Source organism: Bradyrhizobium sp. 186 (assembly GCF_023101685.1).
GTDB lineage: Bacteria > Pseudomonadota > Alphaproteobacteria > Rhizobiales > Xanthobacteraceae > Bradyrhizobium.
Genome location: NZ_CP082164.1, coordinates 5467310 through 5521877, shown reverse-complemented (window position 1 = coordinate 5521877; position 54568 = coordinate 5467310). Strand labels below are relative to the sequence as shown.

61 protein-coding genes and 2 pseudogenes (2 of these 63 cut by a window edge) are annotated in these 54568 nt (G+C 63.3%); 38 read left to right on the top strand and 25 right to left on the bottom strand.

The window, feature by feature from the left end:
- On the top strand, positions 1-532 hold the end of the coding sequence (locus tag IVB18_RS26540; protein WP_247983374.1) for a hypothetical protein. It extends 863 nt beyond the left edge of the window; the window shows 532 of its 1395 coding nt (coding positions 864-1395); the start codon falls outside the window, past its left edge; its stop codon occupies positions 530-532.
- 25 nt (positions 533-557) lie between these two features.
- Positions 558-1604 (top strand): SGNH/GDSL hydrolase family protein, encoded by a 1047-nt coding sequence (locus IVB18_RS26535; RefSeq protein WP_247983373.1) that lies wholly within the window; start codon positions 558-560, stop codon positions 1602-1604.
- Here the strand turns inward: IVB18_RS26535 and IVB18_RS26530 are convergent.
- On the bottom strand, positions 1594-2448 hold the full coding sequence (locus IVB18_RS26530) for an SGNH/GDSL hydrolase family protein (protein ID WP_247983372.1): 855 nt from the start codon (positions 2446-2448) through the stop codon (positions 1594-1596). The two genes, IVB18_RS26535 and IVB18_RS26530, sit on opposite strands and share 11 nt — an antisense overlap.
- Positions 2449-2587: 139 nt before the next feature.
- Between IVB18_RS26530 and IVB18_RS26525 the strand changes: the two genes are divergently transcribed.
- From IVB18_RS26525 to IVB18_RS26510, 4 genes are all read left to right on the top strand, one after another.
- Positions 2588-2833 carry a hypothetical protein gene (locus tag IVB18_RS26525; protein WP_247983371.1) on the top strand — a complete coding sequence of 82 codons (246 nt, stop codon included), beginning with the start codon at positions 2588-2590 and terminating at the stop codon, positions 2831-2833.
- Between the two features lie 62 nt (positions 2834-2895).
- Positions 2896-3102, top strand: coding sequence for a hypothetical protein (locus tag IVB18_RS26520; RefSeq protein WP_247983370.1), 207 nt, complete (start codon positions 2896-2898; stop codon positions 3100-3102).
- On the top strand, positions 3102-3605 hold the full coding sequence (locus IVB18_RS26515) for a lysozyme (RefSeq protein ID WP_247983369.1): 504 nt from the start codon (positions 3102-3104) through the stop codon (positions 3603-3605). Before IVB18_RS26520 ends, IVB18_RS26515 begins: the two co-directional genes overlap by 1 nt.
- A gap of 3 nt (positions 3606-3608) precedes the next feature.
- The gene (locus IVB18_RS26510; RefSeq protein ID WP_247983368.1) at positions 3609-4049 is read left to right on the top strand and encodes a hypothetical protein; all 441 of its coding nucleotides are present in this window, start codon (positions 3609-3611) and stop codon (positions 4047-4049) included.
- Positions 4050-4241: 192 nt separating this feature from the next.
- Here the strand turns inward: IVB18_RS26510 and IVB18_RS26505 are convergent, their stop codons facing one another.
- From IVB18_RS26505 to IVB18_RS26475, 7 genes are all read right to left on the bottom strand, one after another.
- On the bottom strand, positions 4242-4598 hold the full coding sequence (locus IVB18_RS26505; RefSeq protein ID WP_247983367.1) for a transcriptional regulator: 357 nt from the start codon (positions 4596-4598) through the stop codon (positions 4242-4244).
- Positions 4599-4700: 102 nt separating this feature from the next.
- Positions 4701-5189: a hypothetical protein gene (locus IVB18_RS26500; RefSeq protein ID WP_247983366.1), complete on the bottom strand. Its 489-nt coding sequence runs from the start codon at positions 5187-5189 to the stop codon at positions 4701-4703.
- Positions 5186-5401 (bottom strand): hypothetical protein, encoded by a 216-nt coding sequence (locus tag IVB18_RS26495; RefSeq protein WP_247983365.1) that lies wholly within the window; start codon positions 5399-5401, stop codon positions 5186-5188. Before IVB18_RS26495 ends, IVB18_RS26500 begins: the two co-directional genes overlap by 4 nt.
- Positions 5385-5597, bottom strand: coding sequence for a hypothetical protein (locus tag IVB18_RS26490; protein ID WP_247983364.1), 213 nt, complete (start codon positions 5595-5597; stop codon positions 5385-5387). Before IVB18_RS26490 ends, IVB18_RS26495 begins: the two co-directional genes overlap by 17 nt.
- On the bottom strand, positions 5597-6544 hold the full coding sequence (locus IVB18_RS26485) for a recombinase RecT (RefSeq protein WP_247983363.1): 948 nt from the start codon (positions 6542-6544) through the stop codon (positions 5597-5599). The genes IVB18_RS26490 and IVB18_RS26485 overlap by 1 nt, the downstream gene beginning before the upstream one ends.
- 162 nt (positions 6545-6706) lie before the next feature.
- Positions 6707-7567 (bottom strand): PD-(D/E)XK nuclease-like domain-containing protein, encoded by an 861-nt coding sequence (locus IVB18_RS26480; protein WP_247983362.1) that lies wholly within the window; start codon positions 7565-7567, stop codon positions 6707-6709.
- 139 nt (positions 7568-7706) lie between these two features.
- Positions 7707-8342 (bottom strand): helix-turn-helix transcriptional regulator, encoded by a 636-nt coding sequence (locus IVB18_RS26475; RefSeq protein ID WP_247983361.1) that lies wholly within the window; start codon positions 8340-8342, stop codon positions 7707-7709.
- Positions 8343-8612: 270 nt separating this feature from the next.
- Here IVB18_RS26475 and IVB18_RS26470 point away from each other — a divergent pair, with 270 nt between their 5' ends.
- From IVB18_RS26470 to IVB18_RS26440, 8 genes are all read left to right on the top strand, one after another.
- Positions 8613-8783: a hypothetical protein gene (locus tag IVB18_RS26470; RefSeq protein WP_247983360.1), complete on the top strand. Its 171-nt coding sequence runs from the start codon at positions 8613-8615 to the stop codon at positions 8781-8783.
- Positions 8783-8992 carry a hypothetical protein gene (locus tag IVB18_RS26465; RefSeq protein WP_247983359.1) on the top strand — a complete coding sequence of 70 codons (210 nt, stop codon included), beginning with the start codon at positions 8783-8785 and terminating at the stop codon, positions 8990-8992. The genes IVB18_RS26470 and IVB18_RS26465 overlap by 1 nt, the downstream gene beginning before the upstream one ends.
- Positions 8989-10413 (top strand): DEAD/DEAH box helicase, encoded by a 1425-nt coding sequence (locus tag IVB18_RS26460; RefSeq protein ID WP_247983358.1) that lies wholly within the window; start codon positions 8989-8991, stop codon positions 10411-10413. Before IVB18_RS26465 ends, IVB18_RS26460 begins: the two co-directional genes overlap by 4 nt.
- Positions 10413-10742 carry a hypothetical protein gene (locus IVB18_RS26455; RefSeq protein WP_247983357.1) on the top strand — a complete coding sequence of 110 codons (330 nt, stop codon included), beginning with the start codon at positions 10413-10415 and terminating at the stop codon, positions 10740-10742. The genes IVB18_RS26460 and IVB18_RS26455 overlap by 1 nt, the downstream gene beginning before the upstream one ends.
- A 4-nt stretch (positions 10743-10746) precedes the next feature.
- Entirely contained in the window at positions 10747-11250 is a 504-nt protein-coding gene (gene ssb, locus IVB18_RS26450) for a single-stranded DNA-binding protein (protein ID WP_247983356.1), read from the top strand.
- A 9-nt stretch (positions 11251-11259) separates the two neighbouring features.
- On the top strand, positions 11260-11385 hold the full coding sequence (locus tag IVB18_RS51685; protein ID WP_256476344.1) for a hypothetical protein: 126 nt from the start codon (positions 11260-11262) through the stop codon (positions 11383-11385).
- 1 nt (position 11386) lies between these two features.
- Entirely contained in the window at positions 11387-11791 is a 405-nt protein-coding gene (locus tag IVB18_RS26445) for a VRR-NUC domain-containing protein (protein WP_247983355.1), read from the top strand.
- 67 nt (positions 11792-11858) lie between these two features.
- Complete coding sequence (locus IVB18_RS26440) at positions 11859-14225, top strand: VapE domain-containing protein (RefSeq protein ID WP_247983354.1); 2367 nt, start codon at positions 11859-11861, stop codon at positions 14223-14225.
- Positions 14226-14399: 174 nt separating this feature from the next.
- Here the strand turns inward: IVB18_RS26440 and IVB18_RS26435 are convergent, their stop codons facing one another.
- Both IVB18_RS26435 and IVB18_RS26430 read right to left on the bottom strand, forming a co-directional pair.
- Positions 14400-14702: a hypothetical protein gene (locus IVB18_RS26435; RefSeq protein ID WP_247983353.1), complete on the bottom strand. Its 303-nt coding sequence runs from the start codon at positions 14700-14702 to the stop codon at positions 14400-14402.
- A 61-nt stretch (positions 14703-14763) separates the two neighbouring features.
- Positions 14764-15864: a tyrosine-type recombinase/integrase gene (locus tag IVB18_RS26430; protein ID WP_247983352.1), complete on the bottom strand. Its 1101-nt coding sequence runs from the start codon at positions 15862-15864 to the stop codon at positions 14764-14766.
- Between the two features lie 307 nt (positions 15865-16171).
- Here IVB18_RS26430 and IVB18_RS26425 point away from each other — a divergent pair, with 307 nt between their 5' ends.
- From IVB18_RS26425 to surE, 6 genes are all read left to right on the top strand, one after another.
- Entirely contained in the window at positions 16172-16405 is a 234-nt protein-coding gene (locus tag IVB18_RS26425; protein WP_143845580.1) for a twin-arginine translocase TatA/TatE family subunit, read from the top strand.
- Positions 16406-16488: 83 nt separating this feature from the next.
- Positions 16489-17034 carry a Sec-independent protein translocase protein TatB gene (gene tatB / locus IVB18_RS26420; RefSeq protein ID WP_247983351.1) on the top strand — a complete coding sequence of 182 codons (546 nt, stop codon included), beginning with the start codon at positions 16489-16491 and terminating at the stop codon, positions 17032-17034.
- Positions 17031-17837, top strand: coding sequence for a twin-arginine translocase subunit TatC (gene tatC, locus IVB18_RS26415; RefSeq protein ID WP_247983350.1), 807 nt, complete (start codon positions 17031-17033; stop codon positions 17835-17837). Before tatB ends, tatC begins: the two co-directional genes overlap by 4 nt.
- A gap of 192 nt (positions 17838-18029) precedes the next feature.
- A complete protein-coding gene (gene serS / locus IVB18_RS26410; RefSeq protein WP_247983349.1) occupies positions 18030-19361 on the top strand; it encodes a serine--tRNA ligase in 1332 nt (443 codons plus the stop codon).
- Positions 19362-19457: 96 nt separating this feature from the next.
- Positions 19458-19823 carry a hypothetical protein gene (locus IVB18_RS26405; RefSeq protein ID WP_247983348.1) on the top strand — a complete coding sequence of 122 codons (366 nt, stop codon included), beginning with the start codon at positions 19458-19460 and terminating at the stop codon, positions 19821-19823.
- Between the two features lie 89 nt (positions 19824-19912).
- Complete coding sequence (gene surE, locus IVB18_RS26400; RefSeq protein WP_247983347.1) at positions 19913-20680, top strand: 5'/3'-nucleotidase SurE; 768 nt, start codon at positions 19913-19915, stop codon at positions 20678-20680.
- 21 nt (positions 20681-20701) lie between these two features.
- Here surE and IVB18_RS26395 read toward each other — a convergent pair whose 3' ends face one another.
- The gene (locus IVB18_RS26395) at positions 20702-21073 is read right to left on the bottom strand and encodes a response regulator (RefSeq protein ID WP_247983346.1); all 372 of its coding nucleotides are present in this window, start codon (positions 21071-21073) and stop codon (positions 20702-20704) included.
- A 250-nt stretch (positions 21074-21323) separates the two neighbouring features.
- Here IVB18_RS26395 and IVB18_RS26390 point away from each other — a divergent pair, with 250 nt between their 5' ends.
- Entirely contained in the window at positions 21324-21974 is a 651-nt protein-coding gene (locus IVB18_RS26390) for a protein-L-isoaspartate(D-aspartate) O-methyltransferase (protein ID WP_247983345.1), read from the top strand.
- A 109-nt stretch (positions 21975-22083) separates the two neighbouring features.
- A complete protein-coding gene (locus IVB18_RS26385; protein WP_247983344.1) occupies positions 22084-23481 on the top strand; it encodes a LysM peptidoglycan-binding domain-containing M23 family metallopeptidase in 1398 nt (465 codons plus the stop codon).
- Positions 23482-23667: 186 nt separating this feature from the next.
- On the opposite strand, the gene IVB18_RS26380 is transcribed toward IVB18_RS26385, so the two are convergent.
- Positions 23668-24639: an ATP-binding protein gene (locus IVB18_RS26380; RefSeq protein WP_247983343.1), complete on the bottom strand. Its 972-nt coding sequence runs from the start codon at positions 24637-24639 to the stop codon at positions 23668-23670.
- Positions 24640-24819: 180 nt separating this feature from the next.
- On the opposite strand from IVB18_RS26380, the gene yajC reads away from it, so the two are divergent.
- Genes yajC through IVB18_RS26350 form a run of 6 tightly spaced genes read left to right on the top strand, consistent with a single transcriptional unit; the run spans position 24820 to position 30465 of the window.
- The gene (gene yajC / locus IVB18_RS26375) at positions 24820-25188 is read left to right on the top strand and encodes a preprotein translocase subunit YajC (protein ID WP_247983342.1); all 369 of its coding nucleotides are present in this window, start codon (positions 24820-24822) and stop codon (positions 25186-25188) included.
- A gap of 47 nt (positions 25189-25235) precedes the next feature.
- Positions 25236-26840, top strand: coding sequence for a protein translocase subunit SecD (gene secD / locus IVB18_RS26370; protein WP_247983341.1), 1605 nt, complete (start codon positions 25236-25238; stop codon positions 26838-26840).
- An 11-nt stretch (positions 26841-26851) separates the two neighbouring features.
- Complete coding sequence (gene secF / locus IVB18_RS26365; protein ID WP_247983340.1) at positions 26852-27871, top strand: protein translocase subunit SecF; 1020 nt, start codon at positions 26852-26854, stop codon at positions 27869-27871.
- 60 nt (positions 27872-27931) lie between these two features.
- On the top strand, positions 27932-28315 hold the full coding sequence (locus tag IVB18_RS26360; protein ID WP_247983339.1) for an Mth938-like domain-containing protein: 384 nt from the start codon (positions 27932-27934) through the stop codon (positions 28313-28315).
- Positions 28312-29175, top strand: a complete 864-nt coding sequence (locus tag IVB18_RS26355; RefSeq protein WP_247983338.1) for a phytoene/squalene synthase family protein — start codon at positions 28312-28314, stop codon at positions 29173-29175. Before IVB18_RS26360 ends, IVB18_RS26355 begins: the two co-directional genes overlap by 4 nt.
- Before the next feature lie 45 nt (positions 29176-29220).
- On the top strand, positions 29221-30465 hold the full coding sequence (locus IVB18_RS26350) for a threonine ammonia-lyase (protein WP_247983337.1): 1245 nt from the start codon (positions 29221-29223) through the stop codon (positions 30463-30465).
- A gap of 31 nt (positions 30466-30496) precedes the next feature.
- On the opposite strand, the gene IVB18_RS26345 is transcribed toward IVB18_RS26350, so the two are convergent.
- Positions 30497-31675, bottom strand: a complete 1179-nt coding sequence (locus tag IVB18_RS26345) for an aminotransferase class V-fold PLP-dependent enzyme (RefSeq protein ID WP_247983336.1) — start codon at positions 31673-31675, stop codon at positions 30497-30499.
- Between the two features lie 154 nt (positions 31676-31829).
- Between IVB18_RS26345 and IVB18_RS26340 the strand changes: the two are divergent.
- Positions 31830-32218: pseudogene (locus IVB18_RS26340) on the top strand (VOC family protein).
- 12 nt (positions 32219-32230) lie between these two features.
- On the opposite strand, the gene IVB18_RS26335 reads toward IVB18_RS26340, so the two are convergent.
- The 4 genes from IVB18_RS26335 to IVB18_RS26320 all read right to left on the bottom strand — a co-directional run bounded on the left by IVB18_RS26335 (position 32231) and on the right by IVB18_RS26320 (position 35692).
- Positions 32231-32809: a CAP domain-containing protein gene (locus tag IVB18_RS26335; RefSeq protein ID WP_247983335.1), complete on the bottom strand. Its 579-nt coding sequence runs from the start codon at positions 32807-32809 to the stop codon at positions 32231-32233.
- Between the two features lie 75 nt (positions 32810-32884).
- Positions 32885-33979, bottom strand: a complete 1095-nt coding sequence (locus tag IVB18_RS26330) for a serine/threonine protein kinase (protein WP_247983334.1) — start codon at positions 33977-33979, stop codon at positions 32885-32887.
- A gap of 7 nt (positions 33980-33986) precedes the next feature.
- On the bottom strand, positions 33987-35414 hold the full coding sequence (gene trmFO, locus IVB18_RS26325) for a methylenetetrahydrofolate--tRNA-(uracil(54)-C(5))-methyltransferase (FADH(2)-oxidizing) TrmFO (RefSeq protein WP_247983333.1): 1428 nt from the start codon (positions 35412-35414) through the stop codon (positions 33987-33989).
- A 125-nt stretch (positions 35415-35539) separates the two neighbouring features.
- Positions 35540-35692 (bottom strand): DUF1127 domain-containing protein, encoded by a 153-nt coding sequence (locus tag IVB18_RS26320; protein ID WP_007590701.1) that lies wholly within the window; start codon positions 35690-35692, stop codon positions 35540-35542.
- Between the two features lie 634 nt (positions 35693-36326).
- Between IVB18_RS26320 and IVB18_RS26315 the strand changes: the two genes are divergently transcribed.
- Complete coding sequence (locus IVB18_RS26315) at positions 36327-36653, top strand: hypothetical protein (RefSeq protein WP_247983332.1); 327 nt, start codon at positions 36327-36329, stop codon at positions 36651-36653.
- Between the two features lie 58 nt (positions 36654-36711).
- Here the strand turns inward: IVB18_RS26315 and IVB18_RS26310 are convergent, their stop codons facing one another.
- Positions 36712-37536: a lytic murein transglycosylase gene (locus IVB18_RS26310; RefSeq protein WP_247983331.1), complete on the bottom strand. Its 825-nt coding sequence runs from the start codon at positions 37534-37536 to the stop codon at positions 36712-36714.
- A 128-nt stretch (positions 37537-37664) separates the two neighbouring features.
- Positions 37665-38573, bottom strand: coding sequence for a DUF2189 domain-containing protein (locus IVB18_RS26305; RefSeq protein ID WP_247983330.1), 909 nt, complete (start codon positions 38571-38573; stop codon positions 37665-37667).
- Between the two features lie 335 nt (positions 38574-38908).
- On the opposite strand from IVB18_RS26305, the gene IVB18_RS26300 reads away from it, so the two are divergent.
- Entirely contained in the window at positions 38909-39277 is a 369-nt protein-coding gene (locus tag IVB18_RS26300) for a DUF3597 domain-containing protein (protein ID WP_247983329.1), read from the top strand.
- Positions 39278-39327: 50 nt separating this feature from the next.
- Here IVB18_RS26300 and IVB18_RS26295 read toward each other — a convergent pair whose 3' ends face one another.
- Positions 39328-39603 (bottom strand): GNAT family N-acetyltransferase, encoded by a 276-nt coding sequence (locus tag IVB18_RS26295; RefSeq protein ID WP_247983328.1) that lies wholly within the window; start codon positions 39601-39603, stop codon positions 39328-39330.
- Between the two features lie 357 nt (positions 39604-39960).
- Between IVB18_RS26295 and IVB18_RS26290 the strand changes: the two genes are divergently transcribed.
- Positions 39961-40359, top strand: a complete 399-nt coding sequence (locus IVB18_RS26290; RefSeq protein ID WP_247983327.1) for an SPW repeat protein — start codon at positions 39961-39963, stop codon at positions 40357-40359.
- 49 nt (positions 40360-40408) lie between these two features.
- Here the strand turns inward: IVB18_RS26290 and IVB18_RS26285 are convergent, their stop codons facing one another.
- From IVB18_RS26285 to IVB18_RS26270, 5 genes and pseudogenes are all read right to left on the bottom strand, one after another.
- Positions 40409-40684: a GNAT family N-acetyltransferase gene (locus IVB18_RS26285; RefSeq protein WP_247983326.1), complete on the bottom strand. Its 276-nt coding sequence runs from the start codon at positions 40682-40684 to the stop codon at positions 40409-40411.
- An 11-nt stretch (positions 40685-40695) separates the two neighbouring features.
- A pseudogene (locus IVB18_RS51990) lies at positions 40696-40854 on the bottom strand (DUF3828 domain-containing protein); the annotation flags it as partial.
- 7 nt (positions 40855-40861) lie between these two features.
- Complete coding sequence (locus IVB18_RS26280) at positions 40862-41713, bottom strand: outer membrane beta-barrel protein (RefSeq protein WP_247983325.1); 852 nt, start codon at positions 41711-41713, stop codon at positions 40862-40864.
- A gap of 120 nt (positions 41714-41833) precedes the next feature.
- A complete protein-coding gene (locus tag IVB18_RS26275) occupies positions 41834-47413 on the bottom strand; it encodes a tail fiber protein (protein ID WP_247983324.1) in 5580 nt (1859 codons plus the stop codon).
- 366 nt (positions 47414-47779) lie between these two features.
- The gene (locus IVB18_RS26270; protein ID WP_247983323.1) at positions 47780-48103 is read right to left on the bottom strand and encodes a hypothetical protein; all 324 of its coding nucleotides are present in this window, start codon (positions 48101-48103) and stop codon (positions 47780-47782) included.
- A 178-nt stretch (positions 48104-48281) separates the two neighbouring features.
- Between IVB18_RS26270 and IVB18_RS26265 the strand changes: the two genes are divergently transcribed.
- The 6 genes from IVB18_RS26265 to IVB18_RS26240 all read left to right on the top strand — a co-directional run.
- Positions 48282-49889, top strand: a complete 1608-nt coding sequence (locus tag IVB18_RS26265; RefSeq protein ID WP_247983322.1) for an acyl-CoA synthetase — start codon at positions 48282-48284, stop codon at positions 49887-49889.
- Between the two features lie 9 nt (positions 49890-49898).
- A complete protein-coding gene (locus IVB18_RS26260; protein WP_247983321.1) occupies positions 49899-50759 on the top strand; it encodes a DUF296 domain-containing protein in 861 nt (286 codons plus the stop codon).
- A 106-nt stretch (positions 50760-50865) separates the two neighbouring features.
- Complete coding sequence (locus IVB18_RS26255) at positions 50866-51663, top strand: AAA family ATPase (RefSeq protein ID WP_247983320.1); 798 nt, start codon at positions 50866-50868, stop codon at positions 51661-51663.
- A gap of 492 nt (positions 51664-52155) precedes the next feature.
- On the top strand, positions 52156-53406 hold the full coding sequence (locus IVB18_RS26250; protein WP_247983319.1) for a site-specific integrase: 1251 nt from the start codon (positions 52156-52158) through the stop codon (positions 53404-53406).
- A 453-nt stretch (positions 53407-53859) separates the two neighbouring features.
- Positions 53860-54108, top strand: a complete 249-nt coding sequence (locus tag IVB18_RS26245) for a hypothetical protein (RefSeq protein ID WP_247983318.1) — start codon at positions 53860-53862, stop codon at positions 54106-54108.
- Positions 54109-54247: 139 nt separating this feature from the next.
- Positions 54248-54568 carry the 5' end (the start) of an AAA family ATPase gene (locus IVB18_RS26240; protein WP_247983317.1) on the top strand. It continues 1227 nt past the right edge of the window, so the window shows 321 of its 1548 coding nt (coding positions 1-321); its start codon is at positions 54248-54250; the stop codon falls past the right edge of the window.

The window sequence follows — 54568 nt, the reverse complement described above, 5'->3', positions numbered from 1 at the left end:
CGGCGCTATCGGGCGCTCTGGCGCGAGCATCGTCATGTGGGCCAATGAGAGCGTTTTGCTGCGCTCCAATGGCGTCAACTGGCAGGTGTTGGAAGCGAAGCAAATCCCGTTCCTTGGCAAGCTCACGCGGACCACGGACCTTAACCTGACCCCCTCCACGAGAACCGAATTCACGTTCAACGCCGCTTCTGATGATCCGACCGGCCTTAATCTTTGCTACGTGGGAAGCCGCTTTGTAGCGCCGCGCGCGGGCTCGTACCTCTTTACGCTGTTTTCCTATCAGACGGCCACCGGAGCGTCGTTCAATCAGAACTGGCTTTCACTCGGCGCTGACGTCAACGTGAAATCATCTGGCACATTCTCTTTCACTGGAACTGTGAACGCCGGGACGGTCTACGGACCAGCGCGCATAACTGCCGCAGCCGGCCAGTCTATTGGTGCAACCGCCAACGTCGATGGGACCACGCCGAAGGTCGCTTCTGCGGCCGTGCCGGCGACATTGGATTTTTCCGAAGTCTGCCCGTCGTGGTGAATGTCCCCGGATCGGAGTTTTCGCGATGATGTTTTCAATGGGCGCGCAACGCGTCCGGGCTGCTGGCGGCGGCTCCGAAATCCCGCCCCCGGCCCCGACGCCCGGCGTCTATCTCGCCAACGATCCAGCCATCTCCTATTCGGATTGTTCCGCCCCCTCTTTCGTCAACGGTTGGGCTCGCTTCGTTCGGCCGATGGATGACAGCGGTGGCGGCCTTGGGCCGAACTACCGCTATTGCATGCCGGGCGCGCGGCAGCGTTTCCGATCGAATGCCCCGCTCGTTCAGGTGCAATTGCGATGGAACGGGCTCGTCACGCGCGCCGATGCGCGCAATCTGATCGGGCACGTCTTTGTTAATGGCGCGTTCGTCCAGGACTTCCAAACCCCTGCGCCAATCAACACCGTGACGACGGCGACGGTGCCGATCAACATGGGATCGAGCGCGGATCGCCTCTATGAAATCATCCTGCCTTATGGCGATGGCGTCGAATTCGGTCTAGTCCAAGTTGACCCCGCTTATACCGTTACGGCTGCGGCTCCCAGGACGGGCCGGGTCATGGTCAACCTCGGAGACAGCATCACGCAGGGGTTCTGGTCTACCGACACGCGCCGCGCGTGGTGGTTTCTGCTCGCGCAAAGCAAGGGCTTCCGAACAATCAACATGGGCTCTGGAGGCCGATTAACCGTATCGGACGACGGGACGGCCGCTGCAAACCTCGCCCCCGATCTGATTACGGTCCTGCTCGGGACGAACGACTATCTCAATCAGATACCGGTCGCGACCTACAAGGCGAACCTCAAGCAGCTTTTGATCAACATAAATGCGATCAGCCCAAGCGTTCCAGTTTACATTTCCGCTCCGATCCCGACGACGCAGACGCGACCGATCCCATTCAGCGATTACGCTGTTGTCGCTGGGCAGTGCATTGCGGAGCTAGGGTATTCGCAACTTCACGGCGTCAATAACGGCACGCTTATCACTGACACCGCGACGCAGCTTCTGGATGGCGTGCATCCTAACGACGCCGGTTCTGTCCAGACGGCGGCAGGTTGGGGCGCGGCTATCGTGTGACCGCCATCAACTCTGACGTTGATCCGCAGTCGAGTGCTTTCCCGATCGCGTCGATGATCGGCGTCATCCATTCGTCGTATCCCTTCCGCGTCAGGTGGACGCCATCTAGGGTTAGACGCTCGCCTTGCATGGCGGCCCGCACGTCGGCGAACTGCGCGGAATTCGAGGCGGCTGCGGCTTGGATCGCTGCATTATTGCGAACAGATGCAGCTTCGTCGAAGTAGCTGGCTGCAAGAGCGCCGCCCATTTCGAGATGCGGCACGCCGACCAGGACCAACGCGGCCGCGCGCGTTTTTAGGAACTCGATTAGTCGCTTGTAGGAGCCGGCGAACGGCGGAGCATTCCGCGCGCCGATTTGCGAATCATTCGTGCCAAGAGCGACGACGATCAGGGGTGCATTGATTTCGCTAAGGAAGGACTTGCCGAATGCAAGATATGAACTCGACGACGCGCCGCCGACCCCCGCGTTCACAACAGGGTGCCCGCACAGTGAGGCCGGGAGCCGCGCCGTCTCGGTGATGCTGTCGCCGACGAAAATGATAGGGGCGTCTACCTGGGCAAGATTGCTCGTGATGACGAATTGGCGGATGGCGGTGTGCTTATGTCCGAGGTCGGCCGGCGCGGAAAACCTGATCTCGTCCGATAGATGCTCGATGCGATCCGAAAGCGCGGCGACCGAACTGGCAATCTTGTCCGCTCTGGTCGTGACGTTGACGAGGTCGGCCCCAGCGACCTTTAACCGCTTCTCGAACCGATCCAGTACAACGGTGACGCCTGCGCACGCGATGACGCATGAAAGCAGAGAGACGAGAAAAGCCGCCCGCATTGTGTTTGCAGGTCTCATTATCACAACCCCAGCTAGATCAACCCCAACGTGCGTCCTTACATGGGAACCCTCGCCGGGGCAAGCCCGACGTTCGTAAAGCCAACCATTCCCCGCATAGAAGCGATCGAGGCAACAATCTGGGCTTGGGCGCGTCACCATGGATGAATTCACGCGGGCGGAAATCGAAAAGCTGCACGGGAGGCTTAACGACATGAAAGAGCGCGTCGTTCTCCTGGAAGCTCAACAGCCCCATATCAAGCAGTCGCTGGAGCGGATCGAAAGCAGCGTTGACCGGCTGAACGGCCACCTCTCGAAACTGATCTGGCTTGGCGTCGCGTTGCTCGTCGCCGCTGGTGTCAAGTTCATCCTCGCGGGCGGGCTCAACCACATCCCCCAAGTTTAGCCGGCAACCGTTGCCGGTCCATGGTGCGGCCTCTCAACGAGGTCGCGACTATGAATTTCCGAATGATCGATGATCGCGTGTGGCATCGCCTCTGGTCGGTGCGGATCGCGATCGGCAGTGGGCTGTTCTGGAGCGCCGTGGGCGGGGCCGTGATGGTCTGGCCGGCGCTCGCGGACAAAATCCCGACCACCTTCTACGTGCTCGGCGGCGTCGTCCTCTCGGCGGCGTTCGGTCTCGCGCGCGTGCTCAAACAGCCGGGGGCTGAATAATGGCGATCACCAAGAAACACGTCGGCTTGTCTGCTGCGGGCGCAGTGCTCGCGGGCGTGCTCGTCTCGCATTGGGAAGGCATGAACCTTGTGGCGGTTCACCTGCCGTTCGATCCGCCCGGCGTCATTACCGTGTGCGGCGGGATCACCACTTACGATTGGCCGTGGCTCAAGGTGGGCGACAAGTACACCAAGGAGGAATGCCAAGCGGAGCTTTCGCATGTCGCGGAACGCTACGCTGACAAGGTGGTGTTGTGCGTTCCTTCGCTGCCGACGATGCCGCCGCACCGGCAGGCGGCGATTGCCTCGTTCGCCGTGAACCTCGGCCCGGCCAAGGTTTGCAACACCTCTATCGCGCGTGACCTCAACGCCGGCCGCGTGCGGGAAGCCTGCGACGCGATGGTCAAATACGTCAACGCGAACGGGAAGTTTCTCCAGGGTCTCTACAACCGCCGCACGGATGCAATGTGGGGCGAGCGGCCTTGGTGTCTCCGGGAGGACTGATCCATGACGTGGCTGCTATGGGCGATCGCGACGTCCGATCTGACACTTATGGCGCTCGGCCTCGTCCTGGTCGCGGCGCTGGTGATCGGCTTCGCCCCACTCCTCGATCGCTTCCCCGTGATCGGCGCTTATGTGCCGCTCGCCCGTTTGGTCGCACTGCTCCTCCTGTTCGTGATCGGACTGTGTGTCGGCCATCGTCTTGCCGACGAAAGCGCTGCTCTCGCCCAGGCGAGGACCGATCTCGCGTTCAAGGATTTGGAACTCGACGCGCAAAAGCGATCGGCGGACGTCGCGGCTAAGCTCCGCGCAGATGCCGAGGCAAAGGCCGGCGAGGCAGACAAGAAGGTTTCCGACTATGAGGCAGAGCTTGCGAAACGTCCTGAGAACGATGCTTGTGCTCTCGATGGCGGCGACGTTGATCGGCTGCGCGGCATCGCAAAATAGTCCGACGCGGGCCGCCGTCCAAATCCCGCGCGACTGCGAAGATTTGGCGCAGCCGGTCGGTTATCCCTCGGCCGAGGTCGGGACGTCCGCGAAGGTGGCGCTCGCGCGTCACCGGGCATCGCTGGGGCAGGCTAACGGCCGGCTCGTAGCCACGCGCGATTGCCAGAAGCAACAGCGCGAGCGGTTCGCGCGCTAAGCGGCCCGACTGCGAACGGCCTTTACCAGCGTCTCGCCGCGCGGCAACGATCCCTTGTCCTTGAGGATCGTGATCGCCTTCGTCGGCGGCATGTAGGAACGGCGGCCGGGCCGCTTGGCGTCGTCCTCGATCTGCCAGTTCAATTCAAGGCGGCAAATCTCAGTCCAGAGACCAAGGCCCTTTGCGTCGGCACGCTCGCGGCGCAGGGCGCGGAACAGGTCATAGAGTTCGGCCCCGCGCTGCATGCGGCGATTGTTGAAAGTCTGGCGGCATGACGGCTTGCAGAACTCCTGCCCCTGGCGGCGGGCGCTGATGGGGTTGCCGCATTCTTGGCACTGGTGAAGCTTGGTCATGGTTGGCGGCTCCTGGAATGAGAAAGAGGCGACCCGTTTAAATGGATCGCCTCTTGTGTCGCACGGTGTTGTGAAAATCACAACAGCCAAGATACGCCTTTTCTACATTTCCCGAAGGGCGAGGATCGCGGCTGCGGCGTAGTTGATGACCCCGAAGAACTCGAACACGGCCGCGTCGTACTCGCCGCGATCGGCCATCCGCTTCGCCTCGTCGGCCTTCTTCATGATCTGGCCGGCTGGGTATCCAAGCCCGACCATGCGGCTGATCTGCATGGTGGGCTGTTCGAGGAACGGCACGTCATCACTGCCATGCCGGTCATGTCCCTTGCCGCGCGCGGCGTGGTCGTGAGCAGCCTGGAGCACGCCCGCGAGGCTCCCATACATCGGGTCAGAAATGACGACGTCGGCGGGCTCGGCTGCGGCCTTGACCGCCGCAAGCTGCTCGTCGGTCAGGAGCGAGGAAAGGCCGAAGTCGCGCGGCGCTTCCCTGCCGTCGCCGTAGAGCATGGCGGCGAGGTCTACGGCAGCGCGGTCGAATTCCCCCAGTCGGGGCGTATCATGGGCGAGGATGGTCGTGGGCGGCTTCGTCATTGATGGTTCCTCAGCTTCTTCGATGTGGACTTGATGGTGCCCCACGCCAGATAGTTCGACATGGGGTCGGCGAGCGATCCGCGAGCGAGCTTGTCGAGGTCGTTGGCAAGAGTGCGGAGATGATCGGCCGCGCTCTTGAGCGCGGCTTTGTCGGCGAGCCGGATTTCGACGCGGGCGAACTCCGGTGTTTCGGGGTTACTGCTGGTCTGCATCGGCGGGGGTCTCGGCAATCTCGACCACCTCGGCAGAAACAAAGCGCTGCTTGATGATCGTGCTGTGGTTGGATGCGTTGATCGCGTTCAGGATGTCCATAGCCTCGACGTTGAACGGTCCAGTCGGAACGCGATCGGGAACGGCGACCTCCTTGCGGATGGTCTGTTCGATGATGGCGATGAGGCGCTTAGCCATTAGATATCGTCTCCCGCTTGCGGGCCGTCGTTGGCGAAACGCGGATCGTTGCCATCCGGGCCGTCCTGGTCGAACACTTCGCCGGTCTCGGCGTCGTGCTCCGGCTCGGGCTGCGGCTTGGCCTTGGCCGGCGTCACATCCTTGAGCGCTGCCGCTGCCCCGCCGCGCTTTTTCGGCGCGGTGAACTGCGTAGGGGCCGGGGTCTCGCCGGGCTCGGCCGCTGCGTCGATCGTGTATTCCTCGTCGATCCGCTCGGCCGCTTGATGGAAGGCGTCCCGGTCGGTGCTGCTCGGCAGATATTTGCTGATGCGGCGGAACACGGTCTTGCGCGCCATTTCCGCCCAATCCGTCGCCCACGGCGTGGACTTAATCTTGCCGGCCTTGAACGCCTTGTAAGCATCGGAGCGGTCGCGGATGGCGTTGACGTCGCCGACGTTCATGACCTCGTGAACAATGCCGCCGCTCATCAGTTCGGCGATGGCGTAGACCGCATAAGCCTCGCCGCGATCCTTGCTGTGATCGACCTTGTGAGTGATCGGCTTCTTGGCGTTGGTCGGCTCGTGCGTGAATTTGTCTTTCTCGCGGACAGGCTCGACAACGAGGCTTTTGATCTGGCCGCTCTGATAGGCGAGCTTCAAAAGCCCGCGCATCATGGGGCGATACTGCACGTCGCCTTGGTAGTCCACGACAAGGGCGGCCTCGCGGCCGTCCAGGATCAGGCCATCGGTCGCGGCCTTGGTGCAGGCGGCGAGCAGCGAGGCCGGGTTCCTCACCTTCTCGATGTTGCGGGTGAGGGCGATGGCCGTCTGAGCGGTGCGTACGAAACGCTCGGGCGTGATGTGACCGGGCAGCGCCTTCTTGAACTCGGGCGTCATCTGGTCGAGCCGGTCGCTAAGGGTGAGCGGCTTGCGCTCAACCTGGGCCGGGAGTGTGTTGGTCTGTGACATTCTCGATTTCTTTCATGATGGCGGCCGCGCGTGATTGCACAAGGCCGGGGGGTGATCCGCTGAGTGCTGTCAGCACCATGATAGCGGTGGCTCGGTTGCGATCCGGAGCACGGCGATAGAAGAAGGCCGCGCTCCAGAATTGTCGCGCTGTGTCAGCGTCGGTCACGCCGCGATTTCTTCGTCCAGTAAGTCCGGGGCCTGGGTCAGGCGGTAGCTCCAGCGCTTGAACGAAAGCTCTTGAACACCGTCGCCATATGCCGGCCAGTGGTTCGCCTTCCTGCACGTGGCATAGGTGTCGATGGCCTTGCGCATCATGGCCCGGCCTTCCTCGACGATGGACGGCGGAAGCTCATAGACCGCGAAGGCATAGGGCGATGTCTTTTCCCACGCCAGGAACGCGAATGCCTCGACCTCCTGGCCGCACGCGTTCCAGCCGTCCGTATAGAAAGCTTCCTGCGCGTGATAGCCGTAGTTCACGACGCTCTTGGCGAAGGCGTCCGGGTGCGCGCTGACGGTCGATTTCACATCGAGGATCAGCTTGAGGTCGCGGCGATAGCGGTCGGGGCGGCAGCGGCAAAGCTCGCCCGTTGCCGGGTCGATCCAGAAGCCTGACGCTTCGTTCACGCCGTCGCCGCTGGTGATGATGCTGTTAATCCACGGATCGGCATGGACGGCATCGCGGATCGCGAGAACGCCGTCATAGTCGCCGGACGTGAGCAGCAACTTCTTATCGACCTTGCAGACCTCGGCGACGTCCTTCCACTTGTTGCCGCGCCGGTCATCAGGGCCGCGAACGACGACCTTCTCAAAGTCGTTCGGCTGGAGAATGCCAAGATGGCACGCCTCGCCGAAGTCGAACGCCTTGCTCTCCTTGCGCTCGCCGAACTTGTAGTGAGCCGGGGATTTGGTCTCGACCGTCCAGAGACCCGACTTCGAAATGCCGGGGCCGGCGTGATACGCCTCGTTGTCGAGCTTGAGATAGACACCGGGCTTCATGCCGGGCGATGTGGTCATGTCGTTCATTGTTGCGATCTCCTGTTGTGAACATCGCAACAGTAATCGCAACACTTGACCTGTCAAGCCAGAATTTCAGAATTTCAGGTTAGAGTTGTGGCGCGATTGTACGGATTGGCAATGAGCTGCGGCGGCGCGCCGCAGACTACTAAGGTATGATGGCGATGACGGGCGTTGCGGTGTCGAGGGCGAACTCCCTGACTTTGCCGTCAATGCACACCACGCGGGCCTCACCCGTCTTTCTCGCGCGCTCGATCTTCGCAATGATCTGCTCGCCCTTGTGGGACCGGCAGATTGATAGGGTTCCGATCGCCGCGCGCTCGACGCCCTCGGTGTGCCCGAATAGGACAACCGCGTCGTCCATGAACATGAGCGGTCCGGACGTCGCCCGGATTTGGGCGGCGAGGATGCGGGTGTTGCTGGGCTGATCACGGATTGCAATCGCCGCGTTGGCGCGGTCAATGATCGACTGGGGCAGGGGCCTTGGCTCCGATAGCCGCTCAAGCTGGCCCTTTTCGTTGATAGCGGCCGCAAGCATTACCTGTGTCGGCTGGCCGTCCAGGTCAACCGCCACCCCGGCGTGCTTCAAAACCTCCGCTACTGGCGCGCCGAGGAAGTGGGCTATTGCACTAGCTTCTTGCATTTTCATTTTCCGCGTCCCGGAGAACATCCGCGACACGGCGGAAACATCCACCTCTAAGTGTCGTGCGAGCCCCCGCATTGATTTGTTGGTTTCTTCTAATTTTCTGGTGAACCACTCGCCATCGATCTCCTGGTTTGCCATTGGCAACGCCTCCAAATACTTAACGCGATACTAAGAATTCGAGTTGTTGCACGATCCGCAACAACCCGTCAATAAAACCCGTAGAACTACGGTTCGCCCTAGCGTTGCATTCCAAAGATAGCGGGAGCATCAGGGGAAAAGTCGGCCCACTTCTATTGACGTTGCGCAAATCACAACGTATGTTGCGATATCAGCATCATAGAGGGCGGTCTTAAAGTGAAGCCAGCCGAACCAGTCACGCCCTGGCAGCGTGTCTATGTCAAATTTGGAATGTCTCAATCGGAGTTCGCACGGGCGCTCGATCGTCACCGATCGAAGGTCAGTCGTGCGCTCAAGGATGCGAAGGGCCTGATTAGCGGGCGCGACCAGGAAGCGATCCTGGCGGCGGCTAAGAAAGGCAACGTCGCGATCACTGCCGCCGACATGATGCCGGTGCACTGATGAGCGGTGCGCCGATGAGCTTCTATGAGCAGGCGGATTTCATCGATCATCTGGCGGACCGCACCATGTCGCGGACGGGGGCGACGGCGGCGGAAACGATGATGCTGGTTTCGGCCGCCGATGTCGAGACTTTGCGGGCGATGGCGACGCGGCTTCGCCGGATGGCTCCGCATGAAAATTCCATTCGGAAAGTGGTGGTCGGCCGGTGAGCGGGTTGATCCTTCGTCCCGATCAGGAGGACGTGCGCGCCCAACTGCGGGTAGCGCTGCGCACCTATCTGTCCGTGCTGGTGTTCGCGCCCACGGGGTTCGGTAAGACGGTCCTGGCCGCGAAGCTGATTGACCTTCTGTTCCAGGCTAGGAAACGCGTGATCTTCTGCGTTCACCGCGTCGATCTGATCACGCAAACAGCCAAGACATTCGAGCGCTGCGGCATCCCGTTCTCGTACATCGCGGCCGGCTATCACTACAACCCGCATCACCGGGTCTATATCGCCTCGATCGCGACGCTGAAAAACCGGCTCGGGAAAATCCCGGCCGATTACATCATGGTTGACGAGGCGCACCTGTCGGCCGCGAGCGGCTGGGCCAAGGTCGCCCATCACTACAAGGGCGAGGGGACGCGGGCGATCGGCCTGACGGGATCGCCGGAGCGTTTAGACGGCAAGCCGCTGGGCGACGTGTGGGACACGATGGTCATGGGTCCGTCTGTCCGGTGGCTGATCGAGCAAGGGCACCTCTCGCGCTACCGTGCGTTCTCGCCTGCCGGTGTCGATCTGACCGGCGTTCGCTCGCGCGACGGTGATTATGTCGCCTCCGACATTGATGACCTGATGTCAGGCAAGGCAGTCCTGGCCGGCGCGGTGCGGCACTGGAAGAAGTATGCACGAGGCAAGAGGACAATTGCTTTTGCTCCGTCCGTGGTCCGCGCCGAACAACTCGCCGCAGAGTTTCGCGCGAATGGCATCATGGCCGTCGCGCTCGATGGGCAAACTCCGCAACCGGATAGACGTTCCGCGTTCGTTGGCTTCGCCGACCGGCAAATTGATCTGATCATCAATTGCCAATTGTTCTGCGAGGGGTTCGATCTCGCCGCGCAAGTCGATCGCGATGTGACCATTGAGGCAGTGCTTGATTACTCGCCTTCGCAATCGCTCGCGCGGCATTTGCAAAAGCATGGGCGCGGCCTGCGGAAGAAACCCGATCCCGCAATCCTGCTCGATCTCGTCGGCGGCTTCGGTCGGCTCGGCCTCCCGGATGACGATCGCGAGTGGTCGCTTGAGGGCCGGGCGAAGAACGCGCGCGAAGTCGAAAACCTGACGTGCTCGAAATGTTTCGCGACGCATGCGCCCGCGAAGTGCTGCCCGGAATGCGGGTTCGTCTATCCGGTGAAGGCGAGCGATAGCCTCGGCCTGGGCCGCGTGCTCGATGAGGTCGAGGGCGAGCTTGAGGAAATCGATGTCGCCGCGTTGCGCCGCGAGCGGCTGCGCGAACAGTCGAGCGCGGGGACGCTCGACGATCTGGTCAAGCTCGCGATGGCACGCGGTTACAAGTCGCCCGAGAAGTGGGCCGGGCATGTGTTCACGGCGAGGCAGGCGAAGGCGGGTTCGCAAGGCAGGGGGATGTCATGATGAGCATTAGCAATCCGATTGAGTGCCCGTGTTGCAGGCAGTCCGTTCGCGTTCCGTCGCTTGCTATCGTGATCGACCATTACAAGGTGACGCCGCTGGAGGCGCGCATTCTCGGCGCGATCTGGAAGGGCAAGGGTCATCCGGTCCAGACGGAACGAATTTTCGATGCGATGTATGCCGACGATCCCGATGGCGGGCCGTCGCCGACGCGCATGTATGCAGCTTTCAAGGTCGCGCTCTGTCACTTGCGCGTGCGGCTTGATGGGTCCGGCGTCTCGATCGAGAACGTCGGTTATCGCCGGGGATACCGGCTTGTCATGGGAGCATAGAGAAATGGCGGGGCACCTTAACCAAGTGCAGTTGATCGGCAACGTCGGCGCTGATCCTGAAATCAAGAATCTCCAGAACGGTAGCGTGGTCGCGAACTTCTCGATCGCCACGTCCGAAAGCTGGAAGGACAAGGCCACGGGCGAGAAGAAAGAGCGCACCGAATGGCACCGCATTGTCGTGTGGAACGAGGGGCTTTGCAGCGTGATCGAGCAGTACGTTCGCAAGGGCAGCAAGGTGTTCGTCCAGGGCGAATTGCAAACGCGCGATTGGGAAAAGGATGGCGTCAAGCACTATTCGACCGAGGTTGTCCTGACCGGTTTCAAGGCGAACCTGATCCTGCTCGGCGACGGCGGCGGCCGGAAGGCGTCCGACACGAAGGGCAACGCGGAACGGCCGGGCAACGGCTACGCCGATGCGACGGGCAAGGCTCCGCGCGAGACTGCGCCGCGCCGTGACCCGATCTCGTCCGGTCGGTCGCTGCACCATGACGATGATATCCCGTTCTGAGGTCGCACTATGAAGCTGACCATCCTCGAACTGATCATCCTCGCCGCCGCCTATGCGTTCATCGGCTACAGCGTCTTTGTGCTTTGGCAGTTGTTCGCCTATGCCGGCGTGCGCGCTACCCTGGGCGGCGGCTAAAATGGCCGAGGCCGATCTAATGCGCCTGCTGCAACGCCTCGCCTCCCAACTCGGGGCGAGGCTGTTTCGGCAGAACGTGGGGCAGGCGTGGGTCGGGAAGGTCGAGCACGGCTTTCCCGGTAAGCGGGTGATGCTGGGCAAAGGCGATATCGTCATTCGCAACGCTCGACCGTTTCATGCCGGCGTCGCCGGGATGTCCGACCTGGGCGGCTGGATGCCCGTCGAGGTGACGGCCGATATGATCGGGTCAACCGTCGCGCTCTATGTCCAGGTCGAAGTTAAGGACGGCGCGCGGCCGACGAAAGAGCAGACAGCCTGGATCGAGGCCGTCAACAAAGCGGGCGGGCGGGCCGGTGTTGCCCACAACGAAAGCGAGTTGGCTCAGATAATCCGGGGCAAACGCTAACTTCTTCTTGACGTTTTCGTTGCAAGTGTTGTGATTAGCGCAACACGCAAATCACCTACGGGGCATTATGTCGTCCGATGTCGAGCGCCTACGGCGTGACGTTTCTCTGCCCGACACGGCGGCCTCTTTCGGGGTGAAGCTGGAGAAGGACGGCGGCGAATTTCTCGGCTGCTGCCCGTTCCATGCTGAGGACACGCCGTCGTTCACCATTTTCGTCGGCAAGGACAAGGTCGAGCGCTTCCATTGCTTCGGCTGCGGCGAGCATGGCGACGTCATGGATTTCGTTCGCGGCATCAAGGGCGTCGGCCTGCGCGAGGCGATCAGTATCCTCGGCGGTGGCAATGCTGGCCCGAACGTTGCGCCGCGTCGGATCGAGGCGCGCGATATCTACGCCGGGATCGAGCCGATTGATCCGCCCGATGGCGCGTCGATCGAGCCCGGTAAGCGGGTCAAGCTCTACAATCCAAAGCGCGCGGGCGATGCAACGGAGTGGGGCGGCTTTGCGCCGTCGATGGTGTTCCCGTATCGTCGCGCCGATGGCTCGCTGTTCGGCTATGTGCTGCGTCATGACCTCGGCGACGGCGACAAAGAAACCCCGATGGTCATGGCAGTCCGTCTGCCTGACGGCCGCGAGTGCTGGTCGCGCTTCCCGTTCCCAAAGCCTCGGCCGCTCTACGGTCTAGACCGTCTCGGCGATGCCCGGCAGGTGATCGTCGTCGAGGGCGAGAAGTGCCGCGACGCGCTCGCGAACGAAACCGCGCGGGTCGTGCTGTCCTGGGCGGGCGGAACGCAAGGGGTCAAGCATACGGACTGGTCGCCGCTCGCTGGCCGCAACGTCGTGATCTGGCCGGACGCTGATGTGCCTGGGCTCGGGACCGCGAACGAGATTGCGGCCATCCTGGTCGGCCTCGGCTGCACCGTGCGCGTGATGGATGTCATGCGCGACGATCCGCCGAAAGGCTGGGACGCGGCCGATGCGATCCGCGATGGCTGGGACAAGCCGCGCCTCGATCAGTTCATGCGGGAGACGGTGCGGCCGTGGACGCCGCCCCAACCGCCAGCGCGCCCCGTGGAGAAGCCTGCGCCCGTTGCTGGTCCTGTCGCGGCTGCGCCGGCAAGGCCCGTCGTCGAGGCTCGCACCGTCCAGCAAGAGCAACCCGCCACGGTGACGGATATCCGGACGCGCCGCACGGTCGCGGCTGACGAGAATTGGATGCTCAATCTCGTTTGCAATGACAAGGGCGCGGTCAAGCCGGGCGCTACCAAGAATTGGGCGCTGTTCCTGGAGAACCACCCGGAGACGGCGGGCGTGTTCGCGTGGGACGAGTTCAAGCTGCGCGTCATGCTGATGCGTCGGCCGCCGTGGGAACGCGAACAGTCGTGGACGCCGCGCGTTGTCCAGGATCGCGACTACAGCGAAGCGGTGATGTGGCTGGAGGCGCGGCAGATGTCGCCGAAAGCCTCGAACATTGCGGCCGTGATCCAGACAATCGCGGAACGCGCGGGCTTCGATCGCCTGCGTGAGTACCTGGAAGGCGTCAAGTGGGACAACCGGCCGCGCGTCGGGAAGTGGCTGAGCTACTACATGGGGGTCGAGGACACGCCGTATGCTCGCACGGTGGGCATGCGCTGGCTAATCTCGGGCGTCGCGCGCGGGCTCCAGCCTGGGTGCAAGGTCGATACCATGCCGATCCTGGAGGGTCCGCAGGGCGCGCGCAAATCGACGGCGCTTCGCTTCCTCTACGGCGACGACTTCTTTACTGACGGCCTGTCCGACATTGGAGGCAAAGATGCCAAGATGGAAATGCAAGGCGTGTGGGGCCTTGAGGTCGCGGAGATGCACAAGTTCTCGGCGGCTGAGGTGAACGAGGTCAAGAAGTTCCTGACGCAACAGACCGATCGCTTTCGCCCGCCCTACGGTCGCGCGGTGATCGAGGCTCCGCGCCGCGTGGTGCTGAACGGCACGATCAACCCGGAAGGCAACGCATACCTGCGCGATCCCACGGGCGCGCGGCGGTTCTGGCCGGTGACTGTCGGCAGCATCGACACGGATGCAATCGCGCTCGATCGCGATCAGCTATGGGCTGAGGCTGTCGCGCTCTACCGCGCCAACACGCCATGGTGGGTCCAGGAGGAAGAACTCGCGGCCGTAGAGCTCGAACAAGAGAAGCGAACCGACGTTGACGTGTGGACGGACAAGATCGGGCCGCTGATCAAGGGGCAATCCTCGATCGCGCAAATCGATATCTTCTCGCACCTGGGCATCCCCATGAAGGATGCCGACTACCGCCACGCCGGCCGCGTCGGCCGGATCATGAAGAAGCTAGGTTGGACGGTGGGCCGCGATCGGCGCGACAACGAGGACCGGGTGACGTTCTACGCGCCGGATCGCAGCAGCGGCGCGACGGACAAAGAGCCGGCCCTAAATTGGTAAAGGCCGCTCCCCGGCTCATTCCGGGTCTGCGGCCTTTGCTCCATCCAGGTTGCCCCGATTACGCTGGTCAATGAAACCCCTCCGCGATCCAGCGCCGTTCTGCACGGACGATCGGGACCATGTTTCCCCGTCATTCTGGATGCTGACGGGAAGGAGTACCGCGAGGGGTGTTCGTTATTTCTTGGCGTCGTCGGCGGAATGCTTGGCAGCCTGCCCGACCTGATAGGGCATCCAGGAACAGAAATAGCCGTACTCCGGCTTTGCGTCGTCATCCTGCAACAGCACGACGCTCGTTTTGCCGAACGCCGCGCCGTTGCTGTCGAACGTCACGAGGTTCACCATGCGATCGCCCCACACATGCGTCACCATAGCGGCGCAAGGCTGCGCGGGATCGATGTGGCGGAACGCGGGATCGGTCTGGTGGGCGTTGATAGACGGGGTGAACCACACCACGCGTCCGACTGTCGGCTTAATCATCGGGAAGTCCCTTCTTGCAGGTTCAATCCCGACGACTATTGATGCGAATGGTTGTTGCGCTTTACACAACCGTCACAGCATCGAGCCATTTCCAGCCGGCGAACTTGTCGCCGCGCTGTCGCAGTTGGGTGTACCGCTTAAGGCTCGTCCAGGTGCGATGCCCGGTGACTGCGGCGGCGTGCGGAATGTTGTACCCGGTTTCGAACAACCACGATGTGCCCTCATGCCTGAGGTCGTGGAAGTGCAGCCGCTCGCTATCGGGCATATCCTCTGTCGTGATCCCGAGAAGCGCGCAAGCTTCTGTGAAGGCTGCGCCGATCGCGCCGGCAGTGTAGGGGAATATCCGCTCGTCGGTGCGCGGCGTCGCCTGGATGATCCGCAGGGCGGGCGCGGGGAGGTCGCACCAAACGTCATTGCCGACCGTCTGGCCGGGGTTCTTCATGTCGCGGACCAGGATGCGGCTGTTGTCCTCGTCGAGGTCGGCCCATGTGATCCGGCAAATCTCATCCTGACGGCGGGTTGAGAAGATCGCGAAAGCGATTAAACGGCACATGGGCGCGGCCCACGGGCTGCGCGTCTGGCGCTCGTCAAAGTGGTTCATCAGCCGGTCTAGCTCGTTGAGCGTCGGCCTCCTGTCGCGGTCCTTGCTGCTGGAGATGATCCCCATCCGACGCAAGACCGTCTTAGCTTCGCGGATCACGATCGGATCTAGCGGGTATCCCCACATGGGCCGCGCAACGGAATAGATGGTCGAGAGGTGGGTGACGTAGTTCATCCGCGTTTGCGGGGTCCAAGGTATGGACTTGATGAATTCGGTGATATCCGACGCTGCGATATGCGAGCAGCGCTTGTCTGCTATGCCGTATGTCTTGATGATGCTGAGCGTTGAGGCTTTGGACGGGTTGATCTCTGTCACAGATTCGGCCGTGTACCGATCGATGACTGCGGCAAGGGTCGGGTCGTTCTCCGCTACCTTTGCGCGTTCGATCGCGCCCGGCTTTGAAAGCTCGTCCTCACGGCGAGCGATCCATGCGGCGGCGGCCGGACGCCGATCGAAAGTCTGTGTCTCGCGGTGGATCACCTCGCCCTTTTGCTTGAGGACGATCTTTGCCATGAATGCCTTGCCGCCGTTCTTGCGTTGGCGCTCGACGATAGTTCCCATTTGCGTATCACAAGGCTCCTGCCGGGGTCACATTGTGATACTAGCAGATGACAAACGCACAATGATGTAGGCAAATACACAACAATCCGCAACGTGTTGCTCAACGATCGCAACAAAATATGCTAAAAACATCAATAAAAACAGTCACGGCGCGGCATTCGACTATTTGTCAGGCAAAACTAGCAAGATTACCTAGCGCCAACAGCGAATTGGCGCTGCCTTGGTCCTTGTTTTTGACACCTGCGAAGCCTAGGTTTCGGTGAAGATCGGCCGGGGTCCCGGCCACGCGCGTTTGGAGGGTTGCAGGATGGGTTCGCTTAGCATTTGGCACTGGATCTTGGTGATCGCAGTGGTCCTGCTGCTGTTCGGCCGCGGCAAGATTTCGGATCTGATGGGTGACGTCGCGCAGGGCATCAAGGCCTTCAAGAAGGGCATGCAGGACGACGACAAGGTCGCCGACAAGCCCGAGCCGGCCAAGTCCATCGAGCACACTGCCGCGCCGACCGCGGCACGGTCCGACGTCGGCAGCAAGGCCGTCTGAGCCAAAGAGCGGGCAGACGCGGTGGTCCCGATCCTGCGTGGAGAGGATTGGGCCGGTGGCGGCTGGCCTGAACGGAAGACCTCATGTTCGACATCGGGTGGAGTGAACTGGTCCTGATCGGGGTCGTAGCCCTGATCGCCATCGGCCCGAAAGAGCTGCCGGGCGTGCTGCGCATGGTCGGACAGTGGATGGGCAAGGCCCGCAAGATGGCCGCCGAATTCCAAGGCCAGTTTCAGGAAGCCATGCGCGAGGCCGAGATGGCCGACCTCAAGAAGAGTTTTGACGAGGTCAAGGAAGCGGCTTCCGGCTTCGCCGGCAACAATTTGATGACCTCGCTCCAGAAGGACGTCAGCGACGCCTTGCGCGTCGATGCGCTCGACAAGCCCGCAGAGACTTCCACGGCCGCTGCTGTCGAACCGCCAGCGACGTCAAGTGAAGCGCCGGCGATTTCAGCGGAAGCGCCGGCCACCCCGACGACACCGGAATTACCGACGCCCGAGACTTTCCTGGAGGCCGAGGCGCATGCGGTGGCGAACGAACCGCTCGCCATCACCCGCGAGGTCGAGTCAGCTCCGGTCAGCCAGGACACCGCGCCATCCGAGGCGATCAAGGACGCCAAAGCGTCATGAGCGACGCCGATATCGAGGCCAGCAAAGCCCCACTGATGGACCATTTGATCGAGCTGCGCTCGCGGCTGATCAAGGCCCTGCTCGGCTTCGGCGTGGCCTTCATCTTCTGCTTCTTCTTTGCCAAGCAGATCTACAACGTGCTGGTCTGGCCGTTCGTGTGGGTGGCGGGGCCGGAGAACTCGAAATTCATCTACACGGCTCTGCTGGAATATTTCATCACCCAGCTCAAGCTAGCGCTGTTCGGCGCCGGCTTCATTTCGTTCCCGATCGTCGCCACTCAAATCTACAAGTTCGTGGCGCCCGGGCTCTACAAGCAGGAGAAGCAGGCCTTCCTGCCGTATTTGGTCGCGACCCCGTTCTTCTTCGTGCTGGGTGCGGCGCTGGTCTATTTCGTCGTGCTGCCGATGCTGGTTCGCTTCTCGCTCGGCATGCAGCAGGCCGGCAGTGACGAGACCGCGCAGATTCAGCTCCTGCCCAAGGTCGGCGAATATCTGTCACTGATGATGTCGCTGATCTTCGCCTTCGGCATCGCCTTCCAGCTTCCGGTCATCCTGACGCTGCTTGGCCGGATCGGCATCGTCACTTCAAAAATGCTGCGCGAGAAGCGACGCTATTTCATCGTGATCGCCTTCGTCATCGCGGCCGTGCTGACGCCGCCGGACGTGCTGAGCCAGTGCTCGCTCGCGATTCCCCTGCTTCTACTCTACGAGGGCTCGATCATCGCGGTGGGGATGGTGGAGAAGAAGGCGGCGGCTTCCCAGCCGGCCAGCGGCGCATCCTCGCCGGCCAATCCGGCGGAGTAGGGCGCCGGCACCCCGGTGTCATTCCCCGCGAAAGCGGGGAATCCAGTCCGCCGCGGCCCCTCGATTGATCGCTGACGCCTCTGGAATACTGGATCGCCAGCTTTCGCGGGCGATGACAGGCGTGCTAGGGGCTATATGCAAACTTGCAACGTTGAACGCTGCAAGTTTGCGACAAGCCTCAGGACCACGGCCATGCACGACATCAAATCGATCCGCGACAATCCGCAAGCCTTCGACGCCGGCCTCGCGCGGCGGGGCCTGAAGCCGTTGTCGGCGTCGCTGCTCGCGATCGACGAGAAGCGGCGCGCGGCGATCCTGGCCTCGGAGCAGGCCCAGGCGCGGCGCAACGCTGCCTCGAAGGAGATCGGCGACGCCAAGAAGACGAAGGATGAGGCGCGGGCGGCCACGCTGATGGCCGAGGTGGCGGAGCTGAAGACCACGATGCCGCAGCTTGAGGCCGCCGCGAAAGCCGCCGACGAGGAGTTGGCCAAGGAGCTGTCGGCGATCCCCAATCTGCCGCTCGGCGGGGTACCCGATGGTGTCGACGAGCGCGGCAATGTGCAGCGCCATGTCTTCGGCAACAAGCGCAACTACGCGCTCGCGCCAAAACCCCATGATGATCTCGGCGCCGCGCTCGGTGACATGGATTTCGAGACGGCGGCAAAGCTCTCCGGCGCGCGTTTCGTCGTGCTGAAGAAAGGGCTGGCGCGGCTCGAACGCGCGCTCGGTCAGTTCATGCTCAATCTGCACATCGACGAGCACGGCTATACCGAGATCAATCCGCCGCTGCTGGTGCGCAACGAGATCATGTTCGGCACGGGACAATTGCCGAAGTTCGAAGACGACCAATTCTGGGCAATCAAGGGCGAGTTGCTCGCCGCGCCCGACCACGAGCGGCTGCGGACCGAGCGGCTCGGCATCATTCCGACCGCAGAGGTGGCGCTGACCAATCTCGTCCGCGAATCCATCCTCGAGGAGAAGCAGCTTCCCATGCGGTTGACTGCACTGACACCGTGTTTTCGCGCGGAGGCGGGGGCTGCCGGGCGCGACACCCGCGGCATGATCCGCCAGCACCAGTTCACCAAGGTCGAGCTGGTCTCGATCACGACGCCGGAGACCAGCAAGGACGAGCACGAGCGCATGCTTGCGTGCGCCGAGGAAGTGCTGCGGAGGCTCGACCTGCATTACCGCGTGATGACGCTGTGCACCGGAGATATGGGCTTTTCGTCGCAAAAAACCTATGACATCGAAGTCTGGATGCCGGGCCAGGGTGAGGGCGGGGCATTCCGCGAGATATCGAGCTGCTCGGTGTGCGGCGATTTCCAGGCCCGCCGCATGGACGCGCGCTCGCGCGGCCCTGACGGCAAGCCGCGCTTCGTGCACACGCTGAACGGCTCCGGCACGGCGCTGGGCCGTGCGCTGATCGCTGTGATGGAGACCTATCAGCAGGAGGACGGCTCGATCGCGGTCCCCAGCGTGCTCCAGCCCTATATGGGCGGGCTCAAGGTGGTCGCGCGCGAATAGGGCGTGATTGCCCGGCCGTGAGGCAGAAACGTTTGGTTGCGAAGATTGGGCGGCCGGTTATCTTGTCGGCCACCCGACAACTCGAAACCATCGTTCATGGCCTTGCACCACGACATCTTCTGGGTCGGCAGACAATGGGCGGTGACAGGTGCCGGCATCCAGGCCGTCGACCAGCGCCTGCGTGGCGTGCTGGACATCGAGATCGCGCGGCTCTGGGACGACGCTCTCGTGCAGAGCCGGCGCGCCAAGGCCGGGGTCAATATCGAGGATTTTGACAGGGCATTGGCGACGGCGCGCACGCGCTATCCGCGTGAGCCGGCTCAATTGGCGGCCGAGCTGCTGCCGGCGCCGCCTGCTGCCATGGAGCCGCTCCCGGCCCTGCCGCCGGTTCCACCGGCCTTCGTGCTGCGTGCGGAAGGCAGGCTCGCGCGGTTCTTGCCGCAGTGGAGGATTCGCCGCTGACGGGCTTTGACCACGGCAGCGCCAGTTTGCCTGATCGGTCATAGCCGGATAAGACCAGCGCGAGACGCCCCATGGAATCGAGCTGAGATATGCGAATTCTCTGCACCAATGACGACGGCATTCACGCTCCCGGCCTCAAGGTCGTGGAGGAGATCGCGCAGACGCTGTCCGACGATGTCTGGGTGGTCGCGCCCGAGCTCGACCAGTCCGGCGTGTCGCATTCGCTGTCGCTGAACGATCCCTTGCGCTTGCGCGAAGTCGGCCCGCGGCACTTCGCAGTACGCGGCACGCCGACCGACTGCGTCATCATGGGCGCGCGCCATATCCTCGGCGCCAAGCTGCCCGACGTCGTGCTCTCGGGCGTCAACAAGGGCCGCAACGTCGCCGAGGACGTGGTCTATTCCGGCACCATCGCCGGCGCGCTGGAAGGCACCATCTTGGGGCTGCCGTCGTTCGCGCTGTCGCAGGAGTTCAGTGTCGAGACGCGCGAGCGGCCGCCGTGGGACACCGCGCGCAAGTTCGGGCCCGACATCCTGCGCAAGGTGATCGCGGCAGGCATCCCGAAGGACACCGTCATCAACGTCAACTTCCCGTCCTGCGCGCCGGAGGATGTCTTGGGCATCCGCGTGACGCGGCAGGGCAAGCGCAACCTTGGCTTCCTCAGGATCGACGAGCGCAGGGACGGCCGCGGCAATCCCTATTTCTGGATCGGCTTCGAGCGCGCGGCAATGATGGACACGCCGGCCGACGGCACCGATCTCGCGGCGCTGCGCGAGCGCTACGTCTCGGTCACGCCGCTCAGGCTCGACCGCACCAACGAGGCGTTTTTCGAAGAGCTGGGCGCGACGCTGAAGTAAGGGACGGCTTGGAAACAGCGGCTAGCCGCCGCGAAGCGCGGCTTCGATGGTCTTGCCGAGAGCGTCGAGCTGAAACGGCTTCTGAAGCGCCGGCCGGTCGCGATATTGCTCGGGCAGGCCCGAGGAGCCGTAGCCGGTGGCGAAGATGAAGGGGCAGCCCTTTGCCTTGATCAGGTCGGCGACCGGGGAGATCACCTTGCCGTTGACGTTGACGTCGAGGATGGCGAGATCGAACTCGGTCGATTGGGCAAGTCGCATGGCTTCGGTGATATCGCCAGCTTCAGCCGCGACCTTGTAGCCGAGTTCCTCAAGCATGTCTGCGACCATCATCCGGATCATCACCTCGTCCTCGACGAGGAATACAGAGCGGCCGGAAAGCCCTGTCGCGATCATAGTTGAGTCCTTGCCCATTCCTGAAAACGTTCGCAGATAACACGAATCGACGCAATGTGTGTTTCGGCGAACTGTTACCTGAAAATGGCCACCGCCGTCGGCCCGTTGCAAGCCGATTTATGGTCAAGTACAGCGCCCGAAAGGGTATCATGGGTTCCTGAGCAGGAACAAGATTCTTGTCCGGGTCTTGAGCTCCACAAGCATCGACCTCAAGCATCGACCTGGATCTGACGAGACGACACAAGCAGCAATGGCCACCCATCAGCACCCGCCGGAAAAGATGATGTTTCAGCTCACGCTGAGGCGTCGGGGCATCAGCGATCAGGCGGTGCTGCGCACCATGGAGGAGGTGCCGCGCGAGCTGTTCGTCGACGAGACCGATCGCGCCGGCGCCTATCGCGACAGCGCGCTGCCGATCGCCTGCGGGCAGACCATCAGCCAGCCCTTCGTGGTCGCCTACATGACCGAGCAGCTCCAGCTCCGGAAGCACCATCGCGTGCTCGAGATCGGCGCCGGCTCGGGCTATCAGGCCGCCGTGTTGTCGCGGCTCGCGGGCCAGGTGTTGACGGTCGAGCGCTATCGCAAGCTCGCGGACGCCGCACGCGCCAGGCTTGAGAAGCTCGACTATCACAATGTCGAGGTGATGCTGGGTGACGGGCTCAACCTGCCTGCCAATATCGGGCAGTTCGACCGCATCATCGTCACGGCCGCGATGGAGCAGATTCCGCAGAACCTGATCGAGCGGCTCGAGGTCGGCGGCATCCTGATCGCGCCGGTCGGCCCGCATCAGGGCGTACAGACGCTGATCCGCCTGAGCCGGAGCGAAGCCGGCATCGAGCGCAAGGAACTCGTCGACGTCCGCTTCGTGCCGGCGCTGCCCGGGGTGGCGCGGGAGCTGTAGAATTCCGGATTGGCTGTGCTGCCAACATCTTATTGGGAGGGTTAAGCCGTTATTTACTCGGCGCGTGTTTACTTAAAAGATCAGTTCTGTTGCGTACGAGTGAGTAACCATGTCTGTTGTCGCCGAGTTGCTTTACGCGCGCCGCGTGCCGCAGGTGGCGGTGCTGGCGCTGATCTCGTTCAGCTTTGCAGGGTGCAGCGCTGACATGTCGTCGCGGCTGTCCCAGTCGAATTTCTCCAATCCCTTCTCCCAGGAAGCGACCGGCTCGGTGCAGCAGGCACCGCCGCCGCAGCGTGAGCTGCCGCAATACTCGCGGCCGCAGACCCAGCCTGGCTATCAGTCGCAGCCCTTGCCGCCGCCGGCGGTTTCCGCGCCGCAATCCTATCCCGTTGCGGCGGGGGGCGGGGTGTCCGGAGGCGGGCGTGGCATGGGGTCCTATGCGCCCCCGGCACAGCCGCATCTCGAGACCACGGCCACCGTGCCGCCGCGCTCGATCGCAGCCGCCCAGCCGGTCGGCGGGACCAAGATCATCGTCGGCACCAGCGACACGCTCGACGTGCTCGCCAAGCGCTATCACGTCACGCCGCAGGCGATCCTCGCCGCCAACGGCTACAAGGGTCCGCGCACGCTCTCGCCCGGCCAGCAACTCATCATCCCGCATCCCGGTGCGACCGCTGCTGCCCCCGCGCCGGTGATGGCTCCCGTCGCGGCCGCTCCCGTGATGGCGCCTGCGGCGAAGCCGGTTGCGGCCGTTACCGCACCGCCCAGCACCCACTTCGTCAACCGCGGCGACACGCTCGCCAGCATCGCCCGCAAGAACCATATAGCGCCGGCCGAGCTTGCCCGCGCCAACGGCCTCGAGCCGTCGGCAAAACTCAAGCTCGGTACCAAGCTGACGGTGCCCGGTGCCAAGACCGCAGCGGTCGCGGCACCGGTTGCTCCGGCTCCCGTCGCGGCCGCGCCGGTTGCGGGGACGTTGCAGCCCATTGCGGCCGCTCCCGCGCCCGCTACCAAGATGGCCGCCGTTGCCGCGCCGGTGCAGAGCGCCCGTCTGGCCCAGGCCACCGCCAACGTCGAAGAGAAATCCGCCGAGACGCCGGCGAAAGCTGCGGAAGTCACCAGCGCGCTGCCGACCTTCCGCTGGCCGGTGCGCGGCAAGGTGGTCACGAGCTACGGCGCCAAGACCAACGGCAAGTCCAATGACGGCATCAATCTCGCGGTGCCCGAGGGTACGCCGGTCAAGGCGGCAGACGACGGCGTCGTCGCCTATTCCGGCAACGAGCTGAAAGGTTATGGCAATCTCGTCCTGGTTCGGCACTCCAACGGCTACGTCACCGCATATGCCCATGCGAGTGAGCTGATGGTGAAGCGCGGCGATACCATCAAGCGCGGCCAGGTCATTGCCAAGTCGGGTCAATCCGGGGAGGTGGCGTCGCCGCAACTCCACTTCGAGATCCGTAAGGGATCGAGCCCGGTTGACCCGCTTCAATTCCTGAACGGGGCTTGAGGCGCAAGTCCGAGTAGCGCCCGCGATCACCACGAACGCGCTGCCGTCGCCCGGCTTGACCGGGCGACCCGGTATGCCGCGGCCTCTCGATTGATCACAACCGTCTTGGAATACCGGATCGTCCGCTCCAGTGCGCAAGTACGCACAAGGCGGGCGATGACACCTGAGAACGTGGCGTCCCCTGCGCTACGCCGCCGTCAGCTTCACGCCGAGCCGTCCCGCAAGCTCCTGCACGAACTGCCAGGCAACACGGCCCGAGCGCGAGCCGCGCGTGGTCGACCATTCCAGCGCCTCGCGCTCCAGCGCTTCGTCGTCGACCTTGATGCCGAAATGGCTGCAATAGCCACGGACCATCGCGAGATATTCGTCCTGGCTGCAGCGGTGGAAGCCGAGCCAGAGGCCGAAGCGGTCCGATAGCGAGACCTTTTCCTCGACCGCTTCGCCTGGATTGATCGCGGTCGAGCGCTCGTTCTCGATCATCTCGCGCGCGAGCAGATGGCGGCGATTTGACGTAGCGTAGAGGATGACATTCTCGGGCCGGCCCTCGATGCCGCCTTCGAGCACGGCCTTGAGCGACTTGTAGGATGCGTCATTGCCGTCGAACGAGAGGTCGTCACAGAACACGATGAAGTAGAAGGACGAGGCCCGAAGCTGCTCCATCAGCGCGGGCAGGCTCTCGATGTCCTCGCGATGAATCTCGATCAGCTTCAGCTTATCGGCCGGTTTGCGGTCGGCATTGATGCTGGCATGCGCGGCCTTCACCAGCGACGACTTGCCCATGCCGCGCGCGCCCCAAAGCAAAGCGTTGTTGGCGGGCAGACCGTTCGCAAAGCGCTCGGTATTTTCCATCAGGATATCGCGCATCCGGTCGACACCCTTGAGCAGGAACAGTTCGACGCGGCTGACCCGCGGCACCGCCGAAAGGCGGCCGTCCGGGTGCCAGACAAAGGCATCCGCCCGCTCGAACGATTCGGGCGCTGCGGCCCGCTTCCCCTGAGCGGACAGGTGCGCCGCAATGGTCTCCAATGCGCGGACGATGCGCTCCTGGGGGAGGTCTGTGGGGGCTACCGTGGGGCGTTTTGCCGCGACGCGAGCCGGCTTCCTGGCAGAGGTACGGGGGCCTTTGCCGGCCGGGCTTTTGCTTGGTTTTCTGGGCATGTCCGAAGTTCCTGAGAATGCAGCCTTATCGGGCCTCGACGTCCGCCGCAAGGTGGCCAAATCGACGGTCTGGCAGCGTTGCAATTGGGGCGCTGGCCGCTATAGTCCGCGCGAATTTGACCGAGCCGGTCGCCCTGCGGGCCTGACCGGCTTTCCCCCGTTCTCACGAGGATCGTCCGAATGCTGATTACTCCTGCGTATGCCCAGGCTGCGGGCGCCGGCGACACCAACAGCATGTTGATGTCGCTGCTGCCGTTCGCCCTGATCTTCGTGATCATGTACTTCCTGATTCTGCGCCCGCAGCAGAAGAAGGTGAAGGATCATGCCGACCTTGTGAAGAACATCCGCCGCGGCGACACCGTCGTGACCTCGGGCGGCCTCGTCGGCAAGGTCACCAAGGTCGTCGATGACGACCAGATCGAGTTCGAGATCGCCGATGGCGTGCGGGTGCGGCAGATGCGTTCGATGGTCTCCGGCGTGCGCGCCAAGGGCGAGCCGGCCAAGGAAAGCGCTAAGGAAGTCGCCAAGGACGACACCTCCGCGAAATGATTGCTCGTGCGAGCATCTCAAGTCTCCTGATCTGACAGGTCCAGTCGATGTTGTATTTCACGCGGTGGAGGGCGCTCGGGATTATCCTGACGGCGCTGATCGTGTGCCTCTGCGCGGTCCCGAACTTCTTTCCCGAGGCGCAGGTGAAGACCTGGCCCGCTTGGGCGCAGCGCCGGCTCGTGCTCGGCCTCGACCTTCAGGGCGGCTCCTACCTGCTGCTCGAGGTCGACGGCAATTACGTGAAGAAGGAGAGGCTCGACCAGATCCGCGACGAGGGACGTCGGGTGCTGCGTGACAACAAGATCGGCTTTACCGGCGGTCTCACTGTGCGCAATGACGCGGTCGAGGTTCGCGTCACCAAGGAATCCGACGTGCCGACCGCGCTGTCCAAGCTGCGGGAGATGGCCCAGCCGTTGGGCGGTCTCATAGGGTCCAGCGGTCAACGCGACCTTGACGTGACCGATGCAGGCGGCGGGTTGATCCGCCTGAGCCCACCGCAGGCCGCGATGATCGAGCGCATGCGCAAGACCATCGAGCAATCGATCCAGATCGTCGAACGCCGCGTCAACGAGCTTGGTACCGTCGAGCCTGTCATCCAGCGTCAAGGCAACGACCGCATCCTGGTGCAGGTCCCCGGGCTTCAGGATCCGACCCGCCTGAAGGAATTGCTGGGCAAGACCGCGAAGATGGAATTCCGGATGGTCGATGCCTCCGTGCCGCCGGACCAGGCGCAGCAGGGCAGGTTACCACCGGAATCCGAACTGCTGATGAGCGCGTCGCCGCCGCCGACCCCCTACGTGGTCAAAAAGCAGGTGCTGGTCGCGGGAGGCGACCTGACCGACGCCCAGGCGAGCTTCGACCAGCGCACGAATGAGCCGGTCGTCAGCTTCAAGTTCAATACGTCGGGTGCGCGCAAGTTCTCGCAGGCCACACAGGAAAACGTGGGGTTGCCGTTCGCGATCGTTCTCGACAACAAGGTGATCTCGGCGCCCGTCATCCGCGAGCCCATCACCGGTGGTCAGGGCCAGATCTCCGGCAGTTTCACCGTGCAATCGGCCAACGATCTCGCGATCCTCTTGCGCGCCGGCGCGCTGCCGGCGCCGCTCACGGTGGTCGAAGAACGCACCGTCGGTCCGGGTCTCGGCCAGGACTCGATCGAGAAGGGCGAGCTTGCGGCCTATGTCGGCTCGATCCTGGTCATCGTGTTCATGCTGCTGACCTACCGGCTGTTCGGCGTGTTCGCCAACATCGCGGTGGCGATCAACGTCGCGATGATCTTCGGCCTGCTGTCGCTGCTCAACGCCACGCTGACGCTGCCCGGCATCGCCGGCATCGTGCTCACCGTCGGCATCGCGGTCGATTCCAACGTGCTGATCTACGAGCGCATCCGCGAGGAGCTGCGCGGTGGCCGCAACGCGATCTCGGCGATCGACGCCGGCTTCAAGCGGGCGCTGGCGACCATCCTCGATTCCAATATCACGACCTTCATTGCCGCCGCAGTGCTGTTCTATATCGGCACCGGCCCGGTGCGCGGCTTTGCAGTGACGCTGGGCATCGGCATCATCACCACGGTGTTCACCGCCTTCACGCTGACCCGGCTGATCGTGGCCGGGTGGGTGCGGTGGAAGCGGCCCCAGAGCGTGCCGATCTAGGAGCTAAGACCGTGACTCACTACGTTCTCGTCGGGCTTGGCATCCTCATTGCCGTTCTCACCGTGGTCGCCGCGCTCGGGCTGCTGCCGTCGCTGCGCATCGTCCCGGACAATACGCATTTCGACTTCACGCGTTTCCGCCGCATCAGCTTTCCGATTTCGGCGGCGCTGTCGATCGTCGCGATCACGCTGTTCTTTACCCATGGCCTGAATTTCGGCATTGACTTCCGCGGCGGCACGCTGCTCGAAGTGCAGGCCAAGTCGGGCACCGCCGACATCGCGGCGATGCGCACCACGCTCGATGCCCTGCGTCTCGGCGAAGTCCAGTTGCAGCAGTTCGGCGGTCCGGCTGATGTCCTGATCCGCGTCGCGGAGCAGCCGGGCGGCGACGCCGCCCAGCAGGAGGCCGTCCAGAAGGTCCGTGCCGCGCTCGGCGATTCCGTCGACTATCGCCGCGTCGAAGTGGTGGGCCCACGCGTCTCCGGCGAGCTGCTGGCTTACGGCATGCTGGGCCTGATGCTCGCGATCGTCTCGATCCTGATCTATCTCTGGTTCCGTTTCGAGTGGCAGTTCGCGCTCGGCGCCATGATCGCCAACGTGCACGATATCGTGCTGACCATCGGCTTCATGTCGGTCAGCCAGGTCGATTTCGACCTGACCAGTATCGCGGCGCTTCTGACCATTCTGGGCTATTCGCTCAACGACACCGTCGTCATCTATGACCGTATTCGTGAAATGCTGCGGCGCTACAAGAAGATGCCGATGCCGCAATTGCTCAACGAGTCCATCAACTCGACGCTGTCGCGTTCGATCATCACCCACTTCACGGTAACGCTGGCGCTGCTGGCTCTGCTTCTGTTCGGCGGTCACGCCATTCACAGCTTCACCGCGGTGATGATGTTCGGCGTGGTGCTGGTCGGCACCTATACCTCGATCTTCATCGCGGCGCCGATCCTGATCTATCTGGGTGTCGGCGAGCATCGCGAGGATGCGGCGGAAGCGGCTACGCCGGCGAAGAAAAGCAAGGCATGATCCGAACCGCATGCCCTCGCAGGCGTTTGCGAAGGCAGTACGCCCATTCGGACAAAGCTCATGGCCGGCGATCCCAACGCTCCGCATTTCCCGCGCTCGGCGCCCGTTGAGGCCTACGGCAAGGGCGGCTTCGCCTTTGCCGGGATGTCGCATCGCGGTTCGCTGCTCTGCCTGCCCGACGCGATCTGGGCCTGGGACGTAACGGATCCCACCAAGATCGATCGCTATTCGCTGGATCGGGTCTTCACGTCCGCCAACAGCATCGATACGCTTCTGATCGGGACCGGAACCGGCGTGTGGCTGCCGCCGCCGGAGCTGCGCCAGGCGCTGAAAGCGGTAAGGGTGGTGCTGGACACGATGCAGACCGGCCCCGCCGTGCGCACCTACAACATCATGATCGGCGAACGGCGGCGCGTTGCGGCCGCGCTGATCGCCGTGCCATGAGCGACGCTGCGCCGCCGCCCGATTCCGTCGCCTTCTGCGCCGATCTCGTGCGCAGCCATGACTTTCCGCGCTATGCCGCGACGCTGTTCGCGCCCACCGCCGAGCGCCGCGCACTGCTGGCGCTCTACGCTTTCAATGTCGAGATCGTCCGCGTCCGCGATCAGGTGAGCCAGCCCTTGCCAGGCGAAATCCGCCTGCAATGGTGGACCGACATGCTCTCAGGCCAAGTCCATGGCAGCGCCGAGGGCAATCCGGTGGCGGCAGAGCTGCTGCGCGCGATCCGCGATTTCGACCTGCCGGTCGAGCCGTTGTCGCTGCTCGCCGACGAGCACCAGTTCGATCTCTATAACGATCCGATGCCGACACTAACGGCCCTGGAAGGGTATCTGGCCGCGACCTGTTCGGCATTGTTCGAACTCGCGGCCCGGATCATGGCGCCGCCTTCGCCTGCCATCGAGCATCTGGCAAGGCATGCCGGGCTGGCCCAGGGCATCGTGCAGATCATCACGAATCTGCCGCGCGATGCCGCGCATCGGCAACTGTTCCTGCCGCAGCAGCTTCTGACGAACCATAGTTGCCCTATGGAGGATGTCTTCGCCGGCAAGGAGACGCCCAATTTGCGTGCCGTGCTGGATCAGCTCGCGGGCGAAGCCCGCCAACACCTGGCCACGGCCTCATCGTTGCTGGCGGAGGTGCCGGCTCCGGCGCGGTCTGCGTTTCTGCCGCTGGGCCAAACGCGGGCCGACCTCAAGCGCCTGTCGCGGCCTGGACGCAACCCGTTCACGCCGCAGCCGTCGTCGCGGCTGCGCACTCTGTGGACGCTGTGGCGGGCCTCGCGGTCACGGGAATTTACCAAATAGCGCTCGGCTTGTCGCCTGGACCCGGCAAATGCCCTATGCTGTCCTATGGCTGAGTTGTCCCAAGGCACGTCCTCCGATCTAAGCGGCTTTCCGGTCGCGCCGGCCCACATTCATGCCGCCGCCGAGACCATCCGGGGCGCCGTCGTCGAGACGCCCTGTGGCTACAGCCGCACGCTGAGCAGCATCTGCGGCTGCGACATCTGGCTCAAATTCGAGAACCTCCAGTTCACCTCCTCGTTCAAGGAGCGCGGCGCGCTCAACCGGCTCACCGCGCTGACGCCGGAGGAGCGCACGCGCGGTGTTATCGCCATGTCGGCGGGAAACCACGCGCAAGGCGTTGCCTATCACGCCAAGCGGCTCGGCATTCCCGCCACCATCGTCATGCCGGTCGGCACGCCGATGGTGAAGGTCGAGAATACGAAGCACCATGGCGCCGAGGTGGTGGTCACAGGCGCGACGCTCGAGGAGGCCGCCGCATTCGCGCGTAGCCACGGCGAAGCCCGCGGCATGATCTTCGTCCACCCCTATGACGATCCGCTCGTGATCGCAGGGCAGGGCACCGTTGGCCTCGAGATGCTCAGGGCCGTGCCGGAACTCGACACGCTGGTCGTTCCGATCGGCGGCGGCGGCCTGATCAGCGGCATCGCCATCGCCGCGAAATCGCTGAAGCCGTCGCTGCGGATCCTGGGCGTCGAGGCCTGGCTCTATCCTTCGATGTACAACGCCATCCATGACGGCAATCTCCCCGCACGCGGCGATACGCTCGCCGAAGGCATAGCGGTCAAATCACCGGGCAAGATCACCACCGAGATCGTTCGCCGGCTCGTCGACGACATCGCGCTTGTCAACGAAGCCGAGCTCGAACGTGCGGTCGCGACCCTGATGTCGATCGAGAAGACGGTCGTCGAGGGCGCCGGTGCCGCCGGTCTCGCCGCGGTGATGTCCGATCCGTCGCGCTTCGCCGGCCAAAAGGTTGGCCTGGTCCTGAGCGGCGGCAACATCGACACAAGGCTGATCGCGTCCGTTCTCACGCGAGAGCTTGCGCGCGAGGGACGGTTGACCCAGTTGTCGCTCGATATCCCCGACCGGCCTGGTCAGCTGGCCGCGGTCGCGGCGCTGCTGGCCGAGGCCGGAGCCAACATCATCGAGGTCTCGCATCAGCGGACGTTCTCCGACCTGCCGGCCAAGGCGACGTTGCTGCAACTGGTCATCGAAACCCGCGACAGCGCCCATCTCGACGAGGTCATGGCCAAGCTTGGCGCAGCCGGATTGAGTGCGCGCTGCACGTGAATGGTGCGGCTCGTCGCGCCAGTGCGTCGTACTATTGCGGCGTCAAGCCAGCCAGATGGCCGATCAGCCGATCGATCTCGGCTTCCGTATTGTAGTAATGCGGCGAGGCACGCACCACCGGCGGCAGCGAACGGACTTCGGCATCGATGCGGGTGCTCGACGGATCTGAGGCGCCGATCGTGATGCCGGCCGCCGCCGCGCTACGGACGACGGCTTCCGCCTGATAGCCCTCGATCGTGAAGCTGACGATGGCGCCCGGCGCGCGTCCGAGGTCGCGAATTTTGATGCCGCGAATGGAGGCGAGGCCGCTGCGAAGACGGTCCGCGAGCGTGCGGCAGCGCTGCTCGATAGGGCCGAGTCCGATCTCAAGCGCATAGTCGACAGCTGCGCCCAGCCCAAGCCGGGCTGCGTAGTTGTTTTCCCAGGTCTCGAAGCGGCGCGCGTCGTCGCGGAGCCGATATGCATCTCGGGAGACCCAGGGGGCTGCGAAGTGATCGATCATCGGCGGCTCGAGCTGTTGCAGCATCGCTTGTCGCACGTAGAGAAAGCCGGTGCCCCGCGGGCCGCGCAGGAATTTGCGGCCGGTGGCTGACAGCATGTCACAGCCGATGGCTTCGACGTCGACCGCCATCTGGCCGACCGCCTGGCAGGCGTCGAGCAGATAGGGAATACCCCGCGCTCGCGCGATCTTGCCGACGGCCGCCGCGGGATTGACCAGTCCGCCATTGGTCGGAACCCAGGTGATCGCGATGAGTTTCACGCGTTCGTCGATCATGCGTTCGAGCGCGTGGATGTCGAGCTCTCCGCTGGCATCGCTCGGCACGACGTCGATGATCGCGCCCGTTCTCTTCGCGACCTGAAGAAATGCGACATAATTGGCGGCGTATTCCGCCTCTGCGGTCAGGATTCGATCGCCCTCGGCAAATCTGAGCGCATAGAACGCCATCTGCCAGGCAACCGTCGCATTCTCCGTGAGGGCGATTTCATCAGGCGCGGCATTCAGCAGGCGGGCCACCGAGCCGTAGACTGATTCAAGTCGGCGAGATTCATGGTCGGCGGCGGCATAACCTCCGATCTGACTCTCCAGATCGATATGCCGCTTCATCGCTGCGACAACGGGCGCCGGCATAAGAGCCGCGCCTGCATTATGGAGATATGCTAGCCGGGAGGTGGCCGGCGTGTTGGCGCGTATCCGGTCGATGTCGATCAAGTGAGGACCTCCGCCTCTGTCATCCATCAGGTTCCCTGAGTTAGACGCGAGGACGCGTGCGAGCAAGATCGGGCCAACGGAAATCCCGGCTGGAGCACGCCGATCCGAGTGCCTATGTTGACGGCGATTTGGCTTTGAACCGAAAGGACACGCAATGGCAAAAAACACGATTTGCCTCTGGTATGACAGGGATGCCGAGGCAGCTGCCCGCTTCTACGCCGAGATATTCCCCGATAGCACTGTCAGTGCTGTCCACCGTGCGCCCAGCGACTACCCGTCCGGAAAAGCAGGTGATGTGCTCACCGTCGAATTCACGGTTGCCGGCGTTGCCTGTCTCGGCCTCAAGGGCGGTCCCGTGTTGGCGGGCAGGAGAGCGCCTGCGGCTGGTGCAAGGACAGATGGGGCGTTTCCTGGCAGATCACGCCGCGCGTGCTGACCGAGGCGCTGGCGGCCGGCGGTGCCGAAGCAAAACGCGCCTTCGAGGCGATGATGGGGATGACGAAGATCGACGTCGCCCAGATCGAGGCGGCGCGCCGCGGCTGATGTTAGGTCGTCTCAGATGCAGAGGCCGAGCAGCTTGATGTGGCAGCTGCTGGATTTGGGCTTGCTTGAGGAAGGAGCCTCACGTTTCACGGCAACCAGCGGCTCCTTGTCCTTCTTGCGCTTGCCCGGCTTCGGCTCGTAGTCGCCCGCAATCACCATCGCCCAATAGGTCCGCTTGCCGCTGGTATTTTTCGCGCTCGCGATCCCGACACGGGAGGCATTATGCAGCAGCAGATTCTTGCGGTGTCCGGAGGAGTCGATCCACTGGCCGAGCGTCTTCTCGAAACCGTCGTAGCCGTAGGCGATGTTCTCGGCGGCGCGACCTGCGCCGGCCGGTGCGACGCGCCGGTTGAACGGGCCGAGGGCATCGTGACTGAGATCGTCCTTCGCCGCCATCGCGCGCGCCTGGTCCATCGCAATGCGGTCGAGGGTGGCATCGCGCACGACGCGGACCTCACCGTGCTTGAGACGGAAGCTGGAGATCAATTCGGCCGGGGTCTCGGCGGCTAATGCAGGCATGGCTGCCAGCAGCATAAGGCCTGCGATCACTCCGCGAAGAACACGACGCTTCATCGTCCCCCAAGTGTCCATTGTTCGCCAGGCCGGCGCGCTATCCGTCCGCTTCTCCACGGGCAATGTGGACGCTTCAAGGCGCGGTCCACGGTGCTAGCTCGCCGGCAAGTCCGCCTCGAAATTGAAACGGTCGCGCAGGTTTTTGCGCTGCTCCAGGATGTCCTTCAGGAAGGCGCGGTCCTGGTCGTTCTTCATCATCGGCTCGATCAGGTCGAGCTGGTTCATGGCGACCAGTTGCAGGATCTCGGTGCGCGGCTTGCCGCTCGTGTCGCGGGGCAGCGCGTGCACGACCTGGATGTGCTCCGGCGGCTTTGGTCCCTTGGCTGCGGTCAGTTCGTTGCGGAGCTGGCCTTCGAGCGCGGCCCGATCAGCCTCGACGAAAGCATAGAGCCCGACGCCGGAGCGGCGGTCGGCAAAGGCGACGATAGCGGTGTCGCGCACGGCCGGATTCTTGCGGATCAGGGCGGCCAGCACCGGCGCATCGTTGACGAGCCTGCGGCCGCCGCCTTCGCGGTCGGTGAAATTGAACAGGCCGCGCGTGATCGCGCGATAGACCTTCTTGCCGGTAGCGAGCCACAGGCTCGCGGCAAAGGACTTGTTGGCGAGGATCTTGCGCTCGCGCGGCGTCAGCGCCTCAGGTGCGTAGGAGCGCTTGTGCTTGAGAAGATGCCGAAGGTCTTCATAGGCGAGGATGCGATAGAGCCGGCCGCGGCGCTCGAAGCAGGCGGCGAGCTGGAAGTCGGTCACATAGGCGCGTCCGTCGCGGCCGACCAGCCAGTTCTGTTCCTTGGCGAGATCGTTGTGGCATATGCCGGCGCGGCGCAGCCGGCGCAGCGCAGCCTTGGCCGAGCGGAAATAGGCGAGGTCGCCATGCGGCTTTGCCAGATGCAGCGCGACGCCGTCGACGAAGCCGCGGACCAAAGCGCTGCGGCCGGCCCACAGCAGTTCGGGGCCGATGTTGAGACCCTTGGCGAGCACCAGTGCGTGCTTCTCGCGGGCGAACAGGTGACGTGCCAGCAGAAGCGACCACCACGGCACCTCATCGAGCCGGCGCAGCACGGCATCGACCTCGCCGTGCTCGCCGCGGAAGCGGCCGCGCTCGACGGTCGAGAACACGTCGCGCTTGAGCAGCACGCCTTCGGTCCAGCGCGCCGAGAGCACCGCGGCGTCGTCTTTGGGGAGGCTCATCGAAAACTCACGCCGCTGCGGCAATGTGCAGGTGATCGGCGATCCAGCGATCGAGATCGGCGAGCGCCCGTGCGCTCATCGCCTGTCTCTTGGCCACCGTCTTTTCGTTGCCGCGCAGACGCGTGCCGTCGGGCTTCTTCGTCGGCACGCTCGCAAGCGGCGGGAACAGGCCGAAATTGATGTTCATCGGCTGGAACGATCGCGTGCCTGGTTCGATGGTTTCGATATGGCCGCCGGTGATGTGGCCGAGCAGAGAACCCAGCGCCGTTGTGCCCGGCGGGCTCGCCAGCGTTTCGCCACGTACGTCGGCTGCCGCATAGAGGCCGGCAATCAGGCCGACGCTGGCGGATTCGACATAGCCCTCGCAGCCCGTCATCTGGCCGGCAAAGCGCAGCCGAGGCTGAGCACGCAGGCGCAACTGGCCGTCGAGCAGTTTTGGCGAGTTCAGGAAGGTGTTGCGATGTAGGCCGCCGAGGCGGACGAATTCGGCCTTCTCCAGCCCCGGAATGGTGCGGAAGATGCGCTGTTGCTCGCCGTATTTCAATTTCGTCTGGAAGCCGACGATGTTGTAGAGCGTGCCGAGCTTGTTGTCCTGGCGGAGCTGCACGATCGCATAAGCCTTTGTGGCGGGATCGCGCGGATTGGTGAGGCCGACCGGCTTCATTGGGCCGTGGCGCAGCGTCTCGGGTCCGCGCTCCGCCATCACTTCGATCGGCAGGCAGCCGTCGAAATACGGCGTGTTGGTCTCCCACTGCTTGAACTCGGTCTTCTCGCCGGCGATGAGCGCGGCGACGAAGCCGTCGTACTGCTCCTTGGTCATCGGGCAGTTGATGTAGTCGGCGCCGTTGCCGCCGGGGCCGACCTTGTCATAGCGCGACTGGAACCAGGCCACCGACATGTCGATGGATTCGCGGTGCACGATCGGCGCGATCGCGTCGAAGAAGGCGAGGGCGCTCTCGTCGGTCAACTCGCGGATAGCGTCGGCGAGGGGCGCGGAGGTGAGGGGGCCGGTCGCAACGATCACGTTGCTCCATTGCGCCGGCGGCAGGCCTGCGACCTCGCCGCGGGCAATCTCGATCAGGGGATGATCGTTGAGCGCTTTGGTGACGGCGGCCGAAAAGCCCTCGCGGTCCACCGCCAGCGCGCCTCCGGCGGGCACCTGATTGGCATCGGCCGCGCGCATGATCAGCGAACCGAGTCGGCGCATTTCCGCGTGCAGCAGGCCTACGGCGTTGTTGGCAGCATCGTCCGAGCGGAACGAATTGGAGCAGACCAGCTCGGCGAGCCCGTCGGTACGGTGCGCCTCGGTCATACGGGTCGGCCGCATCTCGTGCAGCACCACGGGCATGCCTGATTTGGCCACCTGCCAGGCGGCCTCGGAGCCGGCAAGGCCTGCGCCGATCACGTGCACAATGTTGGATTGGGGTCCTGTCATGGGGCGGACAGGTAGCGCTTTTCGGCGATGAGTGGAATCGCCGAAATCGAGTTTTCTGCTTTCGGATACGAGAACGCCCGCACGAGGCGGGCGCTATCGGTCCGTCCGGTGAGGGCTGAACGAAATCAGCCCTGATATTGACCGGCGGCAACGCGCGGGATGTCCGAGCGATCGAGGCCGATATCGGCCAATTCGCGATCGCTGAGCTGGGACAGCTCGGCAACATTGCGCTGATAGTCCCGGAAAGCCTGGATCATGCGGATGAGCGAGAGCAGCATTGGTAGTCTCCTGTAGTTCGATTCAGCCCTTGCCCGAGCCTCATCGTTGAAATGAATATAGATGGGAGTGCTGCAGTGCGGAAGTTCCGATGTTGCGGTGCAGCTAAGCGAACGGCGCATGGCGACGGTAAGTGTCGATTAACCTGTCGGCAGTCCCGCTCAAAGGCTGGGCGGTTTAGGTTGAATCTTGCGATAAATGTCCGGAAATCACGGTCATAATCGCCCGACGATCGGTTCCGAATCATCGCGGAAATAAGGTGCGGTCGCGGCTCTCGCAACATGACCCAAGTCTTGCATGCGCGAATCGCATGAGTAGTTGGCCGTAAATATGAATATAAGTTCATTATTTATACGGAGCGCAGTTCTCCAGATCTGACGCTGGGCCACGCGATTCGGCGCATACGGGCACGGGATCTGCGTGATGGATTCCGGCGGCACGGCCTGAAGACCTGATTCATTTCCAAGTTGTGCGAGGCTTGCCCGTCGCCGCGGTGCACACACGCTAAACGTGCGAGCTGATTACAAGATTGTAATGAAAATCAGAAATTTCGCATGCGGCTCTGCGCCGCGCGCAACATCACGCAATTCTCGCGGGGAATTTATTGCGGCAAGTTGCCGCGTCGGGAGGAAAGTCGTGTCGCAGATTCCGGCAATGTCGCTGGTTCTGTCCCAAGAACAAGAGAAGGAAAGTAACATCATGACGAAGTTGCTCGGGGTTATCGCAATTGTTGCCGTCGCGTTCGCCGTTGCGCCGGCTGAGGCTGCCAAGCATGCCGCCGGTGGCTGCAGCTCGGCCAATCTGGAGCAGACGGAGACCGCGATCGAGAACATGCCCGACGGCGACAGCAAGATGGTCGCGCAGAAGGAGATCGCCTCCGCGCAGGACTCGCTGCTCAACGGCAAAATGGGTGCTTGCGGCATGCACCTGAACAAGGCGATGCACGCCACCATGGGAAAGTAAACGCACCAAGAGAGGGCCGGTCGCCGGGCGATCGGCCCTACGCGTTAGCGAGGCTGCCCTAAGGGGAGCGCGCGAGCTGGGTGGCAAAATACGCGACTGTCTTGGAATAGACCTCGCTCTTGTTCCACTGCTGGAGCACCGCGAAGTTCGGACTGCCCGGCTGCCAATCCTTGCCGCGCTGCCAGCCATAGCCGGCGAGATAGTTGGCGGTGGAAGCGAGCACGTCGGGCGCGTTGTGCAGGAGATCGCGCTTCCCATTGCCGTCGAAGTCGACTGCGTACTTCATCCAGGATGACGGCATGAACTGGGTCTGGCCGAGCTCGCCGGCCCAGGCGCCGCGCATGTCGCTAGCTGCAAGATCGCCGCGCTGGACAATGCGCAACGCATCCATCAGCTCGGCACGAAACTGCTCGGCGCGCCGGCAGTCATAGGCCAGCGTCGCGAGCGAGCGGATCGTTGCGAACTTGCCGGTGTTGACACCGAAATCGGTCTCCAGACCCCAGATCGCAACCAGAACCTCGCCCTGCACGCCGTAGGTCTGCTCGATGCGCGACAGCACCGAGCCGTACTGCTTCATCATGTTGGAGCCGCGCTGAACGCGCGGCGGCACCATGCGGCCTGAAAACTCCTCAAAGGTCTGGCTGAAGACCTTTTGCGAGCGGTCGCGATTGAGCACGGCCTGATCGAGTGTTACGCCGGCAAGCCCCGATGCAATGGCCTGCTGCGAGATGCCCTTGGCCGCAGCTTCGGTTTTGAACTCCGCAAGCCAAGCGTCGAAATTGCCCGAACCGCAGGCAACGGCGGCGAGCGCTGGCTCGGCGGACATGATTGATACGGAGAGGGCGAAAGCTGCGAGAGCAAGACGAGAAATCGTCGGGATCATTCGACTAAATTGATTCCATGAATTGGTATGACCGGCGGCGGCAATCTCGATTGAAACCGCGGCCAAAGCAAGGCGCATGACGTGTCCGATCCTGCCCGGATCCGGGCAGGATCGGACGTCACGATTCGTCAGGCGCCCGTCCGATTTCGCCAGGGGAATAGATTGGCGGGGAAATCGGCGGCCGGCTTGCGCGGACGATGCGGCGGAGGCGGCACTGGCTGCGCACCGGGATCGGAGACGATCACCTTGCGGTAGAGGTGCCAGGTGGCGTGGCCGAGCAGGGGGATGACGACGGCGAGGCCGAGGAACGCGGGGATCGTGCCGAGCGCCAGCAGCACCGCCACGATCAGGCCCCAGGCTGCCATTGGCACAGGATTCCTGGCGACGACGCGGAGCGAGGTGACCATCGCCTCGAACGCGCCGGCGTGCCGGTCGAGCATCAAGGGGAACGAAACGGCGCTGATGCACAGCGCGGCCAACGCGAACAGGAAGCCTGCGCCGCAGCCGACCACGATCAACCACCAGCCCTGTGGCGTCGTCAGAACGCGGCTTGCGAAGTCCGAGATGCCGGTCGCGCCCTCATAGCCGAAGGCTGCGACATAGATCGCCTGCGCCGTCGCGACCCAGGTCACGAATAAAGCGAGCAGCAGCGTGCCGAGGCCGAGCATCGCGCCGAACGAGGGCGAGCGCAGCACCTCCATGGCATCCCAGGCGCTGGCCTGTTCATAGCGCTCGCGCCGGCTCGAGAGTTCATAGAGGCCGAGAGCAGCGAACGGGCCGATCAGAGCGAAGCCTGCGGCCAGCGGAAATAACAGCGGCAGCACCGAATAGCCCATCACCACGCGGGCGAGCACGAGGCCCAGCACCGGATAGATCACGCAGAGGATAATGGCGTGGCTTGGAACCGCCTTGAAATCTTCCCAGCCACGGCGGAGCGCGTCGTGCAGGTCGGACAGTTGGATGGTCCGGATGGTTGGTCCAGCCGCATCCGCGGACTGGGCCATCGTGGGCACATTGCCCTGGTAGAGTGTGACCATGGTCGCTAGCTCCCTTGCCACGCGGCCGACTCCGGCGCCGGCAAACGGCGCAAGCGGCCGCTCTTCTTAGACGATCGCGATCCCGACCAGACGCGAATTCCGGATAGCATCGCGAGCTGAACCTAAAACGTACTCCCAATTCCCTGTCCTGTCCCTCACGCTTGGGTGACATTCGGTGCCGCGCTGCAACCTCGAATGTGTCATTCGGTCGTCATTTCGCCGCAGATAAGCTGATGCTGCTTGTTGGTTCGCTGAACTCGGCGGGCGCAACGCAGAAACTTGGTCTATAAGTGCCACTCAAGGCCCTTCCAACGGATCCTTTTCGGGGAGCAGACATGAGCATTTTCGGTAAAATCATGGGCGCGATCTTTGGCAGCCATCCGGCTTCCGCCGCGCCCGCCGGTAGCGCGCCCGCAGGGACCGCGCCGTCGTCCGCGCCCGCGCAGACCGTGGACGTTGCGGCCATTGTCGACAAGCTGGTGGCTGCCCAGAACGAGAAGCTGGAATGGCGCACCTCGATCGTCGACCTCATGAAGGCGCTCGACATCGATTCCAGCCTTGCCGCGCGCAAGGATCTCGCCAAGGAGCTGGGTTACAGCGGCGACATGAACGACTCGGCCAGCATGAACGTCTGGCTGCACAAGCAGGTGATGTCCAAGCTCGCCGCCAATGGCGGCAAGCTGCCGCCTGAGATCAAGCACTGACCGATCGCTCGGTCGCTGCAAGGGCCCGCCATCGCGCGGGCCCTTTTGCTTTAGGCGACGAGATCCGCATCCTCCGGATGCCTGTCGAGATAGTCGACGACGAAGCCACAGCCGGCGATGACCTTTCTGCCGTCGCGGCGGATCAATTCCAGCGCGCCCTTGACCAGTTCGGAGGCGATGCCGCGACCGCGCAGCGCGCGCGGCGTCTCCGTGTGGGTAATGATCACCGCGGACGGCGTCAGCCGATAATTGGCGAAAGCAACTTCGTTTTCGACATCGAATTCGAAGCGGCTCCTGTCCTTGTTGTCGCGCACCGATGCCGCCATGGAAAAATCCTTCCGAATTGTCGTCCGTCCCCTGATCTAGGCGCCGGCGCCTTTGCCGATTTCGATGCTGCGATCAAGCGCGATCCCAGCTACGCCGCGGCCTACGCCAATCGCGGCTTGATCTACTGCACTGCAGCAGCTTGGGGCGTTGTAGCGGGTGTTCGATTGGCGCGTGAGCCACGATCCGTTAACGCCGCCTCGCGGGCAAAAAAACATTGGTCCGTCTTGCAACTGCGCACCCGGTTCCCCACGTCTTGTTACAGGACATACGCCCGAATGCGGCCGGCAAAGTCGCTAGACATTCGGAGTGTCATGATCGCCAGCCGCTGACGTATGCCTCTCTTGTAGGAGGGTACGATGTCGGACTTTGGTTTCTTTAATACTCATCGAACATGGGAAGACTGGTGCGGGATGCTGCTCGGCGCGCTGATTATCGCGTCGCCGTGGTTCCCTATCCAGGATCAGTCGGGGACCGCCGGACACCAGATGATGGTCCTGAACACGGTCGCGGTCGGCCTCGTCATATTTGGCCTCAGCCAGCTCGAATATGTCGCCCTGCAGCGCTGGCAGGAGGTGGCGACGATCCTAGTCGGGCTGTGGCTCATCATCTCGCCCTATGTGCTCGGTTATTCCGGCGAAGGTTTTCTCCGGGTCTACCATACGAGTCTCGGCGCGGTGGCGGTGGTCCTCGGCGTGCTCCAGCTGTGGCAGGACTGGGATCTGAGTGACCAGGATATGCTGAGGCATGGGCAATAGGCCGTGGATTTCAGCAGGCCCGCCGCGCGATCGGCGGGCCGGCGCGCGCTCATCTCTTCTCCAAATCCGCATACTTCGGGTGCTTCTCGATCCATGCTTTCACGAACGGGCATTGTGGGATCAGCTGCAATCCTGCTGCGCGGACCTGGTCGAGCGCCCCTTGCACCAGCCTTGAGCCGACGCCCTTGCCGCCGAGCTCCTTCGGCACGTCCGTGTGCTCGAACGTGATGACATTGCCGTCGAGCTTGTAGTGCTCGGTCGCAAGATGGCCCTCCACCTCGAGCTCGTAGCGGTGATGGTCCCTGTTGTTGATGACTTCGCTCATGGTCTCTCCGGTCAGCTCTTCAGCGAGTCCGTCAGCATCTTGCGGATCGTCCAGGCTTCGCCATCGGACGAGCCCCGGATGTCGTCGATCCTCCAGCTATTGGCCTCGCGCACGAAGTCATAACGCACAATCTGGTCGGCGGGTTTGTTGCGGTGGCCGGTGATGGTCAGCGGGCTGTCAATATCTGGCGACGACCGGGCCGGCCGAGAAGTGATAGTTGATGCCGACGCGGGCAATCTGTTCGCGGAACGGGGTCGAGGTCGTGAACACGATGGCCGGAATGGTGGATGATGCGACGTTTAGCGTCCGTCGGCCAAGATCGACGTAGAGATACTCGGCCTTGAAGCTCCAGTTCGGCGCGAACATCACCTCGGTGCCGGCACCGGCGGTCCAGCCGGTGCTCGTCCCCGAGGAGGCGCCGCTCGCGCAGATGGTCCCGCCTACGGCGCATCCACTAGTCACGTCGGTTGTGCTGAACGAGGATTTGGTCCGGCCATAGGCGAAACCGCCGGTGCCGTAGAGCAGCCATTGCGGCGCCACTAGTACGCCAACCCGACCGCGCACGGTGCCGAACCAGTCGATGCCCTTGGTGACAGTCGTCGAGGTGGCATCGAAGCCCACCGGCGCGAGCGCCTGGGTGGTTGAGCCTTTGACGTCGGAGCCCTGGAAGTCGGCCTCGAGGCCGACCAGCCATTGCGGGGCGACCTGCCAGTTGTAACCGGCCTGGATGCCGCCGATCACACCTTTGGCAGACGGCGACAGCGAGGTCGGAAATGAGCCGGCCGCGATGAACGCGGCCAGCGGTGCAGCCAGTGCCGGATCGGTCGACAGGGCCGAAATGCCCGTTGAGCTCGTGCTCCAATCGTAGCCGACGTTGCCGCCGACGTAAAACCCATCCCAGGTCTGAACCGGCGCGAACGCTTTCACGGGTGCCTTGTAGGTCGGGGCGAGATCGGCGGCATGCGCCGGCCCCCAAGCCGCTCCTGCCGCCACGACGCCCGCAAGTGCCAGTTTCTTGATGCTCTTCATTGGCCCAATCCCCGATTCCGATGTGGTTTTACGCCATTAAGCAACTGAAGGCTGTGACCAATTGGCAACTCCGAGCCGCGATCGGGGCGCGGTCCGGCCGCACCTGCGGCCGGGTACCGCTCAAACCAGATGGAAATTCGCCGAGGTCAGGTTCGCCAGCGCGGTATTGGTGATGGTGACGACGTGACTGGCGTCGAGCGTCAGCACGCTGTCGGCGCCGACCTGATGCAGGTCGGCGAAAACATTGGCGAGACTGCCGAACTGCGAGGTCTGCAACTGGATGATGTCCAGCGCCGGGTGGAAGTTGTTGATGGTGTTGTGTCCGAAGGCGCCGGCGAACACGAACGTGTCTTGGCCGAAATTTGCGGCGTTCAGCGTGTCGCCGGGGCCGCCGATCAGGACCTCGTGGGCATTGAAGGTCGCCGCGGCCGTGATTGTCGCGCCGCCAGCGCTGCCGTCCAGGACGGTGTTGCCGTAGCCGGAGGTGGCCGATCCGCCCGCGGGAACGAAGACGAAATTCTGGTTGCCGCCGATCACCTCGACGGTCAGCGTCGATGTCGAGGGCGCCGCATGGCCGTTGCTCGCGGTGTATGTGAAGTTGTCGAAGACCGCGCCGGAGACGCCGCTGTTGGCGGTGTAGGAATAGCTTCCATCGGCATGCACCGTGAGGCTGCCATAGGCGCCCGCGACCGGCTGGCCGACGGCGCCGACGAGCCCATCGACGGCACTGACCACGACATGATCGGCGGGGTTGCTGTCGGTGTCGTTGGCGAGCAGGCCGTGGGCTGCATCAGTGGTGACGGTCTGGCCGGCGACGACTTGATTGGTGTCCGCATTGGCCGTGACCACTGAATCGATCACGGCAAGTCCGGTGAAAATCGTTGCGATATTGCCGAGATTGGCGGCGTTGCCGGCGAGATCGATAATCCCCGCGCCGTGCAGATTGATGCCCGTGACCGCCAGCGCGGATGTGAGCGTGTCGCCAGCCCCGACCGTGTAGTCGAACACGAGCTTGCTCGCATCGTGCAAAGCTGCAGTCGCCGCGGCGTCGTAGGTGGCGATGCCGTTGTCGTTGAGGGCCAGGGTGGGCGTGCCACCTGACAGGCTCACGGCTTCACCGAAGGCCACCGTGATCGCGACCGACTGGCCGGCCCCGACCGCGCCGCTTGCGGGAGACGCGCTGACGGCGGCGATGTCCGGCGCGTGCGTGTCGATCTGCAAGGTCCCGGTGGGGTTGATGGTCCCGCCCGGCAGCGTCAGATCGTTCCCGGCGAGGTCGCGAATGGTTCCCGCATTGAGCAGGACATGATCCACCGCGAGATCGCCTGTGTTCTGGCCCGCCGTCACGAGATAGCTGAAGATCAGCGCGCTGGTGCCGCTGCCGCTGGCATAGGTTGCGACGCCGCCATCGTTGAGCTGCATCGTCGGGGAGCCGCCGGTCAGATCGACGTTGACGGCCTCGCTGAGATTCAGCGTCAAGGTCACGGTATGGCCGGCATTGAGATCGCCGCTGCCCGCGACAATGCCCGTGCCGGAGGTTGCAATCGACGCCACCGTCGGCGCGATCGAATCCACCCGCACGCCGGTTGTCGCGCCGACATTGTTCAGCGTCAGTACGGCCGCGTTGCCCGCCGCGTCCGCGATCGTGCCGCCATTGAGCGCGATCGCGCTGCCGACAGCAATGCCATTGGCATCGTTCTCACCGACAGTGACGGTGTAGCCGAAGGTCAGCGCGGAGGCGCTGCTTTGGCCGAGATACTGCGCCTTGACGACGCCTCCGGTGTCCAGCGTCAGCGCGATTTCCGGCGTCCCCGTGACCGACACCGCCTCGCTGAAATTGACCGTGAAGGCGAGAGTCTGACCGGACCGATAGGTCCCGTTGGCGGGTACGATCACCGAGCTCACGGCCGGAGCCGTGTGCTGGAGGGTATAGACATCGCCGCCGGTAAATCCGCCCGGGATCGCGTTGCCGGCGCTATCCGAAATGCCGGTGCCCGAGGCGTTCAGGTCGAGGCGAAGCGTTCCGTCGCCGGTCACGCCATTCACCGTAACCGTGTAGACGCTGCCGCTGACGGGCGTCACGACGATGCCGGTATCGGCAACATTGCCGGTGCTCGTGACCGCAAAGTCGCTCGCGTCGACGCCGGTGACGTTCTCCGAGAACGTCACCGTGAACTGATCACTGCTGGCGTTGTTCGGGCTCGCACCATTTGCGGTGATCGACGACACCGCCGGAGCGGTGTGATCGATGGTGTGGATGTCGCCGCTGGTGAAGCCCGCGCTGGCGCCGTTGCCGGCTGTGTCGGTGACGCCGCTGGAGCCGTTCTTGAAGTCGAGGCGCAGCGTGCCGTCGCCGGTGACGCCGCCGACGGTCACCGTGTAGGTCGTGCCGCTGCCGACGATCTGGCTGATGCCGGTGGTGGCGAGGGGGGGGCCGCCCGGTGTGTTGGCCGTGGTCAGCGCAAAATCGGCGGCGGTCAGGCCGCTGACACTCTCCGAGAAGGTCACCACGAATTGCTCGGAGCTCGCATGGTTCGGGCTGCTGCCCGACGCCGCGATCGATGTCACGGCGGGAGCCGTGTGATCGATCGTGTAGGTCTGGCCGGTGAAGCCGCCGGCAATTGCGTTGCCGGCGAGATCGGCGATGCCGGTCGCGGAGGCGTTGAGATTAAGGCCGAGGGTGCCATCGCCGCTGACGCCGTTGACAGTCACCGTGTAGATGCTGCCGCTGACGGGCGTCACAGCGATGCCGGTGTCGGCGACGGATCCGCCAGTCACGATGGTGAAGTCGGCTGCATCGACCCCGGTCACGCCTTCGGGGAAGGTGACCACGAACGTCTCGCTGGTTGCGTTGGCCGGATTGCTGCCGCCGGTGCTGATCGACGAGACCACGGGCGTCGTGGTGTCGATCGTGAGGTGCAGATCAGTGGCGGCATTGGAGATCACGGCATCGTCGCCAGCACTGCCCTTGATGGTGCCGCCGTTCAGAAGCAGGCTCTGCACCTGAAGATCGGTGCTGTTGTCACCGGCCAGCACGGTGTAGCTGAACGTCAGCGCCGTGCCGCCACTGCCGCCCTGATAGGTCGCGACCTCGTTGTCGTTGAGCTGAAGCGTTGGCGTGCCAGTGACGTTCACAGCGTCGGTGAAATTCACCGTGATGGTCACGACCTTGCCGGCAGCGAGATCCGTTGCGTTGCCGGTGGTCGCTGCCGTAACCGAGCTGATCACCGGCACGTGAACGAGATCGATCGTGCTGGTTGCGATGTTGCTGGTGCCGTTGCTCGATGCGCCGTCGTTCACGCTCCATTCGATGGTGCGCGAGCCGGAGGCGGTCGCTCCCGGCGTATTGAAAGTGATCGACTCGAGCGCGGCCTGATAATGCGCCAGCGTGTCGGTCCCGCCCAGCGTGAGGACGCCGGTGGCCGTATTGTAGCTGCCGGTGATGGCGTGCTGGCTGCTGAAGTTGAGAATGTCGCCGCTGATGAAGCCGCTGGCGATCTTGATCGTTGCGCCGGTCAAATTGCCGCCGCTATCGGGATCGGCGACACTCAGCGTGCTGTCGAGCAACACCGCCGCGCTGCCCACCGCGTAAGTCACGCTGGCCCCGGCTGTGACGGTAGGTGCCGTATGCGTGACGCCGAATGTGCTCACCGTCAGGGGCACCTGGCTTGACGTGAGGGTGACGGAGGAGGTGCCGTAATTTTCCCCCAGCGAGGCCGTGTTTCCTTCAAAATTCGAGCCCATGCTGACGACAGAGCGGCCGTCCAGATTCGGAAGAGCGAAATTGATTTGGCCGTTTCCGCCATATGTTGTTCCGAGAACCGAGAACAGAGCCTGGTTCTGTCCGATCGACAGCAACTGGCCGTTGCACTCGGCCCAGCCCCTATTCAGCATGTCGGTGAGATCGCTGCCATCACCGGCATAGGCAATGACCTCGCCGAGATAGGGGGTGTCCGACGAGGTGGATCCGCTCTGGGACGGAAATATTCCGTTGAGAGCGATCAGATAGTGCAACGTGACGGATGGCTGATAGTTGGTGAAATCGGACGAGAAGCCAATCGGGGAAGGCAAATTGGACGCAGTGAGCGTGGTCGAGTCCTGTCCGAGGACCGTTCCGAAATCAGAATTGCCAAACCCGTCCGTCGTCGTACCAACGATCGTTCGACCGGTGAGGTCCGGCAACGCGAACGTCGTGACGCCGTCGCCGCCAAACGTCGTGCCGAGGGCGTGGAACAGGTTCGGATAGGCGGCAATGCTCAGGACTTGACCGGCCGCCAGCAAGTACCCGTCCGGCGCGAACGTGCCAAGAAAGGGTACTACCTCGCCAGCAACATCGAGCGCGTGGGTGGCCGAACCCGCGGTGGGGCCGCCTGTATTGATGATGTAGTTGATAGCGAGCGATGGCTGATCATTGGTGACGGAGCTTCCCGCGCCGAGGCCGGACGGCAGGTTCGAGGTCGTCAGGGTGACGTGATCCGTGCCGTAGGTCTCTCCGAGCGCGAAGGTGTTGCTGTTTTCGGAGCCAACTGCGAGCGTGGCCTGGAGATTTGGAAGCTGGAAAGTGGTTTGTCCGTTGCCGCCATAGGTCGTCCCGAGCAACGAAAACAGAGCCGTGTTCTGCGCAATCGACAAGGTCTGCCCATCGGCGAGCGCGGTGTCACCAGGGGCGAAATTTCCGGCGAACGTTCTGATGGACGCCATGTCGATGTGGCCGGGGTCGACGGTCCCGTCATTGTCGCGTGAGGGATAGAAGCCATTGAGGACGACAAGCTGGGTCAGTCCGAGCGAAGGCTGGTCGTTGTCGATCTGGCTGGAGACGTCGATATTGGTGTGGGTGCCGTCGGAGACCACCCATGAGATGTCGCGGCCCTGGTGCGTGCCGCCGCCGGTCGGATCGCCGTTGCCGGAAAAGCTGTAGGTGATCGAGCGCAAGGCCGCTTGATAGTCGGCGACCGTATCGGATCCGGTCAGCGTGAGGATGCCGTGCGAAGCGTCGTAGCTGCCGTGGATGTTGTTCTGGTCGGCGAAGTTCAGCGTATCGCCCGCAATGAAATCGGTGATCCGCACCACGGCGGCTTGGAGCGTCGACGAAGCGCTGTCGGTCACCGTCAGCCCGGGCGCGAGGGCTGCGGGCGCACCGCCGCCGCTGAATCCGCCGCCTGCGCCGGGGACCACGGTGATGACGCCAAGCGCCGCATCGAAATGGGCCAAGGCCTGCTCCGTGAACGGCGCGGCGACGGGAGCCGAGCCCGCAGCGGTCGAAGCGTCGAGCGTCCAGCTGACGGGATCGGCATTGCCGACCGGATGCGTCGACGCCTCGACGGTGACGCCGCCGGCATAGGCCGAGAGGTCGGAGATGAACTGGCTTCCGGTGGCGCCGGATGCGGTGTCGCAACCATAGAGGGCGAGAGTGCCGCCGGATGCGAGCGATTTGCCGATCACCGCGAGAGCGGCTGCATCGCCCGCGAGATTCGCATCGTCGATGACGGATGAGCCGAGTTCGATTTCACCCGGCGCGCCATGGCCGACGATGGAGATCGACGACAGCCCGGTCAGGGCGTTGGTCGCTAGAAAGGCCGCGATCTGGGCGAAGCCGTCGCTGGCGCCATCGATGACGAAAGCCTGTTCGTCTGAGGCGAGTCCAACCAGCAGGACATGAATATTGGCAACGCGGGAATCAATAAAAACAACTCTTCCCATACTCACCACACTGACGCCGCGATGGCGCTTACCTAAATTGATGCCGGGCCGAACGACCCGTCAAATGATTGCATTAATGTTTGATTAACTACCGCGAAGCGAGCGCCAGAACAAGCTCGACGTGGGTTCTCGCATGCAACCATTGCGCGAATCGCGACGTTGGACGGTCGTCAGGCAGGAATTGCCTGACAGCTGCGCGACATCGGTGTGAAAATGAGACAATGCGATGACGCGACCGACAGTCCATCATCGAAAACAGGTGAGGCCGCGCGAGGACATCGCGCCGACGGGGCTGTTTCCAGGATCGATCGGCCCTGCCGACGGCGGAACGGCGTCGGTCTCAGCGGACGATACGGACGAGTGGGTTCAATCCGCCGCCTTGGCGAGGCGCGAAGCTTCCGGCTGCGGCTGCGGGCGCAAGCAGCCCTGGCAGATGACCAGCGAGCGCTTGACCTTGGCGTCCTCCTCGGCCCCGTCGATGCCCGCATCGTCTCGGCCTGACTGGGCTGTGGTCCGCGTTGCGCGCGAAGGTTCTGGCGCGCGCCTGGGCTGATTGGGATCCTCGCCGGCGCCGTCCCAGGCATAGCGGGCTGGCATGAAGGCGGGATCGGAGGCGAGGTGGGCCTGCGGGGCGACGGCACATCCGGCGAGCGCCAGCGACAGCAGGAGAACGGCGGGCGCTTTGACCATGATGCGGCACTCTGTACGCGGAGACGGACTGAGGTTGCCTCGATCATGTTTAAGATTCCTTGAACGAGCGCATAGGTGCGCCGCGGCCGGCGGCCTTGCGAGGCCGCTGACGATGGCGATAAATGGGCTCAAATGAGCGGGCGGCCAGCGTGCCGTCCGCCCTCGAAGAGGAAGCCCGATGCAGCCCCTGCGCATGTCCCGCCGCGTCATGAATCTCGCTTACATGCTGACCCAGAATGCGCGGCGGCATGGATCGCGCCTCGGCTTCGTCTGGGGTGACAAGTCCTGGAGCTGGCGCGAGATCGATGCGCAGGTTTCGGCGCTGGCGGCTGCGCTCGCCGTGCGCGGCATCGCCAAGGGCGACCGCATCCTCGTCCATTCCAAGAACGGCGGCGAGATGTTCTTCTCGATGTTCGCCGCGTTCCGCCTCGGCGCGGTCTGGGTCCCCACCAATTTTCGTCTGATGCCCGACGAGGTCACCTATCTCGCGCAGGCCTCCGGCGCGAAGGCGTTCTTGTGCCATGTCGATTTCCCTGAGCATGCCGCGGCAGTGAACGGGGGTGCGCTGGAATTCACCTGGAGCATCGACGGCAACGCATCGTTCGGCGAGACGTCGGTTGCGGATGCCATGGCGTCGCAGGCGGGCGCCGTGGTCGAGAACGTCGCGGTCGAGCACGACGATCCCTGCTGGTTCTTTTTCACGTCGGGCACCACGGGCCGCTCCAAGGCAGCCGTGCTCACCCACGGCCAGATGGGCTTTGTGATCACGAATCATCTCGCCGATCTCACGCCCGGCACGACGGAAGCTGACGCTTCGCTGGTGGTAGCCCCGCTGTCGCATGGCGCCGGCGTGCATCAGCTGATGCAGACCGCGCGCGGCGCACGCACCGTGCTGCTGCCGACCGAGAAGTTCGACATCGACGAGGCGTTCCGCCTGATCGAGGCGCATCGGGTCAGCAATCTTTTCGTGGTGCCGACCATCCTGAAGATGATGGTCGAGCATCCCGCGGTGGACAAATACGATCATTCCTCGCTGCGTCACGTGATCTATGCCGGCGCGCCGATGTACCGCGAGGACCAGAAGACCGCGCTGAAGAAGCTCGGCAAGGTCATCGTGCAATATTTCGGGCTCGGCGAGGTCACCGGCAACATCACCGTACTGCCGGCGGCGCTGCATGATGCCGAGGACGGGCCGCATGCAAAGATCGGCACCTGCGGCTTCGAGCGCACCGGCATGCAGGTCTCGATCCAGGACGACGAGGGCCACGAGCTCAAGCCGAACCAGAGCGGCGAGATCTGCGTGATCGGCCCTGCGGTGTTCGCCGGCTATTACGACAATCCGGAAGCCAATGCGAAGGCGTTCCGCAACGGCTGGTTCCGCACCGGGGACCTCGGCCACATGGACGAGGAGGGATTTCTCAATATCACCGGCCGGGCCTCCGACATGTACATCTCCGGCGGCTCCAACATCTATCCGCGCGAGATCGAGGAGAAGATTTTGACGCATCCTTGCGTAGGCGAGGTCGCAGTCCTCGGTGTGCCCGATCCGACCTGGGGCGAGGTCGGCGTCGCCGTCTGTGTCGCGCGCGAAGGCGCGAAGCCCGCGAGCGAGGCGGAGATGGTGGCTTTCCTTTCGCCAAAGGTGCCGCGCTACAAGATGCCAAAGCGGTTCTTCTTCTGGGAGGCACTGCCGAAGTCCGGCTATGGCAAGGTCCCGAAGCGCATGGTCCGCGACGAGCTCGAGGCGCGCGGGCTGCTCGATCTCGACAAGACGCAGGCGAACTGAGCGCCGATCATGCGCAGCATCAAGCAGCCGGGCGCGCCGGTCACCGAACGCATCCAATGGGTGGAGGCGAAGGGACGCGCCTTCTCGTTCACGCTTCAAGCAGGTTTGCCGCTGCTGGAAGCCGCACGGCGCGGCTTTGCAGCGGAGGGATTTGCCGGTGGCGTGCTCAACTTCACGCACGGCGCGCTCGGGCCATTCGGCTATGTGATGCCGGCGCTGTCGAAGACAGACGAGAACGCCGCGTTCTACAGCGAGACGTTCCGGCCCGGTGGCGTGACACGCGTGAAGCTCGGCAGCATGACGCTGGGCCTGCGCGATGGCGCACCGTTCTTTCATTGCCACGGGCTTTGGACCGAGGCTGATGGCCGCGCCAGCGGCGGCCACATGCTGCCGGATGAGACCATCGTCGCGGAGCCGTTCGCGGTCGAGGCCTTCGGTGTTGATGGTGCGATGTTTACCGCCGAGCCGGATCCCGAGACCAACTTCAAGCTGTTCGGCCCTGTCGCGTCGGCCGCGACCCGCGCGCGAACCACCAGCCGTGCCTTCGCGCTGCGGCTGCGCCCCAACCAGGATTTTGCCGGCTGCCTCGAAGACTTTTGCCGCGCGCACGGTATCGCGCGCGCCAAAATCCATGGCGGTGTCGGCTCGACCATCGGCGCGCGCTTCACCCATGGCGGCGTGACCGAGCCGTTTGCCACCGAGCTCGCCATAACAGCCGGAACGATCACGCCAGGCAGTTCGGGTACGCTGGAGGCCGCCCTCGACGTGGCCCTGATCGACTACACCGGCGGCATCGCAGAGGGGCGCTTGGTTCGCGGCGACAATCCCGTGCTGATGACCATGGAGGTGGTGCTGGAGATCTTGGAGTAGGCCACCACCGGGGCTTGCCAGAGTTCGTAGATACCACTTCCACGCAGTCGATGTTCCTGTTACGTTCGCGAGGGCGAATTTGGGTCGGAGGGAGCAGGGGACGGACATGGGCCGGAAACGACGTCGCCAAACCACTTTGCCTGCGCCTTACCTGCGGCGCGTCTGGCTCGATCGTTCGCTGGTCGAGGATTGGGAGGCCTATCCGTTCTGCCTTCCCGTGTTCAGGGACGAGTTCGACCTGAGCTTCGATACTGCCATCACCATCATCGTCGGCGAGAACGGCACCGGCAAATCGACCATCCTCGAAGGCATCGCGGCGCTCGCGGGCTTTAACGCGACTGGCGGCCGCAAGGGCTACCAGGGGATCGACGACGGCGGCATCGAAATTACCGGCGAGGAGTTGTCGCCCGCCTTGCGGGCCGGTTGGCTGCCGAAGGTCAGCGACGGCTGGTTCTTCCGGGCGGAGACGTTCTTTACGGTAGCGAGATATCTCGATCGCTCCGCAGTGCAAGCCGCGGAAGCCCTTGGTGCGGTGGCAGACGAAGCCCCGCAAATGGCGCCCGACTATCTCTCCTTCTCTCATGGCGAGGGCTTTCTCACCTTCTTCGAAGAGCGCTGCCAGACTCAGGGCATCTTCATCTTCGACGAACCGGAATCGGCGTTGTCGCCCGCGCGTCAGATGGAATTCTTGAAGCTGCTGCGCCGCATGGACGCTTCCGGTAATTGCCAGGTCATCATGGCAACCCATGCTCCGATCCTGATGGCCTATCCCGATGCCCGGCTGCTGCGGCTGAGCAAATATGGACTCGAGCCGGTGACGGTCGAGCAGACCGACCACTACCGGGTGATGTGCGAGTTTTGCGCGGACCCGCGGGGGTTCGTGGAAGCGACGCTGGCGGAATGAAGGATACGGCCGACGGCCGTTCTCTCCGCCGTCATTGCGAGGAGCTCTTGCGACGAAGCAATCCAGAATCTTTCCGCGACGGCAGTCTGGATTGCTTCGCTGCGCTCGCAATGACGGAGTGTGAGGCACGCACATTGTTTTCAACTCGCGTCTGAATCACGGACACACCTTCACCTCCTCGCGGCACAACGCGCCCCAGCTTTGCCAGTGTCATCGCCCTCGAAGATGCCGAGGGCGCAGGGAAGGCCGGGCGCCGGCTGGCACCCGCGGTCCACTGTGCGAAAGATGCGCTACAAACGTTTGCACAGCGGCATACAGGTAAAGCCAAACATCCCGGCCTTCCCTGCGCAGGGGAAAATAATGATGCATATGGAATTGCAGAGAAGTATATGGAAAGTCTAAGTTATTGATCCGCCGCCAACAATCGCCACATAATGCCATGCGCCTCCTTACGCCTTCCCACACACCATTGGGACAAAACCGGGGACACACATGGCACGCAAGGTCCGTCACAGCGCTCTGGAGAGCCGCAGCGCACGTTTGAAGTTGCAGGTTCGTCGGAAGCCCTATCCCGGTCCGTCATTGGCGCGGGGCGTCTCGCTGCTCTATCGGCGTAATCGCACCAACGGCACATGGGTGGTGAAAGCGAGCGACGGTCATGGTGCCTACTGGACCAAGCGCATCGCCGACGCCGACGACTACGCGGACAGCGACAGCAAGAATGTCCTGACATTCTATGAGGCGCAGGACGCCGCCAAACAATTGGCGCGTGGTGATCATGGCACCGGGGACAATGCACCCATCACCCTGGACGGCGCCCTCACGGCCTATGAATCCGATCTCAAGGCGCGCAGCTCCAATCCCTACAACGCACGATGGCCTCGCCTGCACCTCACGTCCGTGCTGCTCGCCAAGCCGGTCGCCCTACTCACCTCGAACGAGTTGCGGAAATGGCGCGACGGCCTGTTGACCAAGATGGCTCCCTCGACAATCAATCGACTCTGCGGCTGCCTGTGCGCCGCTCTGGAGCTTGCTGCGCAGCACGATCAGCGCATTCAGAACAAGCAAGCATGGGACGTGGGTCTTGCCGGTTTGCCGGATGCGCAGGAAGCCCGCAACGTGATCCTCTCTGACCAGAAAGTGCGAGCATTTGTTGAGACCGCTTACGCGCTCGATCACAAGCTCGGGTTGATAGTCGATACGCTGGCGATCACTGGCGCGCGGCCGAGCCAAGCCGTACGCTTGCGCGTCGCCGATCTGGACGCCCATCCGGTGCGGCCGAAACTGTCGATGCCGAAATCAGCCAAGGGCGGCGGACGCAATCGGGCCAAGAAGAAATACGAACGTTATAGCGTGCCAATCAGCGTGCAGCTCGCGGCCAAGCTGCGAGAGGGAGCGAAGGGTCGCGCTGATGACGCGCCGCTGTTCCTGCAGAGCGACGGTACGCCATGGGGCGATAATCCGGGCCAGACATATCATCGCCAGATCGATAAGATCGTGACCGCGATCGGGCTCGATCCTGCGATTGTGACGATCTACGCGCTCCGGCATTCCAGCATCGTGCGCATGCTGCTGCAAAATATTCCAATCAGGCTGGTAGCGTCGCTGCACAATACCAGCGTCGCCATGATCGAACGGACTTATTCGAAGTACATCACCGAGTACAGCGACGACATCTCTCTCAAGGCACTGCTGCAAGATGAGCCGCCGCGCGGCGAAAACGTCGTCGTGTTGGCATCGTGACAACCAGACCAGAGGCACGCAAAACGCTCACGCGGGCGGTGTTGATCGATACGTCGCCATTGCTGAGCGAATTGGTGTCAGCGAGGCGATCGTGCGCGGAAGGCGACCTCGTCATCGTCGTCAAATGACGAGATGACGAGCCGCACTGTCGCAGGACGGCGCACGCCTCCACCGAGAACGCTGGCAAGACCAATCGGGTATTGAGACGGCGCTGCGCTCAGCAGATGTCGTTCCGCTTGAGCGGTTGGCGTCATGACCGGTTCCCAACCACTGCTTTGCAGTGCGTCCGGTATGGTCGGTTGTCGATACCTAGTTGCCTGTTAACTCGGTTTGATTGTTCGTAGGCTCTATTTTGGTTGTTCGTAGCCTATCGCGCTTGTTGACATCTATCTTCTCAAATCGCGAAAATCGCTCATTGTTCTCGTAGCCACACATGGACACGGAGAACAAGGAATGGCGCGCCCGGAAGTTACTGGCCGTAAACAATTCAATGCAGTGGATGCCGCCGACGCTTACAGCGTCGAAGAGTTCTGCGCCCGCCACCGCATCAGCCCGCAGCTCTTTTACAAATTGAAGCCGCAGGGCCTCATGCCCGTGACGTTCAATGTCGGCACGCGCGTTTTGATCTCGCGCGAGGCTGCCGCGGATTGGCGACGTGCCCGCGAGAATGCGGCGCGGGCGTCGCACCAAGGCGTGTCGTAGCCGTAGAAAAGCGGCCCGCCACAAGCCGCCTCTCCATCATACACTCACGGATTTTTAAGATGTTTCTCACGGATACCAGCGCGCCCGCGTGGGCGCAAGCAGGCCGCGATCTTTCCGCACTGGCGGGAGATCGCTAGTCGTGAACGCGCAAGCGCAAATCCTCAAACCGGCTGCCGACGTGATCAGCGCGTTCCTCTACATGCTGTTCGCGCCGGATTTCGTGCGCGCATACCCCGATGCATGGATTGAGATCGTTTGCATCCGGCCCGACAAAACGATCGCGTGGCAGTTTTTCTCCGCGCACGACATCCCGCCCATCGTCAAATACGTCGTGAACATGAACTGTCGCGGCTACAACTGCTACGTTGGCGCTGCTCTGCGTCACGGCGAAAGGCCGAAAGAGGGGCGTGCCGGCAAAGCGCATTTCTATGTAGCCTCCCACGTCTGGATCGACATTGAC

Coding starts and splice junctions, on each gene's coding strand:
- IVB18_RS26440 (WP_247983354.1), top strand. CDS start 11,859: ATGTCGTCCGATGTCGAGCGCCTACGGCGTGACGTTTCTCTGCCCGAC.
- yajC (WP_247983342.1), top strand. CDS start 24,820: ATGCTGATTACTCCTGCGTATGCCCAGGCTGCGGGCGCCGGCGACACC.
- IVB18_RS26295 (WP_247983328.1), bottom strand. CDS start 39,603: ATGGCGGCATCGGTGCGCGACAACAAGGACAGGAGCCGCTTCGAATTC.
- IVB18_RS26500 (WP_247983366.1), bottom strand. CDS start 5,189: ATGACGAAGCCGCCCACGACCATCCTCGCCCATGATACGCCCCGACTG.
- IVB18_RS26480 (WP_247983362.1), bottom strand. CDS start 7,567: ATGAACGACATGACCACATCGCCCGGCATGAAGCCCGGTGTCTATCTC.
- IVB18_RS26485 (WP_247983363.1), bottom strand. CDS start 6,544: ATGTCACAGACCAACACACTCCCGGCCCAGGTTGAGCGCAAGCCGCTC.
- IVB18_RS26445 (WP_247983355.1), top strand. CDS start 11,387: ATGGCCGAGGCCGATCTAATGCGCCTGCTGCAACGCCTCGCCTCCCAA.
- IVB18_RS26275 (WP_247983324.1), bottom strand. CDS start 47,413: ATGGGAAGAGTTGTTTTTATTGATTCCCGCGTTGCCAATATTCATGTC.
- IVB18_RS26425 (WP_143845580.1), top strand. CDS start 16,172: ATGGGTTCGCTTAGCATTTGGCACTGGATCTTGGTGATCGCAGTGGTC.
- IVB18_RS26250 (WP_247983319.1), top strand. CDS start 52,156: ATGGCACGCAAGGTCCGTCACAGCGCTCTGGAGAGCCGCAGCGCACGT.
- IVB18_RS26270 (WP_247983323.1), bottom strand. CDS start 48,103: ATGGTCAAAGCGCCCGCCGTTCTCCTGCTGTCGCTGGCGCTCGCCGGA.
- IVB18_RS26335 (WP_247983335.1), bottom strand. CDS start 32,809: ATGGACACTTGGGGGACGATGAAGCGTCGTGTTCTTCGCGGAGTGATC.
- IVB18_RS26310 (WP_247983331.1), bottom strand. CDS start 37,536: ATGATCCCGACGATTTCTCGTCTTGCTCTCGCAGCTTTCGCCCTCTCC.
- IVB18_RS26385 (WP_247983344.1), top strand. CDS start 22,084: ATGTCTGTTGTCGCCGAGTTGCTTTACGCGCGCCGCGTGCCGCAGGTG.
- IVB18_RS26245 (WP_247983318.1), top strand. CDS start 53,860: ATGGCGCGCCCGGAAGTTACTGGCCGTAAACAATTCAATGCAGTGGAT.
- IVB18_RS26290 (WP_247983327.1), top strand. CDS start 39,961: ATGTCGGACTTTGGTTTCTTTAATACTCATCGAACATGGGAAGACTGG.
- IVB18_RS26465 (WP_247983359.1), top strand. CDS start 8,783: ATGAGCGGTGCGCCGATGAGCTTCTATGAGCAGGCGGATTTCATCGAT.
- IVB18_RS26525 (WP_247983371.1), top strand. CDS start 2,588: ATGGATGAATTCACGCGGGCGGAAATCGAAAAGCTGCACGGGAGGCTT.
- IVB18_RS26530 (WP_247983372.1), bottom strand. CDS start 2,448: ATGAGACCTGCAAACACAATGCGGGCGGCTTTTCTCGTCTCTCTGCTT.
- IVB18_RS26520 (WP_247983370.1), top strand. CDS start 2,896: ATGATCGATGATCGCGTGTGGCATCGCCTCTGGTCGGTGCGGATCGCG.
- IVB18_RS26455 (WP_247983357.1), top strand. CDS start 10,413: ATGAGCATTAGCAATCCGATTGAGTGCCCGTGTTGCAGGCAGTCCGTT.
- IVB18_RS51685 (WP_256476344.1), top strand. CDS start 11,260: ATGAAGCTGACCATCCTCGAACTGATCATCCTCGCCGCCGCCTATGCG.
- serS (WP_247983349.1), top strand. CDS start 18,030: ATGCACGACATCAAATCGATCCGCGACAATCCGCAAGCCTTCGACGCC.
- IVB18_RS26320 (WP_007590701.1), bottom strand. CDS start 35,692: ATGCTGCTCTCGCTCATCCGCATGATCCAGGCTTTCCGGGACTATCAG.
- surE (WP_247983347.1), top strand. CDS start 19,913: ATGCGAATTCTCTGCACCAATGACGACGGCATTCACGCTCCCGGCCTC.
- tatC (WP_247983350.1), top strand. CDS start 17,031: ATGAGCGACGCCGATATCGAGGCCAGCAAAGCCCCACTGATGGACCAT.
- trmFO (WP_247983333.1), bottom strand. CDS start 35,414: ATGACAGGACCCCAATCCAACATTGTGCACGTGATCGGCGCAGGCCTT.
- tatB (WP_247983351.1), top strand. CDS start 16,489: ATGTTCGACATCGGGTGGAGTGAACTGGTCCTGATCGGGGTCGTAGCC.
- IVB18_RS26350 (WP_247983337.1), top strand. CDS start 29,221: ATGGCTGAGTTGTCCCAAGGCACGTCCTCCGATCTAAGCGGCTTTCCG.
- IVB18_RS26360 (WP_247983339.1), top strand. CDS start 27,932: ATGGCCGGCGATCCCAACGCTCCGCATTTCCCGCGCTCGGCGCCCGTT.
- ssb (WP_247983356.1), top strand. CDS start 10,747: ATGGCGGGGCACCTTAACCAAGTGCAGTTGATCGGCAACGTCGGCGCT.
- IVB18_RS26355 (WP_247983338.1), top strand. CDS start 28,312: ATGAGCGACGCTGCGCCGCCGCCCGATTCCGTCGCCTTCTGCGCCGAT.
- IVB18_RS26260 (WP_247983321.1), top strand. CDS start 49,899: ATGCGCAGCATCAAGCAGCCGGGCGCGCCGGTCACCGAACGCATCCAA.
- IVB18_RS26515 (WP_247983369.1), top strand. CDS start 3,102: ATGGCGATCACCAAGAAACACGTCGGCTTGTCTGCTGCGGGCGCAGTG.
- IVB18_RS26300 (WP_247983329.1), top strand. CDS start 38,909: ATGAGCATTTTCGGTAAAATCATGGGCGCGATCTTTGGCAGCCATCCG.
- IVB18_RS26495 (WP_247983365.1), bottom strand. CDS start 5,401: ATGCAGACCAGCAGTAACCCCGAAACACCGGAGTTCGCCCGCGTCGAA.
- IVB18_RS26405 (WP_247983348.1), top strand. CDS start 19,458: ATGGCCTTGCACCACGACATCTTCTGGGTCGGCAGACAATGGGCGGTG.
- IVB18_RS26470 (WP_247983360.1), top strand. CDS start 8,613: ATGTCTCAATCGGAGTTCGCACGGGCGCTCGATCGTCACCGATCGAAG.
- IVB18_RS26330 (WP_247983334.1), bottom strand. CDS start 33,979: ATGAGCCTCCCCAAAGACGACGCCGCGGTGCTCTCGGCGCGCTGGACC.
- IVB18_RS26280 (WP_247983325.1), bottom strand. CDS start 41,713: ATGAAGAGCATCAAGAAACTGGCACTTGCGGGCGTCGTGGCGGCAGGA.
- secD (WP_247983341.1), top strand. CDS start 25,236: ATGTTGTATTTCACGCGGTGGAGGGCGCTCGGGATTATCCTGACGGCG.
- IVB18_RS26535 (WP_247983373.1), top strand. CDS start 558: ATGATGTTTTCAATGGGCGCGCAACGCGTCCGGGCTGCTGGCGGCGGC.
- IVB18_RS26390 (WP_247983345.1), top strand. CDS start 21,324: ATGGCCACCCATCAGCACCCGCCGGAAAAGATGATGTTTCAGCTCACG.
- IVB18_RS26505 (WP_247983367.1), bottom strand. CDS start 4,598: ATGACCAAGCTTCACCAGTGCCAAGAATGCGGCAACCCCATCAGCGCC.
- IVB18_RS26285 (WP_247983326.1), bottom strand. CDS start 40,684: ATGAGCGAAGTCATCAACAACAGGGACCATCACCGCTACGAGCTCGAG.
- IVB18_RS26395 (WP_247983346.1), bottom strand. CDS start 21,073: ATGATCGCGACAGGGCTTTCCGGCCGCTCTGTATTCCTCGTCGAGGAC.
- IVB18_RS26475 (WP_247983361.1), bottom strand. CDS start 8,342: ATGGCAAACCAGGAGATCGATGGCGAGTGGTTCACCAGAAAATTAGAA.
- IVB18_RS26380 (WP_247983343.1), bottom strand. CDS start 24,639: ATGCCCAGAAAACCAAGCAAAAGCCCGGCCGGCAAAGGCCCCCGTACC.
- IVB18_RS26510 (WP_247983368.1), top strand. CDS start 3,609: ATGACGTGGCTGCTATGGGCGATCGCGACGTCCGATCTGACACTTATG.
- IVB18_RS26430 (WP_247983352.1), bottom strand. CDS start 15,864: ATGGGAACTATCGTCGAGCGCCAACGCAAGAACGGCGGCAAGGCATTC.
- IVB18_RS26255 (WP_247983320.1), top strand. CDS start 50,866: ATGGGCCGGAAACGACGTCGCCAAACCACTTTGCCTGCGCCTTACCTG.
- IVB18_RS26490 (WP_247983364.1), bottom strand. CDS start 5,597: ATGGCTAAGCGCCTCATCGCCATCATCGAACAGACCATCCGCAAGGAG.
- IVB18_RS26305 (WP_247983330.1), bottom strand. CDS start 38,573: ATGGTCACACTCTACCAGGGCAATGTGCCCACGATGGCCCAGTCCGCG.
- IVB18_RS26435 (WP_247983353.1), bottom strand. CDS start 14,702: ATGATTAAGCCGACAGTCGGACGCGTGGTGTGGTTCACCCCGTCTATC.
- IVB18_RS26265 (WP_247983322.1), top strand. CDS start 48,282: ATGCAGCCCCTGCGCATGTCCCGCCGCGTCATGAATCTCGCTTACATG.